Origin of the sequence: Pseudoalteromonas ardens, from assembly GCF_030125445.1 — a bacterium.
Lineage (GTDB): Bacteria > Pseudomonadota > Gammaproteobacteria > Enterobacterales > Alteromonadaceae > Pseudoalteromonas > Pseudoalteromonas ardens.
This window is the reverse complement of record NZ_JASJUV010000003.1, coordinates 224131-281801: the sequence shown is the minus strand read 5'-3', so window position 1 is coordinate 281801 and position 57671 is coordinate 224131. Positions and strand designations below refer to the sequence as shown.

The following is a 57671-nucleotide window of genomic DNA, read 5'->3' as shown; positions in this document are numbered from 1 at the left end:
CGGCTCACTCGAACACAGGCCCTACAAGCGTTTACGTTAGATGCAGCCTACGCCGCTTTTCAGGAGTTTAAACTGGGTAGTCTGGAGCAAGGCAAGTGGGCTGACTTTATTTTGTTGGATAAAGATTACTTTAAAGTGCCAGAACAGGAGATCAGAGACATCCAGGTCAAACAGACTTGGATTGCAGGTCAGCTGCGTTACTCACACGATTAAGCCTGTAACAGGCAGCAACCATGAGCGGCGCGACTTGCCGCTTATATATAGATGCTTTTAAGAGGAAGCGTCGTTATCTGAACGATGTAGCTTTGCCAGGTGATAAATATTCACAAGCGCCAATAACCCATTCGTTAATGCAACGGGCCAGGCGGTGATCATCACCCCATAGATGGTAAAGCAAATACACCCTGCGAGATTGAACCAACGCAACTTGACCACGTTGGACATCATAAGAGAGACGACTAAAAAAGCAGACGCAACGTAACCTAAAAGTTCCCAAGTCATTTGTTCTCTCCTCGCAGTTGAGTTAGCATTATTCAGTGTAGACACCAAGACTCAGAATGCAGGATAATAGCAACTTGTCTAATTGGCGTTGGCTTGCATACAGCATACTGTCGTCATGCAAGCGACATTGAATAAAAAGGCTAACTCACTAAACCCCATAGAAATTAGGACCTGAAATAAGCTCTAACACGGGAACGGGGTGAAAAGCATTTAGCCTCTCAATCGGGTGAGTTAGCATGAAACCGATGACACACATGCTATCTTCATAACAAACTAATAAATAGGACAATTGTCCGAAGAGCCATCCAGATGTTTCAATATCATTTTTCAACCACCTTGGTGGAACAACTGCTCAGCTTCGCTGGTAATAGTTTTCAGCACACAAAAAAAGAAGTGCTCATTCATCAGGATGAACCACTCACAAAGCTGATCTTGGTGAGAAGTGGTACAGTGTCTTTTAGTTATGATGTGGGTAATGGTCGTCGCCTGCTTTTAGGCCAGCTGGACTGCAACAATACCTTAATAGGTGAAATTGAAGCATTGAATAATCAGCCATGTATTTACACAGTTACCTGCCTTAATAACGTGCAATATAACCTAATCGAGCTGAAACATTGGCGACAGCTGTTGCTCGCGCAACCCGAGTTGAGTTTATACACCGCACAAACAATTGCAGCAAAGTTTACAGAAAACCAAAAAATAAACCTCGACAAGCTATTGCTGCCATTAAGCTATAACATCGCCAAAGACTGTTTGCTCAGAGCCGAGAACAATCACCCTGCATTACTGCGAGCATACTCTACCGTTAGCGCAGAAGCCGAGCGTTTTGCAACCACAGAGCGCGCTTATCGCCGAGTCGTCAGTGAACTTGTTGAAAAAGGGTTAATAGTGAGAACATCTGAGGGACTAAAGCCTGTAGACATGGCTAAATTACAGGCATTTATCGATGCATTTGCACAAATTTAATTACTTATAATGCTTCTAAATATTGGATTATTAACAGAAGTGGCGCGATAACCTAAAAGTACATCAGTAGGTTATTATTTTATGTGAAATTTTGGATAAAGATCGAGCAGTTCACTTGACGAAAAATTAATGTGGGCTTATCCTCTAAACACTAATTTGCGTGCGGGGCAAGGCTCACTTACATCTGCAGAGCATTAGTGACTACTCTCAGTTTACTTGGATTTAAAGGAAAAGGTAAAAATCATGGGAAACAAACAATTCAAACTAACAAAACTTGCCCTGGCACTGGGCGTTACAGTTAGTTTAGCAGGCTGTTTTAGCGACAATGACAATAACGTTGATATCCAGCCGCCACCGGAGCCAACTCAAAAGGTTGTTACTCCTCCTACAGATCAGGTTGTTGAAAAACAAGCTGGCTCATTCACTATCGTTGTAGCTGACACGCAAGGTAACCCACTGGCGGATACTGTTACTGCAACTATTTCTTTCCCAGATGGCTCAACAGGTATCTTGAATACAGCTGGTGCAGCGCTTGGTGAAGGTGATACATCTTCTCAAGCAAGCTCTTTCGGCTTTACTGTTGCTGAAGTACCTGAAGCAGGTGTTACATTCGACTTCGTTGTAACAGCAGAAGGCTTCTTGTCAAATTCAGGCACTGTTGAACTTACTCAGGCAGCCGCTGACGTTGCTGAGCTAGTACGCCTAACTCCTCGCACACTTGAGCAAGCGGACGGCGCGGTACCAATCATTGCAACTTCATCCGCAATCGGCGAGCTTGCAGGTGAAGGTGTAACAGCTACATACACAGCTGAAGCTGGTTTAGCGATTGAAGGTGCTGACGAGCTAACACTTGAAAAGAACCTAGACGCAGCTAAGAACGAAGACAAAGCAGCAGGTGGTGTAACTGTAACCGTTAAGAATGGTACGCAATTCTTGGATGCAGATGACCAGCCTCTGACTTCAGCACCTACTCTGACTGTGGCTTACTTCGCGAACGAAGCACAGCGTAACGCTAACGAGACAGACGCAGTCGCAGCTACTGAATCTGCTATCGATGCATTCCCTGGTGGCCTTGCTCTGACAGTTGCGCAAAACGAAACAACTAACATTGACGGTGCTTTCTCAACTGGTGGTTTTGTTGCCATTGAAATGGTTGATGAAGAAGGCAACAAAGTTTCAAAATTTGGTGAAGGCAACTCAATTCAGGTTGCTATGAAAGTAGACAAAGCGACCAGCAACCCTTGTCCACAGGTATTCGACGGTGAAGGCACTGTTGCAGCAGCTGCGGAAGATGGTGAGACTGGTCTGTTTGAAAACGGCGTATGTAAAACCAACCCTGAGCCTCGTACAATCGCTGTAGGCGATATCTTCCCAGTATGGAGCTATAACGAAGACCAAGGCGAATGGTCTTTTGAAAGCTACGGCGTAGTTACTGCAGATGCGGATGAAAACGCAGCAACTCACAACGTTGTTGTTGAGGTAGATCACCTATCTTACTGGAACCTGGATTTCTTCACTTATATCCTGGATGCAGAGAAGTGTGATAACCGTCGTGTTAACTTCAACATTGTTGATGCAAACGACCAACCAAGCCAGGAATACGCAGACGTATTGGTTGAAGCGAACAGCTACCGTCTACTTATCGGTGCATACAACCGTTCTGACCTGACTAAAGGCACATTCAGAAACCCACCATCATTTGAAGTTAAACTGAAGATGATGAAAGACGGCGTGAACATTCTGGACAATGCAGTTGACGGCGACGGCAACGTAGTTGGTGGTGCAGCGGATGGTCAAGCGACAGGTGTTACTTTCGCTAACCTATGTGACCTGAACAATGGTACTTTGAAACTAACTACTTCTGCATCTACAGAGATCACGAAGTCACTGACTCCGCAGTTTGTATGTACTAACAACGCTGACGCAGATATTCCTGCAACACCAGTTTCTACACCAACTGTTGTTCAGTTATTCCGTGAAAACCGCTTCGTTAAGACATTCTACCCTTCAGGTGCGTTTGACGTAACGTTGGAAGAAGGCGATACAGCTTACTCTGTACGCTTTAAAGATCCGAACAACAACACTTGGTTTACTCAAGACATTGCTGCTAACGCAACAGCTGCAACGCTTGATATTCCAGTAACGTGTACTATCACTGACCAGCCTGTAACAGGTACTGGTGGTAACTAATCACTAAAGTAAACTGAATTAAAGCCGCGTTTTACGCGGCTTTTTTATTTTCTGAGCAAGACAAGACCATCGTTGTGCGTTTTATTAATTATTAAGAGTTACGCCAGTTATTTTATGAGCCAACCAAACACGATTGCAGCTCATATACACAAGCCTCTCACATTATTATCGCCGGAATTGGGGCCATCAGAGGCCACATTAAGCTATTTTAATATCGAATCGATGCGTCACATTTATTGCGATCTTTCTTTCTGTGCCTCTTACCTGCTTAAGCCTAGCCAGTTAAATACACAACCTGTCGAGCCCAACTTCATCTGATACTAAGCATGTATCGCTGTCTTTATGCCATATGAGCCGTGCTGTTTTCTTAATTCAAACAGCAAGCAACTCCCCTGTTTAACATGTAAATCTAAACCATGTAGTACCAACCCTCATAATTAAGTAGCCAATCTTGAGACGGGTAAATCTCGGCGAGCACACAGCTCACGACTCCTACTATCACCGAGGTACCTATACCCATATAGACGAGCCGAAAATCTGCGAACGCATCCTCAGGTAAAGATGTTAAAAGAGAAGTTTTTAGCACAGTTATCGGCTGACCTAATCTCTCCAATTGGTTGTATATTGATGCGGACTGGTATCACATCCATCATTTCGACAAACGGCCCATCATGCGCTTATCTGGTGTCTTAAAGATATAGCGCCACGAACTGTCGACATGACAAAATACCGCCTCAGCCAATACAGAAGGATTACTCTGAAAGCAGCATATAACAAATGGACAATGGTATAAGACTGACAGAGGTGGACTCAGAACTATACAATGCGCCTGAACATAACCGTGAGTACTAAAAGAGGTGAAAAAGAGAGTATTATTGGAAAAGTGCTATAGTAAGTACTATTAAAACAGACAATTAGGTAAACGTGTCATGTTTCACATAAACAAAAGGAGCACCCATATGAACTGCTGAGTGCTCCGCTACGCTAGTAGTCGTTATAGTTCCAGGTCTTTTACATCTGCCAGACCTTGATCTTCGCCTTCTTCAGGCTTAATGGTTGCCTGAAGCAATAGCATTTCACGCAGCTTGCCTTCAATTTCATCAGCAATGGCGGTGTTTTCTTTCAGGAACTTAATTGAGTTTGCTTTACCCTGGCCAATCTTATTGCCATTGTAGCTAAACCAAGCACCGGCTTTATCAACCAGTTTGTGCTTCACACCCAGGTCGATAAGTTCGCCCTGCTTCGACGTTCCTTCACCATACATGATGATAAATTCAGCTTGCTTAAATGGCGGCGCAACTTTGTTCTTAACAACCTTTACGCGGGTTTCGTTACCGATAACCTCATCACCCTCTTTAACGGAGCCAATTCGACGGATATCCAAACGCACTGACGCGTAGAACTTAAGCGCATTACCACCCGTTGTGGTTTCCGGGTTACCGAACATCACACCAATCTTCATACGGATCTGGTTAATGAAAATACACAGCGTGTTTGAACGCTTAATGTTGGCTGTCAGCTTACGCAATGCCTGAGACATCAAACGCGCCTGCAAACCAACGTGAGTATCACCCATTTCACCTTCAATTTCCGCTTTCGGTGTCAGTGCTGCTACGGAGTCAACGACCACCACATCTACGGCACCTGAACGTACCAGCATGTCACAGATCTCAAGCGCCTGCTCACCCGTATCTGGCTGAGAGACCAGCAGGTCATTGACATTCACACCGAGCTTTTCTGCATAGACTGGGTCTAATGCATGCTCGGCGTCAACGAAGGCACACGTTTTACCTTGTTTTTGCGCTTCTGCAATGGCTTGCAACGTCAGGGTTGTTTTACCCGATGATTCAGGCCCATAAATTTCAACAATACGACCAGTTGGCAAGCCACCGATACCCAAAGCAATATCCAGCCCCAATGAGCCTGTAGAAACGGCTTCAATATCCAATGCCTGGCTATCGCCCAGCTTCATGATAGAGCCTTTACCAAATTGTCTCTCAATTTGAGACAATGCAGCGTCGAGCGCTTTTTGTTTGTTATCGTTCATTTGCTTCTCCAATCTAGCGTATTGACGACAAGTATACTGTATGGAATTACAGTATCAAGCTTAATTTAACCATTTAGCAGAGAAATTATTTTTCTTATTGAAAATTCAATGGCTTGAACTCTAACTTCAGCTCTATTCCCAGTAAAGTGACAGACTTCACACAGTACTTTATCCTGTAAATAGAAGCCAAACCACACAGTACCAACCGGTTTCTCTAATGATCCGCCTCCAGGTCCGGCAATACCAGATACTGCAATGGCAACGTCGGCCCGGGCAGCATTCGCCGCCCCTTGCACCATTTCCTGGACCGTCTGCTGGCTAACCGCGCCAAACTCAGCCAGTGTGTTTGGCGTCACCCCCAGCAATTGGGATTTTGCCTCATTGCTATATGTGACAAAGCAACGTTCAATATACGCCGATGACCCGGGCGTATCGGTCAGCGCATAGCTGATCCCACCCCCAGTACATGATTCTGCGGTAGTGATTGTCAGCTCGTTATTGGTTAGAATAGCCCCCAATTGTGCCGCCAGGCTGGCTATCTCAGTATGAAGCTCCATACTCATTTCCTTTAGGTATAAGTAATGTCGTTAGATCTTTATTCCGAACATACTATAAAACAACAAACCCCTATGATGCAGCAGTATCTTAGGATCAAAGCACAACACCCTGATATTCTGCTGTTTTATCGTATGGGTGATTTCTATGAGCTGTTCTTTGATGACGCCATTCGCGCCGCGCAGTTACTGGACATTTCACAGACACATCGGGGTAAGGCAGGCGGTGCGCCCATCCCAATGGCGGGCGTCCCTTATCACGCTGTTGAGAATTACCTGGCCCGTCTCGTTCAGATGGGCGAGTCCGTCGCTATCTGTGAGCAGGTCGGCGATCCGGCCACCAGTAAAGGACCCGTTGAACGTAAAGTCGTACGCATCGTCACGCCAGGCACAGTGACCGATGAAGCGCTGCTACAAGAGCGTCAGGACAATCTACTCGCCGCCTTATGGCAGGAAAAACAACACTACGGCGTCGCCTATTTAGACATTAACTCGGGGCGCTTTAACATCGTCGAATTAGCCACCGATGAAGCGCTCACCTCAACACTGCAAAGATTGCAGCCGGCGGAGCTGCTCTACCCCGAATCATTCAGCAACTTGCTGGTACTTGAGCAAGTAAAAGGCGCCAGACGACGTCCGGACTGGGAATTTGATCTGGATACGGCTACTCATTTGCTATGCCAGCAATTTGGTACACAAGATCTGATAGGGTTTGGCGTCGCAGACGCCAAGGCCGGATTGGTCGCTGCTGGCTGTGTCATGCAATACGTTAAGGACACTCAGCGCACCGCATTGCCTCATATCCGTGCCATTACCCTGGAAAAAAACGAACACGCCGTCATTCTGGACGCCGCCACGCGTAAAAACCTTGAACTGACCGTCAACCTGTCAGGCAGTATAGAGAACACCCTGGCACAAGTACTGGATAAAACCGCCACACCAATGGGTTCTCGATTACTAAAACGCCGTATTCACACACCGGTGCGTAACCGTGACGAGCTTAATGCGCGGCTCAATGCCATTGCCAGCTTAATCGAATCACAGCTCAATATTGAGGTCTATGACGGTCTGCGCCAGATCGGCGATATTGAACGTGTGGTCGCACGCCTGGCGTTATGTAATGCCCGGCCCAGAGATTTGACACGACTGCGCAATGCATTGCAGGCACTTCCCCCATTACATCAACTGCTGGCAGAAAGCAGCGATCCCAGGCTACAACAGATCCGTGCACAGTCTCCTACTTTGCCAAAACTCCAGGATTTACTGGAACGCGCCATCATTGATAATCCGCCAGTGCTGATCCGCGACGGCGGCGTCATTGCGCCGGGTTACAATGCAGAGCTGGATGAATGGCGGGCCCTTAGTGAGGGCGCAACTGATGTGCTGGACCAACTGGAAGAACGTGAGCGTGAACGCACCGGGATCAGCACACTAAAAATTGGCTATAACAAAGTGCATGGTTTCTATATTGAGATTAGCAAAGCCAACTCACATCTGGCACCGCCCGAATATATTCGCCGTCAGACGCTGAAAAACAATGAGCGCTATATCATTCCCGAGCTAAAAGAGCACGAAGACAAGGTACTGGGTAGCCAAAGCAAGGCGCTGGCACTCGAGAAACAACTGTACGAAGAGCTCTTCACGTTGATCGCGCCCTACATCGAGCAGCTGCAAACCATGTCGGCAGCGCTGGCTGATCTTGACGTCCTCAATACGCTGGCAGAACGCGCACAAACGCTGGATTACTGTCAACCTGAACTGAGTAATGGCGATGAGATCCACATTGAAGCGGGTCGTCACCCGGTGGTTGAGCAGGTCAGCAAAGAGCCCTTTATTGCCAACCCGGTTCACCTCAATGCTGATCGCAAAATGTTGATCATCACAGGTCCTAATATGGGCGGTAAATCGACCTATATGCGCCAAACAGCTTTGATAGTGCTGATGGCACACATTGGTAGTTATGTGCCCGCCAGTGCTGCGCAAATAGGCAAAGTCGATCGCATTTTTACGCGGATTGGTGCCAGTGACGACCTGGCTTCCGGACGCTCAACCTTTATGGTCGAAATGACAGAAACAGCCACTATACTCAACAATGCGACGGCCCAATCTCTAGTCTTAATGGACGAAATTGGTCGAGGTACCAGTACCTATGATGGCTTATCTCTCGCTTATGCCACTGCCGATTATCTGGCGGGTAAAATTGCCGCCAAGACCCTGTTCGCCACCCACTACTTCGAACTGACCGAGCTGGCAGAGCAACAATCAGGCCTGGTTAATGTGCACCTGGATGCCATTGAACACAACGATACCATCGCCTTTAAACATACTGTGATGGAAGGTGCTGCCAGCAAGAGCTTTGGTTTACAAGTCGCCGGGCTCGCTGGAGTACCCAAAGCGGTATTGGCCATGGCAAAGCGCAAGCTGGCATTGCTGGAGCAGCACCAGAGTGTGGTCGAAAGCCCGCAGACAGCCCCGGCCTCCCAAATGCAACAAAGTCTGCCTTTGGTCAGTGAACCGTCTGAAGTCGAACAAATGCTTGCAGAGCTTGACCCGGACGAGCTGTCGCCTCGTGCTGCCCATGACCTGCTCTATCAATTGAAAGCACTCCTATAAACATAAAAAAAGCGGCTCTCAAGCCGCTTTTTTTCTATTCAAGTTAGAAGCTATGGTTGTACTGAATGCCCACAACAGTGGCATGGCCTTTGGACTTAAAGCCCCACTCGCTACCCAGGCTGTCTTTCTCAACAAAGGTCTGAGTTTTACCACGCAGGATACTCAAACCAAAATCCACACTGGCAGTCTCACTCACCTGATACTCTGCACCAAACGAGTACCAGGTTCGGTCAGTATCCGGGATTGAGATAGACATGTGTGACTCATTGGCAGGTGAGCTGTCATACGCCAGGCCTGCACGCAACTTCAATGACGAACTCCATTGATAATCCCCCCCAACAGAGAAGCGTAATGAGTTATCAAACAGCTCCTTTTTGTTAAATACCGGCTTACCCGCAACCTGAGCTTCAAGCTCCTGGAAACTATTCCAACCCGTCCAGAGTACACTGTAGTGCAAGGTCATTGGCTCAGTCAGTTTATGTGTTCCTGAGATTTCGGCCATCGCAGGCAAGGTCAGCTCGAGCGTGCCAGGCAATGCGACGCCATTGGTGCCGCCAAATGACGCTGGCAACTGGTTACTGAAGTGGCCGTCAAAGGTAATATCCGTTTCACTGCGATAGTGAAAACCAAGTCGATTGTCTGTATCAATCTGATAACTCAGGCCCAGATTCCAACCATAACCACTGTCGTCACCTTCGAGGTTTACCACTTCTGTGCTGGCCGGCGCTTGTAACGGATTGGCACCCAAATGGCGGACCACTTTGGCATCGGCATAGACATGGTTCAGACCCAATGCCAGTGTCCATTGCGGATCAATTTCATAGGCCACTGACACACCGGTATTGATGGTCACAATTTCAGTATCACCTGCTAACTGACCCGCAGCGTAATCCTTATCAAACTCAGTTGCCAAGCCAAATTGCGAGTACACACCCGCGCCAACAGACCACTGGTCGTTGAGGCGCCCTGTCATAAACACAGCGGGTACCACGGCACTGGGAGCGATGCTGTCATCGTCAAGCAAGTTCGCCGGCAAACCATTATTGGTTGATGTACCTTGCAAGCTTACATCCGGTTCTACATACATGGCCGCAGCGCTCACCTGGATCCCCTGAAACTGACTCATTAATGCCGGGTTGCGTGCAACAACGGACGCATCATCTGCAGCGCTTGCTTCACCAGCGTAAGCACGACCTAATCCAGAAACGTTCTGTTCCGCCAACTGAAATGCAGCGGCCAGTGACTGTGACGACACCACCATCAAACCTGTCGCCATCAATGCGCGTAGTACTGTGTTCATTCTCAACCTCAAATGTTATTCACAAGAATAAAAAATTGCTCACACAGTACAGAAAAGAAAAGCAAAAATCCGCAACTTAAGCGCTTTTAGCAACTCAATCGAACAACTTTAAAGCAGATTAAGCAAGTTATTTACAGATCAGATCAGATGAAGAGCAATTACTCTAACCTCACCTTTACACACCCAAATGATATTAATTCTCATTACTATTGAATCACGATACTGATTCGCATATACTCTTAGCCACATTCACCGCCTTGCGATTTTGAGGCACTTGTAGGGAGATTAGGTCTATGCTGGCAGTATTGATGATCGGTGCACTGACATTCTGTGGACTCAGCGTATTCAGCCTGTGCAAAGCTAACTACTGCGCTTGCAAGCGAGCCGGACAATGCGACAACCCACTCAACCATTACTGGCTGGCTGCGATACTGAGCGCCCTGCTGGCTTTGGTGTGTAGCTGCTTGGCATTACATACCGAAAAAGGCACATTAGTGTGGATCCTGATGATGGCCAGCTGCCTGGCCGGTGCTTTACTATCTGCGCAATGGCAGAAACGCAAACTTAAGCAAGCAGATGATCTTTTAACAGACGGGATAAATTGATCTGGTAGTCCAGTGGTCGGACTGTAGAAGCGATTTTGATTTTGTCCTGCTCATTTAAATCAATGTCTTTGGCCGTGATATGGTGCATATGCTTGGTGTTGTAGAACACCCGCACTTTGGGTGCTGTCGGCGCGCCACGATTTCCCTCTAAAACTAATGCCAGTCGTTCATTACTGAGTTTCACTATGGTGCCCACAGGGTGCACACCAATGCATTTGATAAAGTGCTGTACCAGTACAGGGTCAAACTGAGCCTTATTAGCCAGCAAATATCGTAGCGCAACCAAAGGCTCATCGCCATCACGATGAGGGCGCTCCGCAGTCATCCCCTCGTACACATCCACAATCGCCATAATGCGCGCAGCTTTACTGATCTGCATGCCCTGTAAACGACGCGGGTAGCCACTGCCATCGAGACGCTCATGGTGGCTGACTATCATATCCAGCATCAAAGGTGTGATCCCTGGCGCACCGCGCGTCAGTCCCAATGATTGTGCAACATGACGTTGCATGGTTTTCATTTCTAATTTATTCAGTGGGCCGCTTTTATCGATAATACCCTGAGGTATTTTAGTATGCCCGACATCATGTAGCATGGCACCAATGGCCATTTGTTCAATCACCTTTTTACCCAGGCCAAGGTATTTTGCAAACACAGTCACTAAAATCGCACAGTTGATCATATGACGCCAATTAAAGCCTTCTTTGTCCTTAATCCGCGTTAAAATCGCCATCGCATTGGTGTTTCTCAGTACCGAGCCCACTATTTCCTGACTGATGTCGTTAATCAGCGTCATATCGACTTGCATGCCCGCAGTCAGATTGCCATACAGCATTTGTAATTGTTTATTGTGCTGTTCAAATTGCCTGGCTGCATTCGCAAATTCTTCTTCCAGGCTGATGACTTTTTCTTTAGCGGGAGGTGATTTGGTGGTTCTATCTGATTTTTGCGGTGTCGTCTGCTTTTTTGACTCAGCGTCAGCCTTAGCCGCATCCGGTTTTTCCTGGGGTTGCTGGTATTTTTCGGGAACCGGAATGTCACTTTGAGCAAAGTCGATGTTCAGCTCAACCACCCCATTGGCAACCAGACGAGCAATGATAGCGTCATCCCGAACCATACCCCGAGATTTAATCTTAACTTCAGCACCTGACTTTTGTTTATGAACGCTGTCCACAAACATGCCGGGTTTTAACTCTTCAATAGGGAGGGTGACTCGCATATCGCTCGCATGATGCCTGGCGGCAGTGTAAATTGCATTAATATGCATAGGCTAGACTTAATTGTCTAGTCATTGTAGTGAGTTTAATAGAAAAGGATGAGAAATTATGAACAAAAGTGTCAGATCAGGGCTGCTTTGGCACCTGATCTGATGTTACAACGTGGGATTATTCCTGGAAATAGGTACCCCAACCGTCGTACTCAACACCACAGTGTGTGGCAATTTCAACCAGCTTAGTGACATCTTCCATAATCACTGCGGCATCCAGCTCAGCTTCAACGACAACATCAAACCCCCAGATTTTACTGCCATCTTCCAGCTCAAGCTCTGCCGGATCTTCAACATCATAGCCAAGTTTAAATGCAGCCAGTGCTGCCTGTTCCAGCTTTTCAAATTCTTCGCTGACAAAATGGTGTTCTACCTCGTACAAGGTATCCGGGTTTGACCCATCTTCTAACAACGAATCAACGATGTCTTCACTGATCTCTTGCCAATTTTCCACTTGCTGCTCTCACTTTTTCGTCTAACTGTGCAATATGTGCTGCCATTTTAGCATGGATCTGTTTGGCATGCTCACGTGCGGGTATGTCTTTGTCCAGGCTGATTGGTGCCAGAACATCAATGTACACTGTGCCGTTATTCCAACGGTTAAGCTTTATCTGGCCAGCCGTACTGTTCATACAGACCGGCACAACAGGCACATCAGCGCTCAGGGCAGTATGAAACGCACCGGTCTTAAACGGCAGTAAACCTCTGCCGTAGCTGCGCGTCCCTTCCGGGAACATCCACAATGACATCCCTCGTTGCTTAATTTTTGCAATGGATTTGTCCAGCGTGTTCACCGCTTTTGTACGATTCGCCCTGTCGATCAGAATGTTGCCAGATAACCAGTACAACTGACCAAAAAAAGGCACCCACTTCAGGCTTTTCTTGCCCATACTCACAGTGTTGTGCGGCACCACAGCAGGTAAGGTAAATAAATCATAGTTATTCTGGTGATTGGCAATATACATTGCGGGGCCCAGATCTTTCGCACCAGGATCAATTGAGATCTCGAGCTTAACCCCGATCACACGCGACATCTTGCCAAACCAGGACGCAACCACATGCACGTTATTAGCATGGAAAGGGCGGATCAGGCTCAATGTCAGGCCAGCCAGACAACTGAGGATGATAAACAGCGCCATTGCCAGAATTCGAACTACAGCTAACAAAATAGAGACTCCTATTATCAAGTCGGCGCATTATAATCAAATAGGCTTACACTTGTAAGCTCAATTTTGTTTCAGCCATAAAAAATGCCGCTAACTTGAGCGGCACTTTAAATTTTATTCAGGGAGCTTAAGCAATTAGCTCATCGCAGCCTGTAACTTTTTCATTGCAGATTTTTCCAGCTGACGAACTCGTTCCGCTGAAACCTGATATTTATCCGCCAAATCTTGTAACGTCGCTTTATCTTCAGACAGCCAACGTGCGGCCACAATGTCCTGAGAACGTTCATCCAGCGTCTTCATTGCTGCGATAAGACGGTTTTGAGATTGCTCCTGCCACTGCTCTTCTTCAATGACCTCTGCAACGTCACTGCTTGCATCTGTCAGGTACTGAACCGGTGAAAAGCTGCTGCTCGGACTGTTATCATCATCATCCGCAGTTAAGTCGAAACCCATGTCCTGGCCGCTCATTCGCGATTCCATTTCACGCACTTCTTTTTCACTGACACCCAGTTCATTTGCAACAGTGGTGATCTCTTCCTGATTAAACCAACCCAGACGTTTCTTGTTTTTACGCAGGTTGAAGAATAGTTTACGTTGCGCTTTAGTGGTGGCAACCTTAACAATACGCCAGTTCTTTAAGACGTATTCATGAATTTCGGCTTTGATCCAGTGTACAGCAAACGACACCAGGCGCACACCAACTGTCGGATCGAAGCGTTTTACGGCTTTCATCAGTCCAATATTGCCTTCCTGGATTAAGTCTGCCTGTGGCAGGCCATAGCCAGAGTAGCTTTTGGCAATATGGGCGACAAATCTCAAATGAGAGATAATGAGCTGCTTAGCTGCGTGCAAATCCCCATCCTCATGCAGGCGGGTTGCCAGCGCTTTTTCCTGCTCAGCGTCCAGCATCGGGATAGAACTTACCGATTGTAGGTAGCCTTCTATACTCGCGCTTTGTTGCCCAGCGGTCAGTGCCATCGCATAAATGTCTTTACTCATTTTTCACCTCAGTGATAATTCGTTTTGCCAATTTTAGCACTCTTTACCTTAGAGTGCTAAATGCAATCTACTACTTTTCAGCCTCAAAGATCAAGCTTTTTATTATTACACTTTAATTAATAATTAAACCATTGATTTTAAATGAATATTTCAGGCTTTAAAAAAGTATCTATAGTAAGCGGATGTTCAGATAATGCCAGCTGCAATATCTGACAGTGCTAATTTGGCGGGTTTAGAGTGCTAATCAGCGCTAAGAGAGTGCTAAAGTATTCGTCAGTTAGCACTCTCTTAGCCATTACAACTGAGCGCAGTTCTACACCTTATCAGGCTCGATGTCTTTAATGTACTTTCTTACCGATAGAAAAGACCCGATAAAGCCCAATGCCACGGCCAGCAATAGCAGGCACAGCAGCTCTGAGCCAGATAATCCCTGTAGTACAAAGTTACTTTGATACACCCCCACCACCAGAGCAACGGCTGATTCAAGCCACCACAACATCAACATGACGCAAATAAAGGCGATCAAGCCGCCAATAATCCCATACCAGATCCCAGTCCATAAAAACGGCGTATGAATAAATGTGTTGGTCGCACCAACAAGCTTAAGTACCTGGATCTCTTCTTTCTTATCCATAATAGACAAGCGAATGGTGTTACCAATGATAAGGACTACAGCACTGAGCAGCAGTAAGCCGATGGTGATTACGCTTTCTTTAAGCAAGCTAAGTAAAGCATTGAGACGTTCAAGCCATTCAATATCTAGCTTACCAAACTCAATTTCTCGTTCCTGCTCCAGCTTATTTAGCAGAGTATTAGCAGCTTGTGCACTGCGATGACGAACTGTCGGTGTCACCAGGACGACGCTGGGCAACGGGTTTTCTTCGAGATAATCCAATGCCTGGCCAAACCCGGAAATGGATTTGAACTCTTCCAGCGCTTTGTCTTTGCCAATGAAACTAACAGTGTCAATTTCAGGGTAAAGTGCCAGCCGCTTTACCAAAGTCTGTGTTGCCTGTTCACTGACACTGTCTTTGACAAACAAAGAGATCTCAGCCGCTTCCTGAAAGCCGCTGCTGACTTTCTGCACATTCTTAACCACCACATACAGGGTGGTTGGCAAAGTCAGACTCAGACCCAGCACCAAAATGGTCATCATTGACGCCAAAGGGGTACGCCACATTTCACCTAAGCTGTGTACGCCCTGACGCAATATCGTAATAATGAAGAAGTAACACTTCAGGATCACCGATTTGCTTTGTTTGTCGTTTTGCGTGCCGCGACCTTTGAATAATAAACTCATAGCGCGTCTCCTGGCAGCGACGTGCCCAGCAGAGGATCCTGAATCAAACGGCCATGATCCAATGTCAGACTGCGGTATTTCATCCGTGCAATCAGGCCAAGGTCGTGTGTAGCAATCAGCACCGACGTACCGTGGCGGTTAAAATCCTCAAACAACTTGAGTATTTCCATCGACAATTCCGGGTCCAGGTTACCAGTCGGCTCATCTGCCAGTAATAAAGGAGGCGAATTCACAATTGCACGGGCGATCCCCACGCGCTGCTGTTCACCACCAGACAAAGTGCTCGGCTGGCACTTTACTTTGTCTAACAGGCCAACCTTGTCGAGTGCCGCATGCACTCGCTTAGTCATATGATTATGGTGGGTCCCCTCAATAACCAATGGCAGCGCCACGTTGTCGAAAACGTTATAACGCTCCAGCAGACGATGATTTTGAAAAATAATGCCAATGTCGCGACGAATATACGGCACCTGACTATTTTTAATTTGATTCAAATCGACACCATTGATGGCAACACGCCCGGCCGAGGGCCGTTCCATCAAGCTGATCAACTTCAGCAGCGTACTCTTACCTGCACCACTGTGACCAGTCAGAAACGCCAGCTCCCCTTTGGTGAGCTCAAAACTGACCTTTTCCAGCGCCCGATGTCCACCGGGGTAGGTTTTACTGACTTGCTCAAACTTGATCATTGCCTGCCCTGCTTTTGTTATACTGCTTTCGCTTTACCTGATCCCGACAAGCGGGATCAGGGCAACACCTGTCTGTCTTAATTATCCTGACTGAAAAGTGCCTCGATAAAGTCATCGCTCTTAAAGGTTCTCAGATCGTCAATACTTTCACCTACACCAATATAGCGGATAGGCATCTTGAATTGATCTGCAACCGCAAAGATCACCCCACCCTTGGCGGTACCATCCAGCTTAGTCAAGGTGATGCCAGTCAGACCCACAGCTTGATCAAATAGTTTCACCTGACTAATCGCATTTTGGCCTGTGCCCGCATCTATGGTCAGCATCACTTCGTGTGGCGCATCCGGATCCAGTTTTTTCATAACCCGCGCAATTTTTTCAAGCTCCTGCATCAGGTTATCTTTATTCTGCAATCGACCCGCCGTATCTGCGATTAACACATCAACATCACGGGCCTGTGCAGCCTGGAAGGCATCGAATACAACCGATGCACTGTCTGCACCAGTATGCTGCGCAATCACAGGAATATCGTTACGCTCCCCCCACACTTGCAGCTGCTCTACCGCTGCAGCCCGGAAGGTATCACCGGCAGCCAGCATCACAGACTTGCCCTGGGCCTGGAACTGCTTCGCCATTTTACCGATTGTGGTGGTCTTACCAACCCCATTCACACCCACCATCAAAATCACAAATGGTTTTTTATTGGCCGGGATCTCTAGCGGCTTTTCCGCATCCTTCAGAATATCTGCCATTTCCTGCTTCATCAGGTCATACAGTGCTTCACCGTCTTTGAGCTGTTTGCGGTCCGCTGCATCAGTCAGATTATCTATCAGCTTCATGGTTGTCTCGACACCAATGTCAGCCGTTAATAGCTGTGTTTCAAGATCTTCGAATAGCTCATCGTCAATCTTTTTACCACGGAAAATATTGGCAAAGCCGGAACCTATGTTGGTCTTAGTCTTCAGCAAGCCCTGCTTAAGACGAGCAAAGAAACCTTTCTTTTTCGGCTTTTCTTGTTCCTGAGCCTGACGCTCAGCTTCTTCACGCTCCGCCTGCTCTTTAGCCAAACGCTCGGCTTCTTCACGCTCTGCCTGCTCTTTGGCTAAACGCTCAGCTTCTTCACGCTCTGCCTGCTCTTTAGCTAAACGCTCGGCTTCTTCACGCTCTGCCTGCTCTTTAGCTAAACGCGCAGCTTCTTCACGCTCTGCCTGCTCTTTGGCTAAACGCGCAGCTTCTTCACGTTCCGCCTTTTCTTTGGCTAAACGCGCAGCTTCTTCACGTTCCGCTTGTTCTTTGGCTAAACGCGCAGCTTCTTCACGCTCCGCCTGTTCTTTGGCTAAACGCGCAGCTTCTTCACGCTCCGCTTGTTCTTTGGCTAAACGCGCAGCTTCTTCACGCTCCGCCTGTTCTTTGGCAAGACGCGCAGCTTCTTCGCGCTCGGCCTGTTCTTTGGCAAGACGCGCAGCTTCTTCACGTTCCGCTTGCTCTTTGGCTAAACGCGCAGCTTCTTCACGCTCTGCCTGCTCTTTGGCAACACGCTCGGCTTCTTCACGCTCTGCCTGTTCTTTAGCTAAACGCTCGGCTTCTTCTCGCTCTGCCTGTTCTTTAGCTAAACGCGCAGCTTCTTCACCTTCCGCTTGCTCTTTGGCTAAACGCGCAGCTTCTTCACGTTCTGCCTCCTCTTTAGCTAAACGCTCCGCTTCTTCACGCTCGGCCTGTTCTTTAGCTAAACGCGCAACTTCTTCACCTTCCGCTTGCTCTTTGGCTAAACGCTCAGCTTCCTCACGTTCTGCCTGCTCTTTGGCTAAACGCTCCGCTTCCTCACGTTCTGCCAGCTCTTTGGCAACACGCTCGGCTTCTTCACGCTCGGCCTGTTCTTTAGCTAAACGCGCAGCTTCTTCACGTTCTGCCTGCTCTTTAGCTAAACGCTCCGCTTCTTCACGTTCTGCCTGCTCTTTGGCTAAACGCTCCGCTTCTTCACGCTCGGCTTGCTCTTTAGCAACACGCTCCGCTTCTTCACGCTCGGCCTGTTCTTTGGCTAAACGCTCAGCTTCCTCACGTTCTGCCTGTTCTTTGGCTAAACGCTCCGCTTCTTCACGCTGAGCCTGCTCTTCGGCCAAGCGAGCGGCTTCTCGTTCAGCTTCTTGCTGCTTTTTATCTGATTTTCCAAATCCTAACCAGGATAGAATTTTGCTCTTTTTACCCATAACTCGCTAAATACCGTTTTAGTGTGCAATCAAATTAGTGAGAACTTGTTTGCGCAGATACTCCAAATGCACTGGCCGCGCTCTGTAGGAAGACCTGACAGGCCATGCAAATGGCTGATAACAAGCTCTATCATTACTGGAGCGACAGTGTAACATGTTCCAATAGGATGAAAAATCACAGCTTAGTGATATCTGCCTGATAAAAGCACTGCGTCATAATAAACCTTGCTATACACCTCCCTCGATGCGGTATACTGACCGCTATCTTTTGCGCGTAGTTGGTAAAAAATGAGAAAGCAGCAGTCAAAAAAGCCGGTATCAGGGCATATCCGATTGATCAGTGGGCGATTTCGAGGCAGAAAGCTGCCCGTTAAAGACGTTGAAGGGCTCAGACCAACCACCGACCGAGTCAAAGAAACAGTGTTTAACTGGCTGATGCAGGATGTCAGAGACGCCAAAGTACTCGACTGCTTTGCAGGCTCTGGTAGCCTGGGCTTTGAAGCTTTGTCACGGTTTGCACACAGCGCCACCTTCTTCGAATTTGATAAGCAGGTTGCACAACAACTGCAACAAAATGCCGACACACTCAAGCTAGACAATGCCCGGGTCGAACAGGGCGATACCCTGAGTAAACTGGCTACCCCGGCTGCACAAACGTTTGATCTGGTCTTTGTTGACCCACCGTTCAGGCGCGATATGGTGCAAACTTGCTGTGCTTTACTGGAAGCCAATCAATGGCTGAATGAAGAGGCCCTCATTTATGTCGAATTTGAACGCGAGAGCACACCCATATTCCCCGAAAACTGGACTATTTTGAAAGAAAAACAAGCCGGACAGGTTTGTTGCCGCCTCTACCAGCGCACTTAACCAATCCTACACTTACACTAACTTGCTGAATTAATGGACAGTTTAGTATAAATGCTCATGTTCACCGTGGCTTCGGGCCTCTGGCATGACAGCTGGTGCAATTTTAACTATAATTTAGACTTTACATGCGGTAATGCTTCGGCTTACAATACCGCACCATTTTTGAACCAATTGACCGTTTTTTGGTCGGTTAGAGCAAAGCTCACTAATTAGGTAGGTGAATTTTTAATGCCAGTAATTAAAGTAAGAGAGAACGAACCGTTTGACGTAGCACTTCGTCGTTTCAAGCGTTCATGTGAAAAAGCAGGTATCCTTTCAGAAGTTCGTCGTCGCGAGCACTATGAAAAGCCAACAGCTGAGCGTAAGCGTAAGAAAGCGGCTGCTGTTAAGCGTCACATGAAAAAGCTTTCTCGCGAAAACGCACGTCGCGTTAAATTATACTAATCGCTGCGAGTCTTGCATATGAGCCTGTTAGCTACGTTAAAAGACGCGCAAAAAGCGGCAATGAAAGCCAAAGACAAACCTCGTCTTACTGCTATTCGTGCTGCCCTTGCTGAAGTTAAGCAACGAGAAATCGACAACCAGACCACACTGGACGACGCAGGTATTACCTCCGTGTTAGTGAAACTGGTAAAGCAACGCCGCGATTCTTATACTCAGTATAAAGACGCTGGCCGCGAAGATTTAGCGGACGTAGAAGCGGGTGAGATCATCGTGCTGGAGTCCTTCTTACCTCAACCTTTGAGTGAAGAAGAGATAGCAAGCTTGATCGAGTCTGCAATCGCCGATACCGGCGCCGCTGGTATGCAGGATATGGGCAAAGTAATGGGCGTGATCAAAGCAAAAGCTGAAGGTCGTGCTGATATGGGCAAAGTTTCAGGTTTGATTAAACAGAAGCTTAGCGCATAAGCCCCGCATCAAGTATGATTATAAGTAAACCGAGCCTAGCGCTCGGTTTCTTCGTCTAAGCGATAGGGTAAAAATGGCAGGAAAAATCCCAAGACAATTTATCGACGACCTGTTGGCCAGAACCGACATCGTTGAATTAATCGATAACCGTATTGGTCTGAAAAAAGCCGGCAAAGATTATCAGGCCTGTTGCCCTTTTCATAACGAGAAAACCCCCTCTTTCACCGTCTCTCGTGATAAGCAGTTTTATCATTGTTTTGGCTGTGGTGCTAACGGCAATGCTATTTCATTTTTAATGGAATACGACAAGCTCGAATTCGTCGATGCCATTGAAGAATTAGCGGGTCAGTTCAGCCTGGAAATCCCCAGAGAGCAAGGCCTGGGCGGACCACAAAGAAGCTTTGAAGAGAAAAAGTCCGATTACGATCTGATGCAACAAACTGCGCGTTACTACCAGCAGCAGCTTAATCAGCATCAGAAATCAGCGGAGGTTAAAGCCTACGTCACCGGGCGTGGCCTGTCACAGCAAACCATCGATAAATTTCAGATTGGCTTTGCACCGCCCGAGTGGGATCAGCTTATTCGCACCCTGGCGCGTAACCCGGCACAACGCCAACAACTGGTTGAATTGAAACTCGCGACAGAGAAATCCCCTGGCCGCCAGTTCGACTTTTTCCGCGACCGGTTGATGTTCCCTATTCGTGATAAGCGCGGCCGAGTGATCGCCTTCGGTGGACGTATTATGGGACAAGATCAGGGCCCTAAATACCTTAACTCGCCGGAAACACGGATCTTTCATAAGAGCTTTGAGTTATATGGCTTTTATGAAGCCAAACAAGCACATCGTCAGCTCGCACAGGTACTGATAGTCGAAGGCTATATGGACGTCGTCGCCCTCTCTGAATATGGCATCGACTATGCCGTAGCTGCATTGGGCACAGCGACCACAGCGGAACATATGCAGACTTTATTTCGTAACACAGATGACGTCATTTGTTGCTATGATGGTGACAGGGCTGGTAAAGATGCCGCCTGGCGTGCACTGGAGCATGCGCTGCCCAATTTAAAAGATGGCAAATCACTGCGCTTTGTGTTTCTCCCTGATGGTGAAGATCCCGACTCCCTAGTGCAAAAGGAAGGTAAAGAAGCCTTTGAACAGCGCCTGTCTGACGCACAAGACTACGGCAAAGTGCTCTTTGCCCGGCTGTCAGAACAATGTGATTTAACGACCGATGCCGGTAAAGCCAAGTTACTCAGTGAAGCACTGCCAATGATAGAAAAAGTACCCAGTGAGTATTATCAGGAGTCTTTACTGACTACTTTAGCGCGCCTGATCGGTCGTACCCGCGAGCAACTGAGTGCCAAGCTGGCGACACCGCGAAAACAGCATGCCATTGAACGTAAATTTAAAGTCACGCCAATGCGCAGGGCGATTGGTCTGTTGCTACAGCATCCAGGTCTGGCGTCTGTTGTTGAACACTTACCGGATCTGGCTGAACTCCCTTTACCCGGTATGCGCTTGTTCCTGACTTTACAGGCCACTTGTTTATCACGACCTGATTATACGACGGCACACATCCTTGAAGCTTTTAGGGACACGCCTGAATATTCAGCACTCAATAAACTGGCAACCTGGCAACATAACATTGATGAAGAAAAGCTTATTGATGAATTTAAAAACACTTTTCAGTTTATTGAAGATCAATGTTTAAATTTGCGCCTTGAGACCTTATTAATAAAAGACAAAACAGAAGGTTTAAACAGCGATGAACGACTGGAATGCGCGCTCCTAACCCAAGCGTTAGGTGCTCGAAGAACTGGTCAAAATTAATTTTTGCTGTTATAATGTTCTATTCACTGCGTCAACCAAAATAGTGTGGTTTTTAGCTGACGCCCGTTGTAACAACTTTATCAGAGTGGAAGCAATAATCTCTATGGATCAATCTCCTCAGTCACAACTCAAACTTCTGATTCAGAAAGGTAAAGAGCAAGGTTACTTAACTTTTGCAGAAGTTAACGATCACCTTCCACAAGACATCATAGATTCGGATCAAGTAGAAGATATCATTAGCATGATCAATGATATGGGTATCCAGGTAGCAGAATCTGCACCTGATGCCGATGAACTGATGATGCAGGAAACCACGACCGACGAGGATGCAGCCGAAGCAGCGGCTGCCGCATTGGCAACGGTAGAAAAAGAAATCGGCAGAACCACAGATCCAGTACGCATGTACATGCGTGAAATGGGCACGGTTGAACTGCTGACGCGTGAAGGCGAAATTCTCATCGCGAAACGCATTGAAGAAGGGATTAACCAGGTTCAGATCTCGGTTGCCGAGTATCCTGAAGCCATTACTTACCTGCTGGAGCAATGGGACAAATACGAAGCCGAGGAGATGCGCCTGAGCGACATCGTTTCTGGTTTCTTTGATTCGTTGGAAGACGATGAAGCCCCTATTTCAGCAACGCACATCGGTTCAGAGCTGAGTGAAGAAGATCTCGACGATGAAGATGATGATGGCGATGAAGATGACGACGATTCGGAAGACGCTGATACCGGTCCGGATCCTGAAATTGCGCGCGAGCACTTCGAAGAATTAAGAACCCTGTACAACAATGCACGTAAGTGTTTTGAAGTAAAAGGCCGTGCGCACCCGGATTCACAGGCTGCGATCGCTGAAATTGGTGAGCTGTTCCGTAAGTTCAAGCTGGTACCAAAGCAATTTGACCGCATGGTAAATAACATGCGTGATATGATGGATCGCGTTCGAGTACAAGAACGTATCATCATGAAGCAAGCTTGCCAGATAGCGAAATTGCCGAAGAAAACCTTCATTAAGCACTTCGCAAACAATGAAACAGATATGGCCTGGGTCGATGCAGAAATTGCCGCAGGCGACAAACACTCAGCTAAGCTGGCACAAGTTAAGCCAGAGATCGAGCGCTGTGTGAACAAGCTAACGGCCATTGAAGAAAGCACAGGCCTGAGCATTGAACGTATCAAAGACATCAACCGTCGTATGAGCATTGGTGAGGCGAAAGCCCGTCGTGCGAAGAAAGAAATGGTTGAAGCCAACTTACGTCTGGTTATCTCAATTGCCAAGAAATATACCAACCGTGGTCTGCAATTTTTGGATCTGATCCAGGAAGGTAACATTGGTCTGATGAAAGCCGTTGATAAGTTTGAATACCGTCGTGGTTATAAGTTCTCTACTTATGCAACCTGGTGGATCCGTCAGGCAATCACCCGCTCTATTGCGGACCAGGCACGTACTATCCGTATTCCAGTGCATATGATTGAAACGATCAACAAGTTGAATCGTATTTCGCGTCAAATGCTACAGGAAATGGGTCGTGAGCCGAGCCCGGAAGAGCTGGCAGAGCGCATGATGATGCCAGAAGACAAGATCCGCAAAGTGCTGAAAATTGCCAAAGAGCCAATCTCCATGGAAACCCCTATCGGTGATGATGAAGATTCGCATCTGGGTGATTTCATCGAAGACACCACGATTGAGTCGCCGGTGGATTCAGCCACAATGGAAAGCCTGCGTGGCGCCACTAATGAGGTACTTGCGGGCCTGACGGCACGAGAAGCAAAAGTACTGCGCATGCGTTTTGGTATCGACATGAATACCGACCATACACTGGAAGAAGTTGGTAAACAGTTTGACGTAACACGTGAACGTATCCGTCAGATTGAAGCCAAGGCGCTTCGAAAGCTGCGTCATCCATCACGCTCTGATCTACTGAAGAGCTTCCTGGATGTCAAAGGCTAAGCGCCCATTCATTATCATTAAAGGCCGCATTTGCGGCCTTTTTAGTTTACTCACAGGTCTCAAGACCCGATTTATAAATAGGTAACAACTATGGCTTGGATCCAGATCCGCATTGATGCCGACAAAACCAGCGCCGACCATTACAGCGATTTGCTTATGGAAATCGGCTGTCCATCTGTCACGTATATCGACGGACAAAACAACCCAATATACGAGCCAAAACCCGGCGAAGTGCTACTGTGGCCACAAACCATCGTGATTGGTTTGTTTGAAGCAAATCACGATATGCAAGCCGTTGTGGACTATTTAAAGACGGCCAGCGATGCGCCGCTAAAGTACAAACTGGAACAGCTGGAAGACAAAGACTGGGAACGAGAGTGGATGGACAACTTTCACCCGATCAAATTCGGTGAGCGTTTATGGATCTGTCCCAGCTGGCGCGATATACCCGATCCGGACGCCGTGAATGTCCTGCTTGACCCTGGACTGGCCTTTGGCACAGGCACCCATGCGACCACCGCGCTATGCCTGAAATGGCTGGAACAGCAAGACTTAAGCGGCAAAACCGTCGTCGACTTTGGCTGTGGCTCCGGGATCCTGGGGATCGCGGCGATCAAACTGGGTGCTGAGCGCGTGATCGGCATCGATATCGATCCTCAGGCACTGGTTGCCAGTCGCGACAATGCCAGCCGTAATGGCGTAGCCGAGCAGCTGGAAGTCTACCTGCCAGAAAACCAGCCTGAGTTTTCTGCAGATATCGTGGTTGCAAATATCCTAGCTCAGCCTCTCAGAGAGCTTCACGAAGTGATCCTGGGTTTTCTTAAACCGGGCGGTGAAATTGCCATGTCGGGGATCCTGGAAGAGCAGGCGCAATCTGTTGCCGATGTCTATGCCCCTTTCCTTGCGCTGGATGCCATTGCTCAGGAAGGTGAATGGACCCGAGTAAGCGGAAAAAAAGGTTAGTGCCTTATCACGCGTAAAGCCCTTAGTTAACAGGCTTTACGCATTTTTTACAGCGTCATTCCCACCGACTTGAAATGAAAAACGGTTAATTTTAAAACAATTATGGCCTTCAGTCAGTTTGTTATAAAAAGTCAACCCGTCAAGCTCAAAAAAAAAGCACTTATGTTCAATTTATAGCCTTTGATTTTTGCAAAAAAAACCGTAAACTTAGCGCCCCTTGAAAAGAGGCGGATTGAACAGCAGTGCGTATTGGTCCTTACCAACTTGAAAACAACTTAATGGTCGCGCCAATGGCGGGGATCACCGACAGGCCTTTCAGACAATTGTGTCGGCGCTTAGGTGCCGGGCTGGCGGTGTCAGAAATGTTGTCTTCAAATCCGAAGGTATGGAAAACCGATAAATCAATGAACCGCATGGATCACAGCGGCGAGTCGGGAATTCGTTCCGTGCAAATTGCCGGAGCAGATCCTGAATTGATGGCACAAGCAGCGCAGTTCAATGTCAGTAATGGCGCGCAGATCATAGATATCAATATGGGCTGCCCCGCTAAGAAAGTGAATAAAAAGCTGGCAGGCTCAGCATTATTGCAATATCCGGAACTTGTGGAAGAGATAGTTCAGGCCGTGGTCAACGCAGTCGACGTCCCTGTCACTCTAAAGATCCGTACTGGATGGGACCCGGAAAATCGCAATGGTATTGAGATTGCCCGCATTGCCGAACGCAATGGCATTGCATCTTTGGCCGTACATGGGCGCACCCGCGCATGTATGTATAAAGGCAATGCTGAATACGCCACGATCAAGGCGATCAAGGCAGCGGTTGGCATTCCTGTAGTGGCTAATGGAGACATTGACTCTCCGCAAAAGGCCAAGCAGGTTCTGGAATATACGGGCGCAGATGCCATCATGATTGGTCGAGCAGCCCAAGGTCGTCCCTGGATATTCCGGGAGATTGACCATTATTTGCGTACTGGAGAAACGCTAGCCGCTCCGGAATTATCCGAAGTGCGCAGCATTTTGATGGAGCATTTGACAAACCTCCATCAGTTCTACGGTATGCCAATGGGTGTACGCATCGCACGCAAACATGTGTCCTGGTATTTGCAGGCCCATGACCAAGAAGGTCAATTTAGGCGAGTATTCAATGCTCTGGATGATGCCAATGCGCAAGTCGAGACATTAGAACACTATTTTGAAACACTAGCAGCTAACTAAGAAAGAGACATAAAGATGTTCGAACAAAATGTGACTTCTCCATTTATCACTAACGCTCATGTTCAGTCACAAGAGAAACCGCAACCACTTCGCGATGCAGTGAAAAAAGCTGTACACCACTACCTGAAACAGCTTAACGGTCAGGACGTACAAGACGTTTATGAGTTGGTTCTTTCTGAGCTTGAAGCACCACTACTTGAAGAAGTAATGACTTACACACGTGGTAACCAGACTCGTGCTGCAATCTTACTGGGTATCAACCGTGGTACACTACGTAAGAAACTGAAAAAGTACGGTATGAACTAATCTGTTCACAGCCGAACACAAAAAGCACCTTCGGGTGCTTTTTTTGTTTACGTCACTTTTATTGAGCGATTATTGTTGTAACCCGAACATTCACCTACAATAAATGGCAAACAGCCAAAAGCAACCCCGTTTTTCTCAATCTCACTCACGCATTTTCAATCGTTTTCTGAGCCAAGTTAGGCTAAAATACAGCACTTCTAAGCTAGCCCTTAACTTATCATTGAGGAAACCTGAACCATCATGGATATACATCGTCCAATTCGTCGCGCGCTGCTTAGCGTGTCAGACAAAACCGGTATCGTTGAATTTGCCCGTGCTCTGAGCGAGCAAGGCGTTGAACTCCTGTCAACTGGCGGCACCTGTAAACTCATCGCCGAGAACGGCATTCCTGTTACTGAAGTATCTGACCACACTGGTCACCCGGAAATCATGGACGGCCGGGTCAAAACCCTACACCCGAAAATCCACGGTGGTATTCTTGCACGTCGCGGCCAGGACGAAGGCGTGATGGCAGACAACAACATCTCAGCCATTGATATGGTCGTAGTCAACTTATACCCCTTTGCACAAACCGTTGCAAAAGCTGACTGCTCACTGGAAGATGCCATTGAAAACATCGACATCGGCGGTCCAACTATGGTTCGCGCTGCTGCGAAGAACCACAAAGATGTGACCATTGTTGTGAATGCAGCTGACTATGATCGTGTTATCAACGAGATGAAAGCGAATAATGGCTCAACTGAGTACAAGACGCGCTTTGATCTGGCGATTGCAGCTTATGAGCACACGGCACAGTATGACGGCATGATTGCGAACTACTTCGGTAAAATGGTCCCGGACTATACCGAAGAGGCTGCCGAAGACACTAAGTTCCCGCGCACCATCAATATGCAGTTCACCAAGAAGCAGGATATGCGCTATGGTGAAAACTCGCATCAGGACGCTGCCTTCTACGTTGAAAACGACATTGAAGAAGCGTCAGTGGCGACAGCAAAACAAATTCAGGGTAAAGCTCTGTCTTACAACAACATCGCGGATACCGATGCGGCCCTTGAGTGTGTGAAGAGCTTCTCAGAGCCTGCCTGTGTGATCGTCAAGCATGCGAACCCATGTGGTGTGGCAGAGGATAAAGACATCCTGAGCGCCTATGACCGTGCCTTCAAAACCGATCCGACGTCAGCATTTGGCGGCATCATTGCTTTCAACCGTGAGCTGGATGCCGACACAGCTGAAGCCATCATTGCACGTCAGTTCGTTGAAGTGATCATTGCCCCTAAAATCTCTGACGCTGCGGCACAAATTGTGGCAGCGAAGAAGAACGTCCGTTTGCTGGAATGTGGTGAATGGCAAACGGCCACAACCGGCGTTGACATTAAGCGTGTCAATGGTGGTGTCCTAATTCAGGACCGCGACCAGGGCATGGTTCAGGCCAGCGATTTGAAAGTCGTGTCTAAGCGCCAGCCCACCGAGCAAGAGCTCAAAGATCTGATGTTCTGCTGGAAAGTGGCTAAATTCGTTAAGTCGAATGCAATCGTTTATGCACGCGATGGCATGACCATAGGTGTGGGTGCCGGCCAGATGAGCCGTGTTTACTCAGCAAAGATCGCCGGTATCAAAGCCGCCGATGAAAACCTGGAAGTCAAAGGGTCTGTTATGGCCTCTGATGCCTTCTTCCCGTTCCGCGACGGTATCGATGCCGCAGCGGAAGCGGGTATCACTGCGGTGATCCAGCCTGGCGGCTCGATGCGCGATGAAGAAGTCATTGCCGCAGCCGACGAAGCGGGCATGGCCATGGTCTTCACTGGCATGCGTCATTTCCGTCACTAATCGATGAGCGCGAAACCTTCACCGTTTCGCGCTTTTTGTTTGCGCTAATTTCCAGTATTGTGAGTAAAAGACAATCACAATAATGACAGTGAAGGAACTGACTATGAAATTTGCCATTAAATCTATCATCGCAGCAGGTATTTTGACCGCCCTGAGTGGCTGTAACAGCACCACTGAAAGCGGTGCGTCCAGCGAGCTTAGCTCAGCAGTAGCGAGCGCAGAACGCAAGGCTGATAACCGTGCACGCGATCAGTATCGTCACCCGGAGCAAACGCTGGCATTTTTTGGCCTTCAGCCAAACATGACCGTTGTTGAAATTGCCCCTGGTGGTGGCTGGTACAGTGAAATTCTGGCACCGGTTGTTAAGGGCCAGGGGACATACTACGCAGCACACTTCCCGGAAAACAGTGAAGGTTACTTCAAACGTTCTCTGGACGGCTTCAAGAAAAAAGTCGCTGAAGATGCGCGCTTTAGTGAAGTTAAAATCACCGAGTTTGCACCAGGCACACACGTTGATATTGCCCCTGCTGGTAGCGCTGACATGGTACTGATCTTCCGTAGCGTCCATAACTGGTACATGCGTCAGGGTGACGAAGGTGTGCTGGCCGCTTTTCAGGCTTTCAATAAAGCGCTGAAACCAGGTGGCACTTTGGGCGTTGTTGCGCACCGTTTACCTGAACACCGTGATGATGAAGACCAGAAACGTTCTGGTTATATGAAGCAAAACTATGTCATCAACCTGGCTAAACAAGCTGGATTCGAATTAGTTGCAAGCAGTGAAATCAACGCCAACCCGTTGGACAGCGCCAACCACCCGAAAGGTGTGTGGACTTTACCACCACGTTTAGCTTTGGGTGATGAAAAGGCCGAGCAATACAAGGCCATCGGGGAAAGCGATCGAATGACCCTGAAATTCAAAAAGCTTTAATAGGAATCAATTGCCATGAATATACTTGTCATTGGCAGCGGCGGCCGTGAACACGCTCTGGCGTTCAAGGCTGCACAAAACCCATCTGTAAAAACTGTATTTGTTGCCCCAGGCAACGCAGGCACGGCCCTTGAGCCGAAACTGCAAAATGTGGCCATTGGTGTTGAAGACATCGATGCCCTGTTGGCTTTTGCCCAGGACAACAAAGTTGAGCTCACAATTGTTGGCCCCGAAGCCCCACTGGTGATCGGCGTCGTTGACCGCTTCCGAGAAGCGGGTCTGGCTATTTTTGGCCCAACTCAGGGGGCTGCTCAATTAGAAGGCTCTAAATCATTCACTAAGGACTTTTTAGCTCGCCATCAGATCCCAACGGCAGCTTATCAGACCTTTGAAGAAATTGAGCCTGCTTTGGCTTATGTGAAAGCACAAGGCGCACCAATCGTTGTAAAAGCAGATGGCCTGGCTGCCGGTAAAGGCGTGATCGTGGCAATGACTGAAGCTGAAGCTGAAGACGCCATTCGCGATATGCTGGCGGGAAATGCCTTTGGCGACGCTGGTAGCCGCGTTGTGATCGAGGAGTTCCTCGAAGGTGAGGAAGCCTCATTCATCGTGATGGTTGATGGTAAGAACGTTTTGCCATTCGCCACCAGCCAGGACCACAAGCGCGCTTATAATGGCGACGAAGGTCCTAACACGGGCGGCATGGGTGCATACTCTCCTGCTCCGGTTGTAACTGCAGAGATCCACCAGCGCATCATGGATGAGGTGATCACACCTACCGTTGAGGGCATGGCGGCAGAAGGCCATCCTTACACGGGCTTCTTGTATGCAGGTCTGATGATTGCGGCTGATGGTACGCCGAAAGTGATCGAATACAACTGTCGCTTTGGCGATCCGGAAACGCAACCTATCATGCTGCGTCTGCAATCTGATCTGGTTACCCTGATTGAAGCGGCTAACCGACAAGAGCTGGACCAGACTGAAATTCAGTTTGATCCTCGCGCCGCTGTGGGTGTCGTTCTGGCAGCCAAGGGTTATCCAGCCAGCTACCCGAAAGGAGATGCTATCTCTGGTTTACGTGTTACCTATCCGGAAGGTGAAAAAGTCTTCCATGCGGGCACTAAGCAAGATGGTGACGCCGTCGTGACAGCTGGTGGTCGTGTCCTGTGTGCTACTGCGCTGGGCCACACCGTCACAGAAGCACAAAAGCGCGCGTATGCGCTGGTACAGGAGATTAACTGGGACGGTGTTGAATACCGTACCGACATCGCCTACCGCGCCATTGCACGCGAGCAGTAAAGCGCATAACGCAAAGCCGGGTCTCTGACCCGGTTTTTTATTTCTCCCTCTTTCCTTCACCTCTGTGTCACGCTTTGCTAGGATCGCCTATTTCAACCATCTTTAGGGGCGTAAAGATGCAAGGTACTCTACGTAAGATGCAGGCACAATTGAATTGTGCATCGGCACCAACCATAAACTATCAGCTGCCTGTGGGCGACGATCTGTTGCCATTGAACGAGCTGATTGGCAAGCGTCTGACGCTCACATTTAGTGGCAACATTTTCTGCTGTAATTGTGGTAAGAAAACCAAGAAGAGTTACTCTCAGGGCCACTGTTTTGTGTGTATGAAAAAACTGGCTAGTTGCGACATGTGTATCATGAAGCCCGAAACCTGCCACTATGATCAGGGTACTTGCCGTGAACCAGAGTGGGGCGAAACACACTGTATGATCCCGCACTATGTATACCTGGCAAACACCTCTGGCCTGAAAGTTGGGATCACCCGTCATACCCAGATCCCGACACGCTGGATAGATCAGGGCGCTACGCAGGCAGTTCCCATTTTCAAAGTGCAGACCCGGTTGCAATCGGGCCTGGTAGAGGTAGCGCTCGCGGAATTTATTGCTGATAAAACCAACTGGCGCAATATGCTCAAAGGCATCAACCCAGAACTGGACCTTAAAGCATCCGCGGCAGAGCTGATCCCACAGATCCAGGCTAAACTGGATGAGCTGGCTGAACTGTTTGGCGCTACCGCAATTGAGCAGCTCGATGAAGATGTGGTGGACCTGAACTTCCCCGTCACCGACTACCCGAGCAAGATCAGTTCTTTTAACTTTGATAAAGAACCCGTTGTCAGTGGCACACTGCAAGGCATTAAAGGCCAGTACCTGATCTTTGACACGGGTGTGATCAATATCCGCAAGTTCACCTCATACGAAGTTTCGGTGAGTCTGGACTAGTTCATGCGCGGCCAGTTAACGGCCGCTTACCCGTCGTTGTGGGGGAGCGAGCTCACTCAACCCCCGCTCTGAGCGGTAAAAGTTCAGCCAGTCTGACTGAGGCAGTGGCCGACAATAGTGATATCCCTGCATCGTGTGGCACCCCAGCTTTTGTAAAAACTTCTGCTGTACGGATTTTTCCACCCCTTCTGCCACCACATGTAAATTCAGCGCTTTGGCCATCGCGACAATCGCCGTTACAATCTCACTGTTGCCATATTCATCTGGTATTTTGGCGATAAAACTGGCATCGATTTTCAGTATGTCTATCGGCAGCTTGGTCAGATAACTCAGCGCCGAATATCCAGTGCCAAAATCATCAAGCGCAATCGAAACACCCAGATTTTTTAATTTGTTCAGCATGACCTTGGCATCATGCAAATTGCTGACAAAGCTGGTCTCGGTCAGCTCCAGCTCAACATAATGACCATCCAGATTATGCTGTTCCAGCGCTTTGGCCATGGTCATCACCAGATCCCCCTGACTGAGGTGACTGGCAGAGATATTGATCGCGATACGACGCATATCCAGCCCTTCACTCAACCAGAGAGCCATTTGTCGACAGGCTTCGTTGATCACCCATTGATCCAACTTAACAATCAGACCTAATTCTTCCGCCAGCGGAATAAATTGGGCTGGCGAGATGGTGCCCAAATTTGGGTCTTGCCAGCGCAACAAACACTCTACACTCATAATCCGACCGCTCGTCAGACAACGTAATGGCTGATAATGGAGTTCAAACTCGCCGCCTTCGAGAGCACTTTGAAAGCGGCTCAACATAGACAAGCGTTCAAGCGAGCGCGCATTCATCGATGCTTTATACAGCTGGAAAGAGTTGCGTCCTAACTCTTTAGAGCGATACATGGCCACATCGGCATGCTTAAGCAGACTCTCACTGTCCAGGCCATCCTCAGGGTAGATTGCTGCACCCAGTGATGCTGTCGCCGCCACATTTAGCTCACCCAACGCGAAGGGCACACTGAGCTCACTGAGCACCTGATCGGCAAAGCCCACCACATCTTCCATATGCTCGACTTCGGTGAGCAGCACCACAAACTCATCTCCCCCCAGACGTGCCAGTGTGTCTCCGGGCTTCAGAATGGCTTTTATCCGCTCGCTAACCTGGCTGAGCAGTTTATCCCCGGCACTGTGACCTAAGGTGTCATTGACCTCCTTAAAACGATCGAGATCGATGAACATCACGCTGAGCTTGTGCTTATCTCGCTGCGCCGAGGCCAACGCCATAGACAACCTGTCGTAAAATAGCCGGCGATTAGGCAAGCCTGTGAGTTCATCAAAATACGCCAGCCGGGCAATTTTCTCTTCCGCATTTTTCCGTTCGGTGATGTCACTGAAAATGGCAGCATAGAGCACATCATCACTGTAGGGTTCATTGATCTCAATGATGGTCAGCCACTCAACATACACTTCACCACTTTTTCGCTTATTGCAGATCTCCCCCTGCCAAACGCCCTTCTGTGACAGTTCCGACCACATCCTTTCATAATAATCCTGACCATGAACGCCCGAACTCAGTAGGCTGGGGTTTTTGCCCAGCACCTCATAATCCTGATACCCCGTCAACGCACTGAATGCAGGGTTGATCTGGATGATTTCGCCATTGGCCCGGGTGATCATTATGCCATCGAGCGAAGCATCGATGATGCGGTTAGCCAAATAGAGGTTTTTTTCTGACTTTTGCAGCGCCAGATCTCGCTGAGCTAGTACCTTTTCCAGCTCGCTACAGTAAGCGGTTTCTATTTCTGTCAGGACATTTTTCAAAGCCAGCAAGCCCATCACAGCATGTGAGCCGGGCTCGCGGATCACCAGATGACGAATTGAGCGTGCAGTCATCAGACGGTAAGCATCGAACAGACTGTCTTTGGGGGTCATGGATTCCATCGGATAGCTGGCCAACTCCCAGCAGGGCATACGCCAGTCCTGGTTCAGGATCACATAGGCCACATCCCGTTGGGTAATAATGCCATACTCAGCCAATCCCTGATTATATACCAGCACTGCGGTGGTCTTGTCCCGGCGCATCGCGTGAATCGCCTCGGAAATACAAGCTTGGGCATCCAGCGTGCTGATCTGTGACTCGAAATGATCTTCTATGGGACGAAAATGCAGGTAGTGATCCAACCCCTGATTGCGCACAATATCAGACAGAGACACCACGCCCTGAGGTTGGTTATGGGCGTCTTTCACCAGAAGATGACGTATTCCCAGCTGGTGAAACTTAATCGTGGCTTCACTCAGCGTCTGACTGATCAGAATATCATGTACCGGTGAGTTCATAATATTACCTATCGCAGTCTGTGCCAGGCCATTGTGTTCGAAATCCAGACTGACACAGTCTGACTCTGTCCAAATCCCGACGATTTTGCCGTCCTGCTCAATAAATATCGAACTGACCCGCCGCTCACGCATCAGACTCAACGCATCATATAAACGCGTTGTGTAGTCACAACACAGCAGGTTATTAGAATAAACATCTTTAATTTGCAGTTGACGTGTATCGCCCATCATAAGCACAGCCTCGCTTTCAGCCAATCTAATCGAGTATAATGAAGACAATTTAAACAACCTTGACCAAGAACAAATAATGACAATAAAGTCTTACCCGTTCCTATTATGGTTAGACCAAAGTCTCGCTTACGTCAGCAATGAGACTGAATTGACCGAAATGTGCCATTATGCGGGCGCTGACGAGGGGGTCTGTATCTATTCTGATGGCCAGTATTTGACCCGTTCGGGGCAGCAGGTGCCTGCCCTGTCGGCCGATGAACTCACCCGATTAGTGCAACAAACCTTAGTGCAGGAAGGCCAATGCTGCGTGTCTAAACTCAACCAGTGCAGTGTCAAAGAGGCCTTCGAGTTATTAGAAGATATCCGTTGATTGAGGTAGCTCAGGCTTCGGCCAGCGCACGGACATGACACTCAACGCTGCGCCCCAGCGATGACAGATCATAGCCACCTTCTAGATAGGAAATGATACCCAGGCATGAGTGTGCCCTGGCGAAGGCAATCACCTGCTCTGTAAACCAGACATAATCTTGCTCCACAAAGCTCAGCCCTCCCATATCGTCCTCAAGGTGCGCGTCAAACCCGGCACTGATGAAAATCAGCTGAGGCGAGAATTCCACTAGCCTGGGTAGCCATTGTTGTTCCACCAGTGCACGAAAATCTCGCCCATCACTGCCAGCTGGTAGCGGGGAATTCAAAATAGAATCCGTGTTTTCAATCGCTGTATTAGGGTAAAAAGGGTATTGGAATAATGAACAAAACAGTACCCGGGGGTCATCGCGTACGATATCCTGCGTCCCGTTGCCATGGTGTACGTCGATGTCGAGCACCGCGATTCGCTCCACGCCTTGTTGCTGGGCATAAGCCACCGCAATAGCCAGGTTATTGAATACACAAAACCCCGAAGAACTATGCTGATTAGCATGATGTCCCGGTGGACGCACCGCGCAAAAAGCCGCATCCAGTTTGCCCGCAAGCACTTCATCTACGGCCAATAAACCAGCCCCGACCGCCCGCTCAATCGCTTTCATTGAATCGGGGCATAACCAGGTGTCACCGTCCAGCTCAGCCAGGCCCGACTCGGGCAATGCCTCACACACCCGACTAATATGCGCCTGGTCATGCACGCGCGCAATGTCTTCCAGTGTCGCCTTGGGTGCCGTTTTATATTCAATGGCCACATCTAATCCGGACGCCAGAATTCGATCTGAAATGGCGTCCAGTCGCTCCGGACATTCAGGATGATCCGCAATCATTTTATGTTTACGACAAAGCGGGTGAGTGATCAATGCAGTACGCATAGCAAAATCAGTCCTTCGTAGAGTCATAATATGAGTGTATCAGAGCCGTGTAACGCGGGCCCTGATACTTTGGTGTAACCTGCTTACTCTGTTGAAAGCGCCTTAGCTTTAAGCTGCAAGTTATGAAAATCAAAACTGAAATCGGTAATATCCGGGTTCACCCAGGACATACTCGCAGCTTCAACCTGTTGTGACGGAGACAGAGTAAAATCAATGTAAGCGTCTGCTTCTAACATAGGGTGCTGCCATCTCACGACAAAGGTGTTGCCCGTATGGTGGTGCAGTTTCCCTTTGAGCATTGCGGTATGGGTAAAATCAATATACAGCTCACCATTGAGCTCTTCCACCACCACTTCGCCATACCAGGGGCTAACCAGCGTTCCTGTGTACACCTGATTAGCCAGTGGTGGTTGCCGTTTGTCTAGCTTCACTACACCAGCGGCACGATAAGCCTCTTCACGTTCCTGAGTATACTGTTCAGCCGCATCTTTAACCCAATCCGTGTCAGGCAAACCCAGCGCATCTTCAAAGACCTCATTAATAATGGCCGTCAGGGCCGGATAGGCCTGTTGATTAGACAGTATCACCACACCCAGTTGTTTACCCGGTATCATAGCCACCTGTGAGACCATGCCCGGGATCCCTCCTGCGTGGCCCACTTTTTTATGGCCAAAATAGTCTTCTATTCCCCAGCCAAGTCCATACCCTCTAAACTGCTGCTGATATGCCTTACCCGCCTCGTTTGGCCAGCGCATAATAAATGGCTGCCACATATAAACTTGCTGTACTGCTCGAAACAGTACGTCACCATTTGGCATTTTACCTGCGGCCAACTGAGTCTTGAGCCACTGGCTCATATCGTTGGCACTGGAAGCAATGGCACCCGCGCCACGAAAATCTTCTAAGTAGTCAACAAAAAAAGGCGTGAGTTGGCCATCCCAGTAGATACTTCCGGTCGCCCTGTTATTATTCTCTTGGGGAATGCGTGAGTATCCAGCTTTTGACGTATGCATCCCCATTGGTTTGAACAGTCGCTGCTCAACAAAATCTTGCCAACTCTGTCCACTGACCCGGTGGACAACTTCGCCCGCCACCACAAACATCAGGTTGTTATAAGCATAGGTACTGCGAAAGCTGCTCTTTATTGGTAAATGTGCTATGCCCTCGAGCAAATCGGCCATGGTTTTATCCGTATCAGGCCAAATCATTAAATCTCCGGCGCCTTTACCCAGGCCACTACGATGGCTGAGTAAATCAGCTATCGTCATTTCTCGCGTTACATAAGGGTCTGACAAGCGAAACTCCGGAATATGCTTGATAACCTTGTCTCGCCAGTTCAACTTGCCTTCATCTACGAGTATCGCCAGTGCGGCAGCCGTAAATGCCTTACTATTCGAAGCAATTCCAAACAAGGTATCGGCATCCACCTTATCCTGATGAGCGATATGGCGTACCCCATACCCCTTGCTCAATACAACCTCACCGCGTTCTACCACAGCAAGTGCAATGCCTGGTATGTGAAACCTTTCCATCGCTTCAGCTACAGCCTGTTCCACATCCGCTATATTCACGCCTGGCGCAGGTTGCTCAGCCAACGCAGAAAAATGACTCACCGACAAGATCATGGCGGCGATCAGGCCTTTGCTAACTTGGTACTTCATGTGTATTGCTATTCCTTATTGATGAATGGACAACTCCCGTCGGGCCCTGTGATAATCCAAATCCAGGGTACATGGCTGCTTAGCGAGCAGCTGCTGATAGGACGCGGGAAATTGATGGTATTGCACGCCCCGCAGCACATGCTCCAGATACCAGGAAAATGGCAGCAGGTCGTCGTGAAATTGTTGTGTGATGTAACAGTGCGCTGTAATTCGCGCACCGCAGGCGCGGACCACCTCGACATCTTGCCGCCGATAACCTTCGCCTTCTATACGGTCTAACTGCGCGACTTCTTGCTCAGTTAAGGCATACAGCACCCCGTGCACACATGCCCCTGCGCTGTCATCTGGTTCAATGGAACATTTGGCCGAGCCATCCTGGCCAAGATGACGAAACCCTAAGGTGAAGCCTGGCAGGCAGGCGGTGCCAAGCAATTGAGCTGCAGGTAAACGCGCCAGCAAGCGCGCTGGGGTTAAATTTGATCCAAAAGCAAAATTTAATATATCTCTGTCTGCCATTATGACTCCCGGCATTATTAAAGTATGACTCTGAGCGCCAGCAGCAGTAAAATCACCCCAATTCCGCGATCAAACCAATGCCCGGCGCGTTGAAAAAAACCACGGACAGAGGCTTTGCTCAGTACCATTGAGAGAGAAGAAAACCATAACCAGGTCGCCACAGCCATATACAATCCGTAGAAAAGTTGTACGGACTGTGGTGTGTCGGGATCAATCACCAGGGTAAACAAGGAAAGGAAAAATAAGGTCGCTTTTGGATTAAGTGCGTTGACCAAAAAACCACGTCGCAGTGCCTGCATTGCACTTTCCTGTCCTGCCGTAGCTGTACTGTCTTGCCGTGAGGCTGGCTTCGCACTGGCGCGTAACGCCTGAATTCCCATATACGCCAGGTACGCCCCAGCCAGGTATTTAAACGCATTAAATAACGCCGGTGACTGGGATAACAACAATGCCACCCCAAGCAGGCAGTACGTGACATGCACCAATATCCCTAAACCCACTCCTGCGCTAGTCATCAGGGCATTACGTCGGCCAAAACTGATGCTTTGTTTCAATACAACGGCAAAGTCAGGTCCGGGACTGGCGACCGCAAAAAAATGTGCCAGTGCAATTAAAACGAACTCATCCAGATAAGGCGACACGACTGCGATCCTCCAGTGCCAGTAAAACGGGATCCGGAGACGTTTTTAAAATACCCTGAAGCTGTTTACAGGCCTTTTTATACAGGCCTTTAAGATGGGGTTTAAGGTGTTTTGCACCATTATATTGTGGCTTAAAGTGGCACACCAGGGCATGGACAAAAATCGTTTCTGCCTCACTGAGGGCAGCCTGCCGGTTGGCATACGCATTATAACAAGACCCACACCCCCCTCTGAAATGGTACGCACTGTTACTCAACATCACACCAAATCCCATGTACACAGCCAGCACATCGGCGGCAACAGGTAAGTGTTCCTGACCGCCAGGTGGTAACTTGCCCACCTGGTGAATCAAAATCATCGCCAGGGAGCCTGCTAAACTTGCGACCATATCCTGGGGCTGATTGATTTGATTGGGGTTATAGGACAGCGCGATCGGTAAAGCTGGTTGCTCCGACACTGACACCTGCGCTCCACGCAATCCACCACTGAGCGAAAAGTTGGGGAAGGTCTGCTGCATCGGCATTTGCTGAGGTGGCAGTAAAGCAATTGGCCAGTGCTGCAACCCGGCATAATCACGCACCCGGCCAAATACTGTCTGTGCCATTTGCTCGACGCTGTTGACCTGATCCGGGAAGTCCTGCGCGGTTGGCTCAACAATCCGGGTGTGACGGAGAAAAAAGTCGACGTCAAAATGTTCAACCGCCCAGCCAAACAAATGAATTAACTGCTGAGCCTGAGCGTCTTCCAGTAGCGGTTTAGATTTAAATATCGCCAGCATAATATCCTGTCTTCTGTATCAAAGTTTACCAGTTCCGGGCTATGTCACTGCCCACTAATCACTTGGCATTGCAAGAAAAGATTCATATCATATTGCCATATTAGCGACAAATACCCTGTGATACCATGCCTCATCTGATCATTGAACACTCTGCCCATCTGAATATTTCCGTTTGCGAGCTGGTTCAGGCCGTCCACCAGGGCGCTGAACGTACTCAGCTATTTGATCCTGCATCGATTAAAACCCGAGCAATTACCTATAACGACTATCAACTGGGTAGCGACCATCAAGGTTTTATACACGTGCAAGCCCACATTATTGCCGGCAGAACGGTTGCACAAAAGCAATTACTGAGTGAAACACTACTCCAAGCGCTGCATGCACTCGTCGATGGTGAGCAACTCCACCTCAGTGTTCACCCCTATGACTTAGACCCGGAGATCTACCGTAAGAACTGACGTATAATAGCCCTTATTCAGAGCTGACCTCAGCTCACCTGCATTGACCTGCGGGTCGTATTCAATTTACAGAGCAATCATTATGAAATTCCCCTGCCGTTTAGATAAGTTTGTCAGCCACGTTCAGGAGCTGCCTCGCAGTAAAGTCAAAATCGGGATCAAAAAAGGCCTGGCCGTTGTCAATGGCGTCACGATCAGCAAAGCGGATTATTCAGTTGGGCAGGATGATCTGGTCGAGTGGGACCAGACGCCGCTGGTTTATCTGGGTAAGCGTTACTATATGCTGAACAAACCCACCGGTTATGTATGCGCCAATCAGGACGACCTGCATCCAACCGTTTTTGAGCTATTAGACGAGCCCAACTTAAAAGATTTTCATGTTGCAGGACGACTGGACCTGGATACCACAGGGCTCGTTTTAATTACCAATGATGGCGACTGGTCTCATCAAATCACCTCACCAAAGAAACAAAAGTACAAAACTTACCTGGTTGAAACACAAGAAGCACTCACCGAAGAGGCACTCGAGCAACTACGTCAGGGTGTTGCGCTGCATAACGAAAAAAATCTCACTCAGCCCGCCATAGCGGAGCAGCTGGATAAGTATGCGCTACGCTTATCTATCTGCGAAGGAAAGTATCATCAGGTAAAACGTATGTTGGCTGCAGTCGGTAACAAGGTGGTAGAGCTGCACCGGGAGAATGTTGCGGGTATCGAGCTGGATGCTCAACTCGCAGCCGGAGAGTACCGCTTACTCAGCGATACGGAAGTTAACATAATTAATGCAAGGTAAAACGCTGTCACCCCCTATAGTGAGGAAAAATCATCTAAAATTACTGTTATAATGACCTTTTTCAGCTTTCCACAATACGGAATTCGTGTTAAATCATTAAATCAGGTTCTGCTACAGGGGCATCACGTGTTTTCATCACTTACTTTAAGAACAAAAATCATCCTATTTGCAGCTTCTATCTTTGTCGCACTCATTCTGGTGGCAATCGTGGGGCTGCAATCCCTCAGACATGCAAGCGAAACAGATAATATTGCGCGTATCAATCAACTGATGAAAAGCACAGCCAACATAGTGCAGCAGTTTGAAGGGTTTGTGCGCAGCGGAGCCCTGACAGAGGAACAGGCCAAAACACTCGCATCGCAAATTTTACGCGAAAATAAGTACCATGACTCCGAATACGTGTACGTGGTAGACAGTGAACTCAATTTCATCGCTGCGCCACACGACCCACATTTACACGATACCAGCTTCAACGACTTTAAAGATGCCAACGGTAACAGTATCGGGCGCATGGTGGAGCGCCTGGTCGGCTCACAAACAAATCGTATCATTACCTACAATTGGACATCACAGCGTAATGGCACCGTCGCGGCCATGACCTCAGTCGTGCAAAAAACCCCACTGTTCGGCTGGTATGTAGGTACCGGAATCAGTTATCAGGAAGTCGATGAGCGCTATTGGGATACTGCAAGCTGGCTCGCGTCTTTGTCATTACTTATCGCTGTCGCACTGACCTTTGCGTTAACCCGTTTTGGCTTGTCTCTGTCCAACAAATTGGGTGCAGAGCTGGATGACGTACTCGACATCGTTCAGGAAGTATCGCGCGGTAACCTGACCTCACAGATCCACAATGATAACGCCAAACCGGACAGCATTCTGGCTGGTATGGAATATATGCAAGAAGGACTAAAAGGTGTGGTTGGGGGGCTAAAATCGGTCAGTGATTCACTCAATGAACAAAGCCACAATGGTGAAGCACGCTCAAATGAGCTGGAGTCACTCACTCGCAGCCTGAGCGAAGAAACCCAAATGGTGGCCTCGGCTATCACCGAACTCACCGCTTCTGCACAAACTGTGGTTGAGCATGCAGAACAAGCGGCTGACTCAGTGCAACAAGCAGAAGGCCAGGGACAAAGTGCCGATAAGCTCACCACCAAAGCCTCTGAAGCCATTGTTCTGCTGGAGCAGCAAATCGACAGCGCAGGCAATAATATTCAGGTGCTCGATGAAGAAGTGAAGAACATTGCCAATGTACTGAGTGTCATCCAGAGCATTGCCGAGCAAACCAACCTGCTGGCATTGAATGCCGCGATTGAAGCGGCGCGTGCCGGTGAACAAGGGCGCGGGTTTGCCGTTGTTGCCGACGAAGTCAGGCAGCTGGCACAACGCACCCAAAGCAGCACAGAAGAAATTCATACCATGATTGGTAACCTGCAATCTGCAACTCAGGAAGCCAAGGCTTCAGTGACGCTCAGTATCGCTACCAGTGAAAAAACCGTGACAATGTCAAACGAAGCCAGTGAAGCGCTGAAACGCGTGGCTGAATCGCTCAGCGCAATATCGCAAATGAGTGACCAGATTGCGCAAGCGGCAAAAGAACAGCTCGCAGCCGGAGAAGACACCGCTCACCGCGTAGTCACCATATCTGATACTGCCAGCCAGACGGCGCAGGTCTCCCATCATGCGCATCAGGCGACCGACAGCATCACGGCACTCACGCATCAACTGGAAAAAGAAATGGCGAAATTTAAAGTTTAGCTACATAGTTAATATTCAGATTTTCAAGAAGAAAAAGTGAAACGAACAATATAATTAACATTTAATTAAAGTTATATGAAAAATTTCATTTCACTTTTTCGGACTAGGTGGTAAATTTATTAACCAGAGCTTAATAGACCTTGTGTTGTGCAGTATGAAATAAATCATATATGATAGGTCTTAAGCACACCCAGTTCATCTAAATTACGTTTGCGTGACATTAGCGTAGTTTTAAGATGAATGAGCAGAGGCGGATGCAGTGCCTATACTCTAGAAGCAGACTAGCCAGTTATTGTAGTCGTTTTGGTTAGGCAAACAACAATGACATAAGGAACATCAATATGAAATCTCTTTCATTTACTGATTGCCAAAAAGTCGCTGCCGGTTCCAGTGTGTTACACCCTGTTAGACCTAAAGGCCAACAAACTTCCCAAAAACTAGAGACAAAACGTACTTCGACATGACAAAGGATTTATCGATTAAAGACCTACTACTACCATACGTTGTGATGGTAGTAGTCATTTTTATTATGCAGGATGCAACCTATGTGTTCATCCTCTCTTGTATTGCAATCATTTCTTTGGTTTTCCTGATCGGACTGCGGATCAAAGACATCAATATTTGCGTCCTCGCAATGATGAACTTGTCATCCATACTGATCGAAAACCTGCTGTTTTCCACTGGCCTGATCAGCCTTTATTCAGACGAAGAAAATCGCCTGCTACAAAACAGCATTATATTCGGCCTTTCAATGGCCAGAGAGCTCCTTATTTTGGTGCTTCTCACCTATCGCGTAGAAATCACCAAATGGCTATTCCCAAAACACCAGATCCGCGCCACCTTTGCTGACAGCATCATGCCGTGGCTCTATCTCATAGGTGCAGCCATGAGCTTCTTTGCACTGATAGAAAACTACTTCCGTAATGGTAAGGGGTACGATATTACCTTCTTCTTTTACGCCTTTGAAATTACAGGCTACCTGATCTTTTCTACCATCTGTGCCATGTTGGTTGCGCTGACGGTGATCTCCTACAAAGAAGCCTACGAGCTGAAAGTACCGACCATTAAAAAACGGAGTTAACATTCGAAAGGCAAACCTGTATAGTCCAGCGACAGGTTTGTCTTAATCACATCCAGGGATTTGATGCATGGTCTTCGCGGTCCATTTTCGCTCTATCAATAAACCCTTGCTGATGGCCACAGTCGCACTCAGTCTGCTCTTGGTCATTCTTCGTGACGCAACTTTCTACGTCTTTTCAGCATACTCACTCTTACTCATTGGCCTATTTATTATCGGCGTCCGACTGAGAGAGGTGAACCTGTGCGGTTTAACAGGGCTGGCCCTGTTTCCTATTGTTTATGAAAACCTGCTATTCACCACCGGCCTGATCAGCCTGACGTCAGAAACGCAAAATCGTCTGTTCCAAAACAGTCTCATTTTTGGCCTGCACTTTATCAAAGAGCTGATTTTGCTGGTGTTGTTGATCTACCGAATGGAGATAAGTAAGCGCCTCTTTCCAAACAGAAACATCTATTACACATTTGCTGATACGCTGCTGCCGTGGCTATGTTTGCTCACCGCCATTTTTAGCTTTTTAGCCTTATTCGAAAACTATCTGCGTAATGGCAGAGGATATGACATCACCTTCTTCTTCTATGCATTTGAGATAACGGGCTATCTGTTTTATTCTTCGGTGTGTGGCATTCTCTTGGTCCTCACCATGCTCATCTATCAAAAACGACGCCTCATCCTATATGATAGAGAAACATAACTCAGTCAGTATGAAAGAATGGATTATCCAGATAAATAGGCTGTGCCGTCGTTAAGAAGGAAAGATCGAAATAGCGCGCTAGTAACTGCTCATACTGACCGCTGTCTTTCAGGCGTTTCAAGCCCAGCGCCAGCTTTGCTGCCAGTTCAGGTTTTTGCTTGTTCACAAAAAAGTAGAAATGTGCCGGGTAAGACAAGTATACACCGGGCAGTTTGACCAGCTCAGTGGCTGATTGTGCTGCCAGTTCAGAGTCTACCTCCACCACCGAACGAGGAAAATAGTCTGCTTTTTGATTGTTCACCAAATCAAACATCGCCTGGTAATTCACAATTGGCCTGACCTTTAATCCATTAGCAGCCAGTATCTTAGTATCCGGCCAGTCATGTCCCTGCACAGCAACCAGTTTAGCGAGTCCCGCTTTACTCTGAACAGCCTCAAAGCGTGTCAGTTGTGCACGATGTACCAGCAGCGCACGCTTGCCTATCAGACCATCAAATAGTGGAAACTTAACTGCGATGGCGAGTTTTTCTCGCGCCGGACTCGACATGCTCCAGTGCAGGTCAACCTCACCTTTGCTCAGAGCCAATAAAGTTCTTTGTTGATGAGGGTGGACTTTAACATGTTGGATATCAACCGGGTATTCTGCCGCTTTTAGTGATAAGTCGAGCAATTCATAAAGAAACAAATCCCGGTCATAGAGGGGCCGCATTTCCTTTGCAACATAAATGGTAGACTTAGCTTCAGCCGCCACGCCAAGCAGTATCAGCATCAGATAAATAACCCGTTTTACCATACACCACCTAGCTCATATTGAATTGTCAGTCCTGTATTGTGCAATCAAAGGACATATCACCCTGACCTCCAAACTACACCTAACTGCAACAATACTCAACTGAGATTGTGTTGTCGTCATTGGCTGACTTACGTCGCTAAGCTGCTGACAGCCTCTAACCGCACGACCGGTGCACTGGGTTTGCGGCGATTACAGACAAACAAATAACTGTTGCGATAGCGCTTGGCCTCTTTTTTCGCGTCGGTTGCCAATGCTGCAACCTGATGACTGTTACTACAAGATTCCACATCCGGCGATACCAGCCCGATGGATAAGGTCAGTAACGGCACAAATTGCTTCTGACCTTCACGGTTACTGGCCCAGTAACCGCCAGCAGCGACATGCTCTGGCGTAAAGAAAGCCTTAGACTGAGCTTCAAACCGCTGAATTATCTCATGACACAGGTTTTCAGCATCGTCGTTGTCAAACACCACCATAAAATCGTCGCCACCAATGTGCCCGACAAAGCAGTGACTATGTTTACACACCGCAACTGTCACCTCAGCCAGCAGCTTAATCACACTGTCACCACTGGCGTACCCATAAAGGTCATTGAACTGTTTAAAATGATTAAGGTCGATGTAAGCCAATGAGAATCCATGCATAGCGCGTAAGCGCTGTTCAATGGCCTCATTGATAGCCACATTACCCGGCAGCATGGTCAGCGGGTTGGCGTGTTGCGCATGGCGGATTTTTTCGTCCGTAATATGTTTCAGGATATCCCTTAGAGGCGCTAAACCCAAATAACGCCCTTCCCGGGTAATAATAATATGACGCCGAATATCGAATTCATGCTCGGTGATCAGCTGACTGACACTGTCGAGTTGCTCTTGCTCATCTACAATCAGCGGCTGTTTGTCCATTAACTCGGTCACTGGCTTTTTATCGAATAAGGCATGACCATAGGGGGCTGCAAACACTTCAGTCAGTTGATCCCGGTGCAGCAAGCCAACAGGCTGCCTTGCATCATTCACCACTGTCAGACTCATCAATCGTTTATCACGTTCAAAATGTCGATGAGCATCAAGGCATTGCGTGCAGGTGTGGATTGCGGCAACGTCCTTGGCCAGCCAGCCAATCGCAATGGACTGCTCAAATGGGTTATCCTTGCTGCCACTGTGACGATGCTGTGCCAGATTGATCATCTCCAGACAAGGCTGCTCACTTGGCTTGGCCAGCAAATACCCCTGCGCATTAACAATCCCTAATTGCTCCAGCAATGCAAGCTCTTCCATACGCTCAATACCCTCTGCGATCACTGCAGTATTGGTTGCCTTAGCCAGTTCAATAATAGACTTGAGAAACTCTCGTTTAACGATACTCTGGTCGCAATAGTCAATAAAATAGCGGTCCACTTTCACAAAGTCAGGACATAATTCTGACCACTGCTTCAGTCCGGAGTACCCGGCACCTAAGTCATCAATCGCTATCGTGAAGCCCAGCTGGCGGTAATGCGCTATGGTCTTTAACAACAAGAAGCCATCATCGACCTTATCCTGCTCTGTCACTTCAATTACAATACGACTGGCTGCCAGTCCGGCCTGTTCGACCAGGTGTAAGGTCTCACCTCTTGGGTGACGGGGATCCAGCAGTGCCTTTGGGCTGACATTGAGAAACAGCTTACCGGGCAACTGTTGCGCCACAAATTGTGTAATGGCCCTTTGACGGCACAACAATTCCAGCTCCGACAGCCTATCATAGCGACTGGCAGCAGCGAACAAACTATCTGGTTGCTCCAACACAGAACCACGCTTGCCGCGGCTCAAAGCCTCGAAGCCCAGCACCTGCTCCTTCGCCAAGTCATAGATTGGCTGGAATGCCGTATATACGGCTTTATTAGCGATGATTTCATCCAAAAGGATCTGCGTTGAGTCCACTGCTCGATGACCAAGATGAGGTTTGATTGATAATCGAGCAAATTATCAATTTTACATGACAGTTATATGTCAAAAAGACGATTGTACCTAATTTGATGTTGAATCATTTGCAACTTGCTGTTGCTCCGTACTCGCCTCGGCGCGTCTAAGCGCTTGTTTTACCTGTTCAATATGAGCCATGACCTCGACCATTTCCAGCTCAGCTTCCAAATACGCGTCGTCGCCTGCAAGTCCCCCTTTTGCCATCACCAAAACCGTTGCAGGATGCACCACCAAATCCTTGCTATGATAGCACACCGGATCGGGTAACTCAGGCAACTTGCCATTGCCATGATAGTCTTGCTCCAGTACTGCAAGAGACATCTCTGCCAAAGACGCTCTGAGCGTCAATACCGCATCCAGATAAGGCCGGCACTGTGGGTAAGCCAGTTTAAAGGCATCCAGGACCACATCACTTTGCTGTATCAGATCATCTGCACCCGCCTGGATCACCCCTGCATCACGCTGGATTCGAATGTCTTTCAGTAACTCGCTGGCTAACAGCGCATACGGTTCAATGCCACTGCCCTGTTGAACAGATGTCGCAGCCTGGGCATTAGCCGCCTGCCCTGATGGCTCAGAACACCCGAATAGCGATAAGCAAACGAGTGCCGCTGCACATTCCTTACGCATAGTATTTCCCCCGTTCTCACAAAAAAGCCGCGATACAATCGCGGCTTCCGTTAGCTAGTTGGCTGATTATGGCATGGCATCCAGATCGGCGCCTTCTTTTTCCACTTCAACCGGGATCAGGTCTTCCTTACTCACACCCATTGCAACCGCCACTGAACTGGCGACATAGACTGATGAGTAAGTACCGATGAATACACCGAATAACAAGGCCGTTGCAAACCCATGGATGGTCTGGCCACCCCAGACAAACAAGGCAACCAATACCAGAATGGTTGTGATTGATGTCACTAATGTCCGGTTCAGTGTTTGCGTCAGTGAGATATCGATAATCTCCAACGTGTCATCGATGCGGACCTTGCGGAAGTTTTCGCGGATCCGGTCAGATACAACGATGGTATCGTTCAGTGAGTAACCTATCACGGCGAGGATTGCGGCCAGAATGGTCAGGTCGAATTCCAGCCCAAGCAATGAGAACAGACCCATGGTCAGGATCACGTCATGGAACAAAGCGGCAACCGCACCCACTGCGAAGCGCCATTCGAAACGAAACGCAACATAGATAAGGATACACAACAGTGCAGTCAGCATTGCCAGACCGCCCTGCTCTTTGAGGTCCTCACCCACACTTGGGCCAACGAACTCAATACGGCGCATTTCAACATTGCTGTCGACCTGCTTCAGCGCATCAACCAGTTGGTTACCCAGGATTTCAGCTTTCACATCATCACGCGGGGCCAGACGTACCAGCACGTCCTGACTTGAACCAAACAGCGTGACCGATGCATCCGGGAAACCATTCTCTGCCAGCGTACTGCGTACTTTTGGCAAGTCAGCAGGCTGTGAAAAGCCCACTTCTACAGCCGTACCACCAGTGAAATCCAGACCCATGTTCATGCCTTTGAACGTCAGGCTGAAAATAGATGCTAGGATCAGTAGCGCAGAAAATGCCATCGACACTTTACGTGCTGACATAAAACGGATGGTTTCTTTAATTCTTAATAACTGCATGTCCGTCTCCTAGATTGAAAGCGAGTTAATTCGCTTGCCACCGATGACCGCATTGATCACCGCACGAGTACCGACGATAGCCGTAAACATCGACGTCAAGATACCAATAGCCAGTGTCACCGCGAAACCAGCAATCGGGCCTGTACCCACTGAGAACAGGATCACCGCAGCGATCAGCGTGGTGATGTTGGCGTCGAAAATGGTGCTGAAGGCGCTGTCATAACCATGATGAACGGCTTGCTGAGGACTACGTCCTTCACCCAATTCTTCACGAATACGCTCGAAGATCAGTACATTAGCATCAACCGCCATACCGACGGTTAATACGATACCGGCAATACCAGGTAACGTCAGTGTGGCCCCTGGGATCATCGACATAACGCCCACAATCATGACCAGGTTGGCAGCCAGTGCCAGATTAGCAACCAGACCGAAACCTTTGTAGTACATCAGCATAAATGCCAGTACAAACGCAAAGCCCAGAACAACCGCTGTCATACCAGCCTGGATGTTTTCCTGACCTAAGCTAGGGCCCACCGTACGCTCTTCAACAATTTGGATCGGCGCAACCAGTGCCCCTGCTCGCAGCAACAGACTCAGGTTATGGGCTTCAGCCGGCGTGTTAATACCAGTGATCTGGAAAGAACTGTTCAAACGCGCCTGGATAGTTGCCACATTGATGACTTCTTCCACTTTGATTGGCGGCAGCGCTTTACCATTCTTGTCGACTTTACCTGACGGCTTATACTCGATGAAAACAGTTGCCATCGGTTTACCAATCGCGCGTTTGGTAAAGGCACTCATTTTCGCACCACCTTTGCTATCCAGGTTGATGCTTACTTTAGGGCGTTGATACTCATCAAGACCAGACTGTGCGCCTGTGATGTGCGACCCTTCCAGTACCACCCGCTTTTTCACGACAACAGGATAACCAGCCTGATGCATAATCACTTCAGAGCCTGGAGGCACACGACCCTGTGCCGCCGCTCGCGCATCGGCATTTTGGTCAACTTCACGGAACTCAAGCGTTGCCGTCGCACCTAAGATTTCTTTCGCACGCGCAGTGTCCTGCACACCTGGCAGCTGAACGATAATACGTTCTGCACCCTGGCGTTGTACGTTCGGCTCAGCGACGCCCAGCTGGTTGATCCGGTTACGAATGATGGTTTCGTTTTGTTTGATCGCGTAGTCACGCAGTTCTTTGATTTTCGGCTCGCTCAGCGTTGAGAAAAACGCCAGGCCGTTGCTGCTGTCATTGATAAACAGATTGCCCGGGTAACGCTTTTTAAGAAAACGTTCAGCCGCATCTCTGTCTTCATCAGAACGCATGACCACCTGAATACGGTCACTGTTGGCTACACGACGAATAGAGCGATAACGTAGTTTTTCTTCTCTTAGATCGCTCTTATAATCCTGTTCCATCTGTTCGAATGCTTTGTCCATGGCCGTTGCCATGTCCACTTCCATCGTAAAATGAACACCACCGCTCAGGTCCAGACCCAGTTTCATTGGGTTAGCACCTAAATTCTTTAACCAGTCAGGCTGTGCAGGCGACATGTTAATGGCGGAGATATAATCGTCACTCAGGGTATTACGCAGCAGATCCTGCGCCTTTAGCTGATCTTCAACATTGGTGAAACGGATCAACACCTGGCCATTTTCAAGGGCAGTCGATTTGACGGTGAGGCTATTGTCTTTAAGTGTTTTATTTACCTGGTCGAGCACACTGAGATCGGCATTGGTACCTTTAGTACCAGAAACCTGTATGGCCGGGTCACGACCATACAGGTTTGGTGTAGCGTATAAAATACCTACGGCCAATACAGCGAGCACAAGTAAATATTTCCACATTGGATACTTGTTTAACACTGGATCATCCTTATTGCTAGTTTATAGCGACTTCATTGTGCCTTTTGGTAGCACAGCTGATACCGCTGATTTTTGTACCGTTACTTCCGCCTGATCATTCAGGGCAATAACGATAAAATCTTTGTCTTCTGCAACCTTAGAGATTTTACCAACCAGACCACCCTGAGTTAGTACTTCATCACCTTTGGTCAGCGCACCCATCAGATCTTTATGCTCTTTTACACGCTTCGCTTGTGGGCGGTAGATCAGGAAATAAAATACCAGACCAAAAATACCCAGCATGATCAACATGCTCCACTCGCCACCGGCTGGTGCTGCGGCTGCCGTACTGGCATGCGCGCTAGACATAAATAAGCTCATAGCTCTTCCTCATTTAATTTTTATTGCAAACTGTTATTCGGTGTCAGCCAACGGCGGAACCGGTCTGTCACGTCGGGCATAGAAATCGGCCACAAACTGATCAAACGTACCGGCCGCAATGGCCTCACGCATCCCTTCCATCAGGCGCTGATAATAACGCAGGTTATGGATAGTATTAAGACGCGCACCTAAGATTTCGTTACACTTATCCAGATGATGCAAATAAGCACGTGAGTAATTTTTACAAGTGTGGCAATCACACTCAGGATCCAACGGACCAGTGTCTGTTTTGTGTACCGCGTTACGGATTTTAATCACACCACCAGTAATAAAAAGGTGGCCATTTCGCGCGTTACGGGTTGGCATCACACAGTCAAACATGTCAATACCACGGCGCACCGCCTCAACCAAATCTTCTGGCTTGCCCACGCCCATCAGGTAACGCGGTTTTTGCTCTGGCATCTTGTAAGCACAGTGATCGAGAATATTGATCATGTCTTCTTTTGGCTCACCCACTGACAAACCACCCAGCGCATAGCCATCAAAACCAATATCTTCCAATCCTGCCTGAGACTCAGCACGTAGCTCCGGGTACATGCCACCCTGGATGATACCGAACAGAGCAGATGGATTATCACCATGCGCTTCTTTCGAGCGTTTAGCCCAGCGTAATGACAACTCCATGGAGTCACGCGCTTCTTTTTCCGTCGCAGGATAAGGCGTACATTCATCAAAGATCATTACAATGTCAGAGCCCAGATCACGCTGAACTTCCATCGCTTTTTCCGGAGACAGCATGATCCGCTCACCGTTGACCGGAGACTGGAACAATACGCCTTCTTCACTGATCTTACGCATAGCCCCTAAGCTGAATACCTGGAAACCGCCCGAATCAGTTAAGATTGGCTTATCCCAGTTCATAAAATCATGCAGATCACCATGTTGTTTGATGATCTCGGTGCCCGGACGTAACATCAAATGAAAGGTGTTACCCAGGCAGATGTGTGCACCAGTGTCTTTTAGCTCGTCTGGCGTCATACCTTTAACGGTACCGTAGGTCCCCACGGGCATAAATGCCGGTGTTTCAACTACACCACGATCGAAGATCAAGCGGCCACGACGCGCTTTACCCTGTGTACAATCTAATTCAAATTTCATACTTACCTCTGGTCGGAAAAACAGTCCAACTTACTCTTAGCCAGATGCGATACCTGGCTATACTGAAAACCGTCCGATTCTACCATAGTGCCAATAATATTGGGGCTAAATTAGCACTTTAAAGCGCCGGGCCACAGAATTCAGGGGTTAAAACAGAAAAACCCAGCCTTAATGCTGGGTTTTTATCATTTACGCCTTGTCCTGCCTGGTCAGGAACATCGCATCACCGTAACTAAAGAAACGATATTGCTCGGCAATCGCCGTCTCATAGGCATGCATGATATGCGACTGCCCCGAAAAGGCACTCACCAGCATGATCAAGGTGGACTCAGGCAGGTGGAAATTGGTCACCATGGCGTCAACCAGCTGGAACTGATAGCCCGGGTAAATGAAGATATCGGTGTCGCCATAAAAGGGCTTCAGCTCATCCGGATGCGCTTTGGCTGCTGACTCCAGTGAACGCACCGAAGTCGTGCCAATCGCAATAACCCGACCACCACGCTGACGTGCAGCGGCAATCGCTTCAACGACTTCCTGAGGTACCTCAATATACTCAGAGTGCATTTGGTGGTCATTCACATCATCCACACGCACCGGCTGGAAGGTCCCCGCCCCAACGTGCAGCGTCACAAACGCCATCTCAACGCCCTTGTCTTTTAACTGGGTCATCAGCGCATCGTCAAAATGCAGACCTGCGGTCGGCGCTGCAACGGCGCCTGGCTTCTCACCGTACACCGTCTGATAGCGCTCTTTGTCTTCTTCTTCGTCCGGACGGTCAATATAAGGAGGCAGCGGCATGTGACCAATCTCGTCCAGAATCGACAACACCGACGTATCGCCATGGAACTTCAGCTCAAATAACTCGCCGTGACGGGCAACCATAGTGGCTTTGGCCTTACCTTCAAGCAGTATCTCTGCGCCTTCTTTGGGCGATTTGCTGGCTCGTACGTGTGCCAACACACTGTGCTCATCCAATACGCGCTCAACCAATACTTCCAGTTTACCACCCGTGGCTTTTTGGCCGAACATACGCGCCGGGATCACTTTGGTATTATTGAAAATAATGAGATCTTCCGGATTGATCAAATCGACAATGTCCTTGAACACTTTGTGCTGTAAATCACCAGTGTTGCCATCCAGTGTCAACAAACGACTACTGGAGCGTTCTTTTTTAGGGTGGCGAGCGATCAGCTCATCAGGGAGTTCAAAACTAAAGTCAGCAACGCGCATAGAAGACCTCAAATTAATGCAAATAGGCGCCAAGTCTAGTGATCCGCCTAAGCTAAATCAAGTGTTGAGGTAAAACTATGTAACGCTTGTCAGTATAGAAAAATAGCTTTAATCTAGTCGCTATTGTACGAAATTTCGCAGCTAAAACGTGCCGCCTTGTGTCCCTCTCAGTTCCGGGCACACATCAGGTGCGCAGAGCGAGCCATATCACTGACTGAAAGGGCAAAAACTTGTTTACTTATTTCATGGGTTTAAGGCAGTAACACCATGGCAAAGCAACTCACACTATTGCTGGTTAATGCAGATCAACAAGAGCGCCAGCTGATCGTCAAAACCTTGTCCTCGCTCAATGTCTTTCGCATCGTTGAGCACAGTGATACACAAGCGGCATTGGGCGTATTAAAGCAACAAGCCGTAGATTTGATCATTACCGGGCTGAATGTCGGAAAAATTGATGGCTGGCGATTTTCTCGTATGGTGCGCTCCGGACTATTAAAAACGCCAAAGAATACCCCGATTGTACTGACGCCTCCCACCTATTGTGAGCGTATTGCCGAAACCACAGCTCGCAGTTACAGTATAGATGCGGTATTGCCTCTGGAGCGTCAGGATGTATTGCCTCAGGTACTGGCAAATGTGTTATCTACACATCTGGAAAAAAGCAGTCGCTTAAACCTGTTATTGCTCGAGCCGGATCAAACCCGTGCCGATGAAATCTGTCAGCATTTGTCCCTGAACTTTACAACCACCCACGTCACCACCACCAATGGGGCGCTGTCACAGTTCTTACAAAATGAGTTTGCCATTGTCTTGCTGGATGCCACGGCAACGCACAGTGACTCAGGTAAGGAGCTGGTTGCCAATATTTTGCAGCACAAACCCAGCCAGGCCATTGTAACCATCATAGACAACCGTGATGCCGACTATGCCGAACAACTGCTGTTGCTGGGCGTCACCGATTTTGTCCGGGCACCTTATGACCTGTCTTTACTCAGCAAAGTATGCGACCACGCAGCCCGTCGTGAAGACTTTATGGTGAGTTACGCCGAATTTGCCGAAAAAGTCGAGCAACTGAGTCGCAGTGAGCGACGGTACAAAGACTTGTTCTCGGCACACCAGCGCATTTTGCTGCACCTCAATACGGTGGTGATGGAACTGGATACTGCGGGCGTGATCCGCTTTTTAAATCCGGCCTGGGAGCAGCTGGTGGGCCACAAACTCAAGGCCAGCATGCATACCAGTATGTTCGACTACGTACTGGTAGAGCACCGGGAAAAACTGGCGACCGTCCTGACTAAAGTCCAGCAAGGCGAGCAACAATCGGCGCTGCTTGAACTACAGGTGATGCAAAGTAACCACTGCCCAATCTGGGTTGAATGTCGTTTTCAGCTGATAAAAAACGTCACCAGTACTGCCACCATTACAGCAACCATAGACAATATTCACGAGCGCAAGCAGGCTGAACTTCAGTTACGCCATCTTGCCTTACACGACACCCTCACGGGACTGCATAACCGCTACTACTTCGATCAGCAATTAAACCAATTCTGTGAACAGGCTAAGCAAGACGCACAGCTTGAGCATGCGTTGATCTATATTGACCTGGACCACTTTAAGATCATCAATGACAGTAAAGGACACCAGCAAGGTGACATTGTGCTCAAAGAGGTTGCGCAACTGTTTGGTGAACACATTGCGGATGAGCACCTGATCTTCCGCATTGGGGGTGACGAGTTTGCGATTTTACTGAAGCACACTCCTCTGCTGGATGCACATATGCTGGCTGAGAGTGTCTGTAGTGCGATTGAGCATCATCAATTTCATTCTGAGGAAGCCAGTTATACCATCAGTTGCTCAATTGGTTTGGCACAGATCACCCACCAAAACAGTGATCCCAGTGAATGCCTTAAGCAAGCCGACATTGCGCTGTATATTGCGAAAAACTTAGGCCGTAACCTGGTTCACTGTTACAGCAAAGAAGATGCGCAAAACAGCACCTTGCAAACCGGTCTGGAATGGGGACACAATGTTCGTCAGGCGCTGCAAAATAATCACATTGAACTGCACTACCAGCCAATTTGGGATTTTAAACGCAATCAGGTGGCCTATTTTGAGGCTTTATTAAGACTGCGTATAGACGATAACCTGGTTTATCCAAATCAGTTTATCCCGGCACTGGAGTTGCTAAACGATACCTATCTGATGGATCAGTGCGTGATCCGCGAGTGCATTCGCGCCATTGCCAGCCACCCTGAATTACATCAGGTCTCCGTCAATTTATCCGCGCAATCTTTCCTCGATGAACGCCTGTTACCCCATATTCAGTCTTGTCTGGCGGAGTTTCAGGTCGCGGCCAGTGCAATCATTTTTGAAATCACTGAGTCGGCCAGTATCAACAACCTCAGCGCCACACAGGCGATGATTGCCAAGCTCAATGAGCTCGGCTGCCACTTCTCTATTGATGATTTCGGTACCGGATTCAGTACCTTTAGCTACTTAAAACAGCTGCCAGCTCAACATGTTAAGATTGACGGCTCGTTTGTGCGCGATATGCTCAATGATCCCATAGATCTGGCACTGGTAAAAGCCGTGAATGACATCAGCCACTCGCTGGATAAGCGTTCAGTGGCTGAATATGTAGAGAGTAAAGAGATCTTTGATGCACTCAAGGAGATAGGCATTGATTACGGTCAGGGCTACTACATTTCGCGCCCATTGCCCGTCGAACAGCTCACTGCCGTGCTGCAAACTATTTTATCTGAGAAAACAGCCTGCTAGTCTTTTTGTGCAGGTTTTGACGCTATGTTCTAAATTGGTACGACAGTTTTAGGTGGGTGTCTAATCAACCGCCGTCTTCCTTGCCATTGGCATAATTTGTCACCCTCAATCCATTGAGTATCGCCTAAAAGTAGACGGCATGCATTCCGTACGCCAGTTTAGGGTGGGTGTCCTTATAACTGCATGCCAGCGCTGATTTCCACTGCACACCGCGCTGGCGTGATTGCACAGAAAAAAGGCGCTCACTGAGCGCCGATTTTGAAAGGGTATCTTTGCAACTACGTGTTATTAGTTTAATGACTCAATCTCAGCGAAGAGCTTTTGGAACGACAAAGAACTAGCTTTCATCTTTGCTGAAAGCACAGGAGCATCATCTAATTTTCCTAAGTCATAACTTAAAGCAAGCTTTTCTATTTTAGAAATATACTTCTTTATATATGGGTTGTTAGTTCTCCCAGCAAAACTCTGGCTTTTTCTTTTTCCCTCATTATAAGTAGCAAAAAAGAAACAAGGAACTCCATTTACTCCTTTAGTATAAAAGCTGGCTGGTTGACTTGGCTCAAATATGATACCTCCTCCATTTATTAGATCCTGAGCTAATTTATAATCTAGTTTCTTCATTACTGGTTCAATGATCGTATCATCCATATACACAAAATAGGCATCATTATTTTCCCCAGTAGCAACTAAAGTAAATCCATAAAACCATTCGGACGCTGCCCCATGCTTAAGAACAATGTAATTTTGTATGCCTGAAAGGGATTCAACAGCTAACCTAACTTTCTCTTGCTTAACGCTGAAAACAGATGCGTTGGAGAAGCAAGAAGCTAGATATTTTTCCCGATCTGATGATGATGCTTTGCTCGCAAAGCATGATAACAGCATCATAATCAAAGTACTTAATTTAAGGGACTGCATAACCGTCATAATGGGTTCTCCTGTAACCAACACCTGCTTGCTGTCTGATAAGGTTTGTGTAGCGCACCGCATAAGTCTCTAAAGGGCCCAGCCCTACAACCGATCTACCTATATTTATTCGGTCATTTCCTCCCCAGAAACCTCCTTTCGTCATCGGTCCCCAAGAATGGTGAAGTTCATGAGCTAAGACCAAATATGTAGCCTCTCTAATATTGCCTTTATTAGTACGTATCATTTGGCCTCTTATATGATTGAATTGAATCGCGCTAATGTAACCCGGGGCCACACCTTCACCACTAACTCTTCCATATGCTATTAGAAGATTCCCATCGCCAGAAGCTATGAAAGCATTGCAGAGACACCCACCAGTAAAGTTGTCAACTGCAAGCCAATCTTGAATGGGTGTCTCTGCAAATCCTTCTATTCAACCTATTCAAAAACCCAGACTGAATGTCTAAGGTTTTGGGTGGGTGTCCTTATAACTTGTCTTATGAAATAAAGTCTTTGTTTCCTTTGTAACATTAACTTATCAGCCAGAAACAGCCTTAGCCCAAGCTTCTTCAAATTCACCTATTTGAATCTCTTCAGGAAGAAACTGCGGATCTTCCGCAATTTCTTCTAAAGTAGGTAAAGGAGTAATTGAAAGTAGCGTCGTACCTGAGCTTTTCTCATCGTAAGCATAGCAATAACTACCGTCTGGAAATATCTCCACCTTACGAGTCTCTTCTCTTGAATCGTTCAGCTCACTATAAAGCCACACTGGTTCATCAGTGAAATTGTGTACCCATTTAACTTTTATATAATTCATTTAGTTAGTCCCGCTACTTACAATTCTTTTACTAAGATCAAGAGCTTCACTGTTGAATTTTAAGTGACACCCACCAGTAAATTCACACACCAATTGTGGACAATTTCAAAGTCGAAATGCAAGGCTATTGAATGCCAGGCTTCCAATAGTGAAACTTGTAAGTTTAAGTATGAAATGCTGGTAAATAATCAGATTCGGACAATACGAGAACATACCCAAGCCTGAACCTGGATAAATTGAAATGGTAATAAAATAAAAGTGTTAACCCAGTAACCGCTCACACTGAGTCAAATTGGCTCGTCGCCTTTTGCGAAGATGTTCACAGTACTCTGTCATCGCTTGCTTTCGCCCCACAGCACCATGAAAGACCTTTGTAAACTGCGTAGTCAGTTTGAGCCAGTTGTCTGGCTCTATTTGCAATCGTGTCAGCAATGGCTGACTATCGCTGATACAATTTTAAGTGACACCCACCAGTAAC

General features: G+C 48.1%; 51 protein-coding genes and 1 pseudogene (1 of these 52 running past the window's edge). 24 read left to right on the top strand and 28 right to left on the bottom strand.

The features are described 5' to 3' along the window. Window positions 1-213, top strand: partial view of an amidohydrolase gene (locus tag QNM19_RS11965; protein WP_049864499.1) — the 3' portion only. The gene continues 1431 nt to the left of window position 1, outside the view; only the last 213 of its 1644 coding nucleotides appear in the window; its start codon lies beyond the left edge, outside the window; its stop codon occupies window positions 211-213. Between the two features lie 57 nt (window positions 214-270). Here the strand turns inward: QNM19_RS11965 and QNM19_RS11960 are convergent, their stop codons facing one another. Beyond that, window positions 271-501, bottom strand: a complete 231-nt coding sequence (locus QNM19_RS11960) for a YgjV family protein (RefSeq protein WP_049864498.1) — start codon at window positions 499-501, stop codon at window positions 271-273. 309 nt (window positions 502-810) lie between these two features. Here QNM19_RS11960 and QNM19_RS11955 point away from each other — a divergent pair, with 309 nt between their 5' ends. Next, entirely contained in the window at window positions 811-1467 is a 657-nt protein-coding gene (locus QNM19_RS11955; RefSeq protein ID WP_058797176.1) for a Crp/Fnr family transcriptional regulator, read from the top strand. 243 nt (window positions 1468-1710) lie between these two features. Next, window positions 1711-3657: a hypothetical protein gene (locus tag QNM19_RS11950; protein ID WP_049864497.1), complete on the top strand. Its 1947-nt coding sequence runs from the start codon at window positions 1711-1713 to the stop codon at window positions 3655-3657. 994 nt (window positions 3658-4651) lie between these two features. On the opposite strand, the gene recA is transcribed toward QNM19_RS11950, so the two are convergent. Both recA and QNM19_RS11940 read right to left on the bottom strand, forming a co-directional pair. Further along, complete coding sequence (gene recA, locus QNM19_RS11945) at window positions 4652-5704, bottom strand: recombinase RecA (protein ID WP_010383217.1); 1053 nt, start codon at window positions 5702-5704, stop codon at window positions 4652-4654. A gap of 65 nt (window positions 5705-5769) precedes the next feature. Continuing rightward, entirely contained in the window at window positions 5770-6261 is a 492-nt protein-coding gene (locus tag QNM19_RS11940) for a CinA family protein (protein WP_049864496.1), read from the bottom strand. A 24-nt stretch (window positions 6262-6285) separates the two neighbouring features. Between QNM19_RS11940 and mutS the strand changes: the two genes are divergently transcribed. Then, window positions 6286-8871 carry a DNA mismatch repair protein MutS gene (gene mutS, locus QNM19_RS11935; protein WP_049864495.1) on the top strand — a complete coding sequence of 862 codons (2586 nt, stop codon included), beginning with the start codon at window positions 6286-6288 and terminating at the stop codon, window positions 8869-8871. A gap of 43 nt (window positions 8872-8914) precedes the next feature. On the opposite strand, the gene QNM19_RS11930 is transcribed toward mutS, so the two are convergent. Next, window positions 8915-10171 (bottom strand): outer membrane protein transport protein, encoded by a 1257-nt coding sequence (locus tag QNM19_RS11930; RefSeq protein WP_284026737.1) that lies wholly within the window; start codon window positions 10169-10171, stop codon window positions 8915-8917. A 293-nt stretch (window positions 10172-10464) separates the two neighbouring features. Between QNM19_RS11930 and QNM19_RS11925 the strand changes: the two genes are divergently transcribed. Then, window positions 10465-10776 carry a hypothetical protein gene (locus tag QNM19_RS11925; protein ID WP_010383225.1) on the top strand — a complete coding sequence of 104 codons (312 nt, stop codon included), beginning with the start codon at window positions 10465-10467 and terminating at the stop codon, window positions 10774-10776. Here the strand turns inward: QNM19_RS11925 and QNM19_RS11920 are convergent. The 7 genes from QNM19_RS11920 to ftsY all read right to left on the bottom strand — a co-directional run bounded on the left by QNM19_RS11920 (window position 10736) and on the right by ftsY (window position 18404). Next, a complete protein-coding gene (locus QNM19_RS11920; RefSeq protein ID WP_284026807.1) occupies window positions 10736-11995 on the bottom strand; it encodes an HD-GYP domain-containing protein in 1260 nt (419 codons plus the stop codon). The genes QNM19_RS11925 and QNM19_RS11920 overlap by 41 nt on opposite strands. 166 nt (window positions 11996-12161) lie before the next feature. Then, entirely contained in the window at window positions 12162-12497 is a 336-nt protein-coding gene (gene rraB, locus QNM19_RS11915; protein WP_010383227.1) for a ribonuclease E inhibitor RraB, read from the bottom strand. Further along, the gene (locus QNM19_RS11910; protein WP_049865545.1) at window positions 12472-13209 is read right to left on the bottom strand and encodes a 1-acylglycerol-3-phosphate O-acyltransferase; all 738 of its coding nucleotides are present in this window, start codon (window positions 13207-13209) and stop codon (window positions 12472-12474) included. The genes rraB and QNM19_RS11910 overlap by 26 nt, the downstream gene beginning before the upstream one ends. A gap of 135 nt (window positions 13210-13344) precedes the next feature. Next, the gene (gene rpoH / locus QNM19_RS11905) at window positions 13345-14208 is read right to left on the bottom strand and encodes an RNA polymerase sigma factor RpoH (RefSeq protein ID WP_010383230.1); all 864 of its coding nucleotides are present in this window, start codon (window positions 14206-14208) and stop codon (window positions 13345-13347) included. A gap of 313 nt (window positions 14209-14521) precedes the next feature. Further along, the gene (ftsX, locus tag QNM19_RS11900; RefSeq protein ID WP_049865546.1) at window positions 14522-15508 is read right to left on the bottom strand and encodes a permease-like cell division protein FtsX; all 987 of its coding nucleotides are present in this window, start codon (window positions 15506-15508) and stop codon (window positions 14522-14524) included. Further along, on the bottom strand, window positions 15505-16197 hold the full coding sequence (gene ftsE, locus QNM19_RS11895) for a cell division ATP-binding protein FtsE (protein WP_010383235.1): 693 nt from the start codon (window positions 16195-16197) through the stop codon (window positions 15505-15507). The genes ftsX and ftsE overlap by 4 nt, the downstream gene beginning before the upstream one ends. 77 nt (window positions 16198-16274) lie before the next feature. Continuing rightward, a complete protein-coding gene (gene ftsY, locus QNM19_RS11890; RefSeq protein ID WP_082225524.1) occupies window positions 16275-18404 on the bottom strand; it encodes a signal recognition particle-docking protein FtsY in 2130 nt (709 codons plus the stop codon). Window positions 18405-18692: 288 nt separating this feature from the next. Here ftsY and rsmD point away from each other — a divergent pair, with 288 nt between their 5' ends. From rsmD to QNM19_RS11830, 12 genes are all read left to right on the top strand, one after another. After that, window positions 18693-19271 carry a 16S rRNA (guanine(966)-N(2))-methyltransferase RsmD gene (gene rsmD, locus QNM19_RS11885; RefSeq protein ID WP_049865547.1) on the top strand — a complete coding sequence of 193 codons (579 nt, stop codon included), beginning with the start codon at window positions 18693-18695 and terminating at the stop codon, window positions 19269-19271. Window positions 19272-19499: 228 nt separating this feature from the next. Continuing rightward, window positions 19500-19715 (top strand): 30S ribosomal protein S21, encoded by a 216-nt coding sequence (gene rpsU, locus QNM19_RS11880; protein WP_010362466.1) that lies wholly within the window; start codon window positions 19500-19502, stop codon window positions 19713-19715. Window positions 19716-19733: 18 nt separating this feature from the next. Then, complete coding sequence (locus QNM19_RS11875; RefSeq protein ID WP_010383241.1) at window positions 19734-20180, top strand: GatB/YqeY domain-containing protein; 447 nt, start codon at window positions 19734-19736, stop codon at window positions 20178-20180. Between the two features lie 73 nt (window positions 20181-20253). Beyond that, on the top strand, window positions 20254-22011 hold the full coding sequence (gene dnaG, locus QNM19_RS11870; RefSeq protein WP_284026736.1) for a DNA primase: 1758 nt from the start codon (window positions 20254-20256) through the stop codon (window positions 22009-22011). Window positions 22012-22114: 103 nt separating this feature from the next. After that, entirely contained in the window at window positions 22115-23959 is a 1845-nt protein-coding gene (rpoD, locus tag QNM19_RS11865) for an RNA polymerase sigma factor RpoD (protein WP_058797168.1), read from the top strand. Window positions 23960-24049: 90 nt separating this feature from the next. Next, window positions 24050-24922 carry a 50S ribosomal protein L11 methyltransferase gene (gene prmA / locus QNM19_RS11860; RefSeq protein ID WP_049865548.1) on the top strand — a complete coding sequence of 291 codons (873 nt, stop codon included), beginning with the start codon at window positions 24050-24052 and terminating at the stop codon, window positions 24920-24922. Between the two features lie 242 nt (window positions 24923-25164). Beyond that, window positions 25165-26136, top strand: a complete 972-nt coding sequence (gene dusB, locus QNM19_RS11855) for a tRNA dihydrouridine synthase DusB (RefSeq protein WP_082225525.1) — start codon at window positions 25165-25167, stop codon at window positions 26134-26136. Between the two features lie 15 nt (window positions 26137-26151). Then, the gene (fis, locus tag QNM19_RS11850; RefSeq protein ID WP_010374122.1) at window positions 26152-26442 is read left to right on the top strand and encodes a DNA-binding transcriptional regulator Fis; all 291 of its coding nucleotides are present in this window, start codon (window positions 26152-26154) and stop codon (window positions 26440-26442) included. A gap of 240 nt (window positions 26443-26682) precedes the next feature. Continuing rightward, window positions 26683-28269, top strand: a complete 1587-nt coding sequence (gene purH, locus QNM19_RS11845; protein WP_194866591.1) for a bifunctional phosphoribosylaminoimidazolecarboxamide formyltransferase/IMP cyclohydrolase — start codon at window positions 26683-26685, stop codon at window positions 28267-28269. A gap of 103 nt (window positions 28270-28372) precedes the next feature. Then, window positions 28373-29197 (top strand): class I SAM-dependent methyltransferase, encoded by an 825-nt coding sequence (locus QNM19_RS11840; RefSeq protein ID WP_049865338.1) that lies wholly within the window; start codon window positions 28373-28375, stop codon window positions 29195-29197. Between the two features lie 15 nt (window positions 29198-29212). Next, window positions 29213-30496: a phosphoribosylamine--glycine ligase gene (gene purD, locus QNM19_RS11835; RefSeq protein WP_049865339.1), complete on the top strand. Its 1284-nt coding sequence runs from the start codon at window positions 29213-29215 to the stop codon at window positions 30494-30496. A 116-nt stretch (window positions 30497-30612) separates the two neighbouring features. Next, window positions 30613-31440, top strand: a complete 828-nt coding sequence (locus tag QNM19_RS11830) for a DUF2797 domain-containing protein (RefSeq protein ID WP_049865340.1) — start codon at window positions 30613-30615, stop codon at window positions 31438-31440. Window positions 31441-31455: 15 nt separating this feature from the next. Here QNM19_RS11830 and QNM19_RS11825 read toward each other — a convergent pair whose 3' ends face one another. Beyond that, window positions 31456-34008: an EAL domain-containing protein gene (locus QNM19_RS11825; RefSeq protein WP_049865341.1), complete on the bottom strand. Its 2553-nt coding sequence runs from the start codon at window positions 34006-34008 to the stop codon at window positions 31456-31458. 76 nt (window positions 34009-34084) lie between these two features. On the opposite strand from QNM19_RS11825, the gene QNM19_RS11820 reads away from it, so the two are divergent. Beyond that, window positions 34085-34378, top strand: a complete 294-nt coding sequence (locus QNM19_RS11820; RefSeq protein WP_049865342.1) for a DUF4144 family protein — start codon at window positions 34085-34087, stop codon at window positions 34376-34378. 10 nt (window positions 34379-34388) lie between these two features. Here QNM19_RS11820 and QNM19_RS11815 read toward each other — a convergent pair whose 3' ends face one another. From QNM19_RS11815 to QNM19_RS11795, 5 genes are all read right to left on the bottom strand, one after another. Next, window positions 34389-35306 (bottom strand): histone deacetylase family protein, encoded by a 918-nt coding sequence (locus QNM19_RS11815; protein ID WP_049865343.1) that lies wholly within the window; start codon window positions 35304-35306, stop codon window positions 34389-34391. A gap of 83 nt (window positions 35307-35389) precedes the next feature. Further along, the gene (locus tag QNM19_RS11810; RefSeq protein WP_049865344.1) at window positions 35390-36967 is read right to left on the bottom strand and encodes a serine hydrolase; all 1578 of its coding nucleotides are present in this window, start codon (window positions 36965-36967) and stop codon (window positions 35390-35392) included. A 15-nt stretch (window positions 36968-36982) separates the two neighbouring features. Beyond that, entirely contained in the window at window positions 36983-37483 is a 501-nt protein-coding gene (locus QNM19_RS11805; protein WP_049865345.1) for a gamma-glutamylcyclotransferase family protein, read from the bottom strand. Between the two features lie 17 nt (window positions 37484-37500). Beyond that, window positions 37501-38124, bottom strand: coding sequence for a LysE family transporter (locus QNM19_RS11800; protein ID WP_049865346.1), 624 nt, complete (start codon window positions 38122-38124; stop codon window positions 37501-37503). Beyond that, window positions 38105-38902 carry a hypothetical protein gene (locus QNM19_RS11795; protein ID WP_049865347.1) on the bottom strand — a complete coding sequence of 266 codons (798 nt, stop codon included), beginning with the start codon at window positions 38900-38902 and terminating at the stop codon, window positions 38105-38107. Before QNM19_RS11795 ends, QNM19_RS11800 begins: the two co-directional genes overlap by 20 nt. 125 nt (window positions 38903-39027) lie before the next feature. Between QNM19_RS11795 and QNM19_RS11790 the strand changes: the two genes are divergently transcribed. The 5 genes from QNM19_RS11790 (at window position 39028) to QNM19_RS11770 (ending at window position 43683) form a co-directional block, all read left to right on the top strand. Then, complete coding sequence (locus QNM19_RS11790; RefSeq protein ID WP_049865348.1) at window positions 39028-39360, top strand: 5-carboxymethyl-2-hydroxymuconate Delta-isomerase; 333 nt, start codon at window positions 39028-39030, stop codon at window positions 39358-39360. Between the two features lie 82 nt (window positions 39361-39442). Next, entirely contained in the window at window positions 39443-40153 is a 711-nt protein-coding gene (locus tag QNM19_RS11785; protein ID WP_049865349.1) for a pseudouridine synthase, read from the top strand. 126 nt (window positions 40154-40279) lie between these two features. Beyond that, window positions 40280-41911: a methyl-accepting chemotaxis protein gene (locus tag QNM19_RS11780; protein ID WP_021032737.1), complete on the top strand. Its 1632-nt coding sequence runs from the start codon at window positions 40280-40282 to the stop codon at window positions 41909-41911. 460 nt (window positions 41912-42371) lie between these two features. Further along, on the top strand, window positions 42372-42992 hold the full coding sequence (locus QNM19_RS11775) for a hypothetical protein (RefSeq protein ID WP_284026735.1): 621 nt from the start codon (window positions 42372-42374) through the stop codon (window positions 42990-42992). Between the two features lie 67 nt (window positions 42993-43059). Further along, entirely contained in the window at window positions 43060-43683 is a 624-nt protein-coding gene (locus tag QNM19_RS11770) for a hypothetical protein (protein WP_049865610.1), read from the top strand. A gap of 1 nt (window position 43684) precedes the next feature. Here the strand turns inward: QNM19_RS11770 and QNM19_RS11765 are convergent, their stop codons facing one another. From QNM19_RS11765 to queA, 8 genes are all read right to left on the bottom strand, one after another. Further along, a complete protein-coding gene (locus tag QNM19_RS11765) occupies window positions 43685-44476 on the bottom strand; it encodes a substrate-binding periplasmic protein (RefSeq protein WP_049865611.1) in 792 nt (263 codons plus the stop codon). A gap of 128 nt (window positions 44477-44604) precedes the next feature. After that, on the bottom strand, window positions 44605-46392 hold the full coding sequence (locus QNM19_RS11760; protein ID WP_049865612.1) for a bifunctional diguanylate cyclase/phosphodiesterase: 1788 nt from the start codon (window positions 46390-46392) through the stop codon (window positions 44605-44607). Window positions 46393-46479: 87 nt separating this feature from the next. Beyond that, complete coding sequence (locus tag QNM19_RS11755; RefSeq protein WP_049865613.1) at window positions 46480-47064, bottom strand: hypothetical protein; 585 nt, start codon at window positions 47062-47064, stop codon at window positions 46480-46482. Between the two features lie 66 nt (window positions 47065-47130). After that, window positions 47131-48072, bottom strand: a complete 942-nt coding sequence (secF, locus tag QNM19_RS11750; RefSeq protein WP_010383272.1) for a protein translocase subunit SecF — start codon at window positions 48070-48072, stop codon at window positions 47131-47133. 9 nt (window positions 48073-48081) lie between these two features. Next, a complete protein-coding gene (gene secD, locus QNM19_RS11745; RefSeq protein ID WP_049865614.1) occupies window positions 48082-49941 on the bottom strand; it encodes a protein translocase subunit SecD in 1860 nt (619 codons plus the stop codon). 21 nt (window positions 49942-49962) lie between these two features. After that, the gene (gene yajC, locus QNM19_RS11740) at window positions 49963-50301 is read right to left on the bottom strand and encodes a preprotein translocase subunit YajC (protein WP_010383276.1); all 339 of its coding nucleotides are present in this window, start codon (window positions 50299-50301) and stop codon (window positions 49963-49965) included. A 33-nt stretch (window positions 50302-50334) separates the two neighbouring features. Next, window positions 50335-51459, bottom strand: a complete 1125-nt coding sequence (gene tgt, locus QNM19_RS11735) for a tRNA guanosine(34) transglycosylase Tgt (RefSeq protein WP_010383277.1) — start codon at window positions 51457-51459, stop codon at window positions 50335-50337. Window positions 51460-51648: 189 nt separating this feature from the next. Continuing rightward, complete coding sequence (gene queA / locus QNM19_RS11730; protein WP_284026734.1) at window positions 51649-52689, bottom strand: tRNA preQ1(34) S-adenosylmethionine ribosyltransferase-isomerase QueA; 1041 nt, start codon at window positions 52687-52689, stop codon at window positions 51649-51651. Window positions 52690-52956: 267 nt separating this feature from the next. Between queA and QNM19_RS11725 the strand changes: the two genes are divergently transcribed. Then, window positions 52957-55467 (top strand): GGDEF/EAL domain-containing response regulator, encoded by a 2511-nt coding sequence (locus QNM19_RS11725; protein WP_284026733.1) that lies wholly within the window; start codon window positions 52957-52959, stop codon window positions 55465-55467. 288 nt (window positions 55468-55755) lie between these two features. On the opposite strand, the gene QNM19_RS11720 is transcribed toward QNM19_RS11725, so the two are convergent. The 3 genes and pseudogenes from QNM19_RS11720 to QNM19_RS11710 form a co-directional block, all read right to left on the bottom strand. Next, the gene (locus QNM19_RS11720) at window positions 55756-56394 is read right to left on the bottom strand and encodes a hypothetical protein (RefSeq protein ID WP_049865615.1); all 639 of its coding nucleotides are present in this window, start codon (window positions 56392-56394) and stop codon (window positions 55756-55758) included. Window positions 56395-56914: 520 nt separating this feature from the next. Next, window positions 56915-57193, bottom strand: a complete 279-nt coding sequence (locus QNM19_RS11715; protein WP_049865616.1) for a DUF6881 domain-containing protein — start codon at window positions 57191-57193, stop codon at window positions 56915-56917. A 261-nt stretch (window positions 57194-57454) separates the two neighbouring features. Beyond that, window positions 57455-57643 (bottom strand): annotated as a pseudogene (locus tag QNM19_RS11710) (transposase); the annotation flags it as partial. Window positions 57644-57671: the final 28 nt, after the last annotated feature.

Coding starts and splice junctions, on each gene's coding strand:
- QNM19_RS11960 (WP_049864498.1), bottom strand. CDS start 501: ATGACTTGGGAACTTTTAGGTTACGTTGCGTCTGCTTTTTTAGTCGTC.
- QNM19_RS11955 (WP_058797176.1), top strand. CDS start 811: ATGTTTCAATATCATTTTTCAACCACCTTGGTGGAACAACTGCTCAGC.
- QNM19_RS11950 (WP_049864497.1), top strand. CDS start 1,711: ATGGGAAACAAACAATTCAAACTAACAAAACTTGCCCTGGCACTGGGC.
- recA (WP_010383217.1), bottom strand. CDS start 5,704: ATGAACGATAACAAACAAAAAGCGCTCGACGCTGCATTGTCTCAAATT.
- QNM19_RS11940 (WP_049864496.1), bottom strand. CDS start 6,261: ATGGAGCTTCATACTGAGATAGCCAGCCTGGCGGCACAATTGGGGGCT.
- mutS (WP_049864495.1), top strand. CDS start 6,286: ATGTCGTTAGATCTTTATTCCGAACATACTATAAAACAACAAACCCCT.
- QNM19_RS11930 (WP_284026737.1), bottom strand. CDS start 10,171: ATGAACACAGTACTACGCGCATTGATGGCGACAGGTTTGATGGTGGTG.
- QNM19_RS11925 (WP_010383225.1), top strand. CDS start 10,465: ATGCTGGCAGTATTGATGATCGGTGCACTGACATTCTGTGGACTCAGC.
- QNM19_RS11920 (WP_284026807.1), bottom strand. CDS start 11,995: ATGCGAGTCACCCTCCCTATTGAAGAGTTAAAACCCGGCATGTTTGTG.
- rpoH (WP_010383230.1), bottom strand. CDS start 14,208: ATGAGTAAAGACATTTATGCGATGGCACTGACCGCTGGGCAACAAAGC.
- ftsX (WP_049865546.1), bottom strand. CDS start 15,508: ATGAGTTTATTATTCAAAGGTCGCGGCACGCAAAACGACAAACAAAGC.
- ftsE (WP_010383235.1), bottom strand. CDS start 16,197: ATGATCAAGTTTGAGCAAGTCAGTAAAACCTACCCCGGTGGACATCGG.
- ftsY (WP_082225524.1), bottom strand. CDS start 18,404: ATGGGTAAAAAGAGCAAAATTCTATCCTGGTTAGGATTTGGAAAATCA.
- rsmD (WP_049865547.1), top strand. CDS start 18,693: ATGAGAAAGCAGCAGTCAAAAAAGCCGGTATCAGGGCATATCCGATTG.
- rpsU (WP_010362466.1), top strand. CDS start 19,500: ATGCCAGTAATTAAAGTAAGAGAGAACGAACCGTTTGACGTAGCACTT.
- QNM19_RS11875 (WP_010383241.1), top strand. CDS start 19,734: ATGAGCCTGTTAGCTACGTTAAAAGACGCGCAAAAAGCGGCAATGAAA.
- dnaG (WP_284026736.1), top strand. CDS start 20,254: ATGGCAGGAAAAATCCCAAGACAATTTATCGACGACCTGTTGGCCAGA.
- rpoD (WP_058797168.1), top strand. CDS start 22,115: ATGGATCAATCTCCTCAGTCACAACTCAAACTTCTGATTCAGAAAGGT.
- prmA (WP_049865548.1), top strand. CDS start 24,050: ATGGCTTGGATCCAGATCCGCATTGATGCCGACAAAACCAGCGCCGAC.
- fis (WP_010374122.1), top strand. CDS start 26,152: ATGTTCGAACAAAATGTGACTTCTCCATTTATCACTAACGCTCATGTT.
- purH (WP_194866591.1), top strand. CDS start 26,683: ATGGATATACATCGTCCAATTCGTCGCGCGCTGCTTAGCGTGTCAGAC.
- QNM19_RS11840 (WP_049865338.1), top strand. CDS start 28,373: ATGAAATTTGCCATTAAATCTATCATCGCAGCAGGTATTTTGACCGCC.
- purD (WP_049865339.1), top strand. CDS start 29,213: ATGAATATACTTGTCATTGGCAGCGGCGGCCGTGAACACGCTCTGGCG.
- QNM19_RS11830 (WP_049865340.1), top strand. CDS start 30,613: ATGCAAGGTACTCTACGTAAGATGCAGGCACAATTGAATTGTGCATCG.
- QNM19_RS11825 (WP_049865341.1), bottom strand. CDS start 34,008: ATGATGGGCGATACACGTCAACTGCAAATTAAAGATGTTTATTCTAAT.
- QNM19_RS11820 (WP_049865342.1), top strand. CDS start 34,085: ATGACAATAAAGTCTTACCCGTTCCTATTATGGTTAGACCAAAGTCTC.
- QNM19_RS11815 (WP_049865343.1), bottom strand. CDS start 35,306: ATGCGTACTGCATTGATCACTCACCCGCTTTGTCGTAAACATAAAATG.
- QNM19_RS11810 (WP_049865344.1), bottom strand. CDS start 36,967: ATGAAGTACCAAGTTAGCAAAGGCCTGATCGCCGCCATGATCTTGTCG.
- QNM19_RS11805 (WP_049865345.1), bottom strand. CDS start 37,483: ATGGCAGACAGAGATATATTAAATTTTGCTTTTGGATCAAATTTAACC.
- QNM19_RS11795 (WP_049865347.1), bottom strand. CDS start 38,902: ATGCTGGCGATATTTAAATCTAAACCGCTACTGGAAGACGCTCAGGCT.
- QNM19_RS11790 (WP_049865348.1), top strand. CDS start 39,028: ATGCCTCATCTGATCATTGAACACTCTGCCCATCTGAATATTTCCGTT.
- QNM19_RS11785 (WP_049865349.1), top strand. CDS start 39,443: ATGAAATTCCCCTGCCGTTTAGATAAGTTTGTCAGCCACGTTCAGGAG.
- QNM19_RS11775 (WP_284026735.1), top strand. CDS start 42,372: ATGACAAAGGATTTATCGATTAAAGACCTACTACTACCATACGTTGTG.
- QNM19_RS11770 (WP_049865610.1), top strand. CDS start 43,060: ATGGTCTTCGCGGTCCATTTTCGCTCTATCAATAAACCCTTGCTGATG.
- QNM19_RS11765 (WP_049865611.1), bottom strand. CDS start 44,476: ATGGTAAAACGGGTTATTTATCTGATGCTGATACTGCTTGGCGTGGCG.
- QNM19_RS11755 (WP_049865613.1), bottom strand. CDS start 47,064: ATGCGTAAGGAATGTGCAGCGGCACTCGTTTGCTTATCGCTATTCGGG.
- secF (WP_010383272.1), bottom strand. CDS start 48,072: ATGCAGTTATTAAGAATTAAAGAAACCATCCGTTTTATGTCAGCACGT.
- yajC (WP_010383276.1), bottom strand. CDS start 50,301: ATGAGCTTATTTATGTCTAGCGCGCATGCCAGTACGGCAGCCGCAGCA.
- tgt (WP_010383277.1), bottom strand. CDS start 51,459: ATGAAATTTGAATTAGATTGTACACAGGGTAAAGCGCGTCGTGGCCGC.
- queA (WP_284026734.1), bottom strand. CDS start 52,689: ATGCGCGTTGCTGACTTTAGTTTTGAACTCCCTGATGAGCTGATCGCT.
- QNM19_RS11725 (WP_284026733.1), top strand. CDS start 52,957: ATGGCAAAGCAACTCACACTATTGCTGGTTAATGCAGATCAACAAGAG.
- QNM19_RS11720 (WP_049865615.1), bottom strand. CDS start 56,394: ATGACGGTTATGCAGTCCCTTAAATTAAGTACTTTGATTATGATGCTG.
- QNM19_RS11715 (WP_049865616.1), bottom strand. CDS start 57,193: ATGAATTATATAAAAGTTAAATGGGTACACAATTTCACTGATGAACCA.